Annotated in this window: 42 protein-coding genes, 1 tRNA gene and 1 pseudogene (1 of these 44 cut by a window edge); 32 read left to right on the top strand and 12 right to left on the bottom strand. The window is 66.0% G+C overall.

Annotation, left to right across the window (positions count from 1 at the left end):
• The 3 genes from alaS to mltG all read left to right on the top strand — a co-directional run.
• A protein-coding gene (gene alaS, locus F6S87_RS01220) for an alanine--tRNA ligase (RefSeq protein ID WP_163226854.1) crosses the window boundary here: on the top strand, positions 1-442 show its 3' end. It extends 2,255 nt beyond the left edge of the window; the window shows 442 of its 2,697 coding nt (coding positions 2,256-2,697); its start codon lies off the left edge, out of view; it ends in the stop codon at positions 440-442.
• A gap of 196 nt (positions 443-638) precedes the next feature.
• Complete coding sequence (gene ruvX / locus F6S87_RS01215) at positions 639-1,106, top strand: Holliday junction resolvase RuvX (RefSeq protein WP_163226853.1); 468 nt, start codon at positions 639-641, stop codon at positions 1,104-1,106.
• Complete coding sequence (gene mltG, locus F6S87_RS01210; protein ID WP_163226852.1) at positions 1,107-2,309, top strand: endolytic transglycosylase MltG; 1,203 nt, start codon at positions 1,107-1,109, stop codon at positions 2,307-2,309.
• Between the two features lie 39 nt (positions 2,310-2,348).
• Here mltG and F6S87_RS01205 read toward each other — a convergent pair whose 3' ends face one another.
• The gene (locus tag F6S87_RS01205; protein ID WP_163226851.1) at positions 2,349-2,852 is read right to left on the bottom strand and encodes a hypothetical protein; all 504 of its coding nucleotides are present in this window, start codon (positions 2,850-2,852) and stop codon (positions 2,349-2,351) included.
• A gap of 166 nt (positions 2,853-3,018) precedes the next feature.
• On the opposite strand from F6S87_RS01205, the gene aroC reads away from it, so the two are divergent.
• The 5 genes from aroC (at position 3,019) to F6S87_RS01180 (ending at position 15,612) form a co-directional block, all read left to right on the top strand.
• Entirely contained in the window at positions 3,019-4,230 is a 1,212-nt protein-coding gene (aroC, locus tag F6S87_RS01200) for a chorismate synthase (protein ID WP_163227524.1), read from the top strand.
• 287 nt (positions 4,231-4,517) lie between these two features.
• Positions 4,518-6,143: a bifunctional shikimate kinase/3-dehydroquinate synthase gene (locus F6S87_RS01195; RefSeq protein WP_163227523.1), complete on the top strand. Its 1,626-nt coding sequence runs from the start codon at positions 4,518-4,520 to the stop codon at positions 6,141-6,143.
• 73 nt (positions 6,144-6,216) lie between these two features.
• Complete coding sequence (locus F6S87_RS01190; RefSeq protein ID WP_163226850.1) at positions 6,217-6,681, top strand: type II 3-dehydroquinate dehydratase; 465 nt, start codon at positions 6,217-6,219, stop codon at positions 6,679-6,681.
• 1,157 nt (positions 6,682-7,838) lie between these two features.
• Complete coding sequence (gene pulA, locus F6S87_RS01185) at positions 7,839-13,124, top strand: type I pullulanase (RefSeq protein ID WP_163226849.1); 5,286 nt, start codon at positions 7,839-7,841, stop codon at positions 13,122-13,124.
• Positions 13,125-13,395: 271 nt separating this feature from the next.
• Positions 13,396-15,612, top strand: a complete 2,217-nt coding sequence (locus F6S87_RS01180) for an alpha-amylase family glycosyl hydrolase (RefSeq protein ID WP_331270741.1) — start codon at positions 13,396-13,398, stop codon at positions 15,610-15,612.
• 2 nt (positions 15,613-15,614) lie between these two features.
• On the opposite strand, the gene F6S87_RS01175 is transcribed toward F6S87_RS01180, so the two are convergent.
• Entirely contained in the window at positions 15,615-19,730 is a 4,116-nt protein-coding gene (locus tag F6S87_RS01175; protein ID WP_163226848.1) for a transglutaminaseTgpA domain-containing protein, read from the bottom strand.
• On the bottom strand, positions 19,727-20,791 hold the full coding sequence (locus tag F6S87_RS01170; RefSeq protein WP_163226847.1) for an AAA family ATPase: 1,065 nt from the start codon (positions 20,789-20,791) through the stop codon (positions 19,727-19,729). The genes F6S87_RS01175 and F6S87_RS01170 overlap by 4 nt, the downstream gene beginning before the upstream one ends.
• 254 nt (positions 20,792-21,045) lie before the next feature.
• Here F6S87_RS01170 and F6S87_RS01165 point away from each other — a divergent pair, with 254 nt between their 5' ends.
• The 3 genes from F6S87_RS01165 (at position 21,046) to F6S87_RS01155 (ending at position 28,101) form a co-directional block, all read left to right on the top strand.
• The gene (locus F6S87_RS01165; protein ID WP_163226846.1) at positions 21,046-22,728 is read left to right on the top strand and encodes a CTP synthase; all 1,683 of its coding nucleotides are present in this window, start codon (positions 21,046-21,048) and stop codon (positions 22,726-22,728) included.
• A gap of 216 nt (positions 22,729-22,944) precedes the next feature.
• Positions 22,945-26,277, top strand: a complete 3,333-nt coding sequence (locus F6S87_RS01160; protein ID WP_163226845.1) for a DEAD/DEAH box helicase — start codon at positions 22,945-22,947, stop codon at positions 26,275-26,277.
• Between the two features lie 216 nt (positions 26,278-26,493).
• Positions 26,494-28,101 (top strand): L,D-transpeptidase, encoded by a 1,608-nt coding sequence (locus F6S87_RS01155; RefSeq protein WP_163226844.1) that lies wholly within the window; start codon positions 26,494-26,496, stop codon positions 28,099-28,101.
• A 99-nt stretch (positions 28,102-28,200) separates the two neighbouring features.
• Here F6S87_RS01155 and F6S87_RS01150 read toward each other — a convergent pair whose 3' ends face one another.
• On the bottom strand, positions 28,201-28,605 hold the full coding sequence (locus tag F6S87_RS01150; RefSeq protein WP_196779059.1) for a helix-turn-helix domain-containing protein: 405 nt from the start codon (positions 28,603-28,605) through the stop codon (positions 28,201-28,203).
• Positions 28,606-28,899: 294 nt separating this feature from the next.
• On the opposite strand from F6S87_RS01150, the gene sufB reads away from it, so the two are divergent.
• From sufB to F6S87_RS01120, 6 genes are read left to right on the top strand one after another with little or no spacing between them, the layout of a single operon-like run.
• Complete coding sequence (gene sufB, locus F6S87_RS01145) at positions 28,900-30,354, top strand: Fe-S cluster assembly protein SufB (protein WP_163227520.1); 1,455 nt, start codon at positions 28,900-28,902, stop codon at positions 30,352-30,354.
• Between the two features lie 3 nt (positions 30,355-30,357).
• Entirely contained in the window at positions 30,358-31,563 is a 1,206-nt protein-coding gene (sufD, locus tag F6S87_RS01140; protein WP_163226843.1) for a Fe-S cluster assembly protein SufD, read from the top strand.
• A gap of 40 nt (positions 31,564-31,603) precedes the next feature.
• Entirely contained in the window at positions 31,604-32,380 is a 777-nt protein-coding gene (sufC, locus tag F6S87_RS01135) for a Fe-S cluster assembly ATPase SufC (protein WP_163226842.1), read from the top strand.
• 12 nt (positions 32,381-32,392) lie between these two features.
• Positions 32,393-33,667 carry a SufS family cysteine desulfurase gene (locus F6S87_RS01130; RefSeq protein WP_163226841.1) on the top strand — a complete coding sequence of 425 codons (1,275 nt, stop codon included), beginning with the start codon at positions 32,393-32,395 and terminating at the stop codon, positions 33,665-33,667.
• 23 nt (positions 33,668-33,690) lie between these two features.
• Complete coding sequence (sufU, locus tag F6S87_RS01125; protein WP_163226840.1) at positions 33,691-34,236, top strand: Fe-S cluster assembly sulfur transfer protein SufU; 546 nt, start codon at positions 33,691-33,693, stop codon at positions 34,234-34,236.
• 9 nt (positions 34,237-34,245) lie between these two features.
• On the top strand, positions 34,246-34,890 hold the full coding sequence (locus tag F6S87_RS01120) for a metal-sulfur cluster assembly factor (RefSeq protein ID WP_163226839.1): 645 nt from the start codon (positions 34,246-34,248) through the stop codon (positions 34,888-34,890).
• A gap of 9 nt (positions 34,891-34,899) precedes the next feature.
• Here the strand turns inward: F6S87_RS01120 and F6S87_RS01115 are convergent, their stop codons facing one another.
• Both F6S87_RS01115 and F6S87_RS01110 read right to left on the bottom strand, forming a co-directional pair.
• A complete protein-coding gene (locus F6S87_RS01115) occupies positions 34,900-35,898 on the bottom strand; it encodes a TrmH family RNA methyltransferase (RefSeq protein WP_163226838.1) in 999 nt (332 codons plus the stop codon).
• 132 nt (positions 35,899-36,030) lie between these two features.
• Positions 36,031-36,118, bottom strand: a tRNA-Leu gene (locus F6S87_RS01110).
• 130 nt (positions 36,119-36,248) lie between these two features.
• On the opposite strand from F6S87_RS01110, the gene F6S87_RS01105 reads away from it, so the two are divergent.
• From F6S87_RS01105 to era, 6 genes are all read left to right on the top strand, one after another.
• Entirely contained in the window at positions 36,249-37,046 is a 798-nt protein-coding gene (locus F6S87_RS01105) for a 16S rRNA (uracil(1498)-N(3))-methyltransferase (RefSeq protein WP_163226837.1), read from the top strand.
• A 125-nt stretch (positions 37,047-37,171) separates the two neighbouring features.
• Positions 37,172-37,507, top strand: coding sequence for a histidine triad nucleotide-binding protein (locus tag F6S87_RS01100; protein WP_163226836.1), 336 nt, complete (start codon positions 37,172-37,174; stop codon positions 37,505-37,507).
• A 77-nt stretch (positions 37,508-37,584) separates the two neighbouring features.
• Complete coding sequence (locus F6S87_RS01095) at positions 37,585-38,736, top strand: PhoH family protein (RefSeq protein ID WP_163226835.1); 1,152 nt, start codon at positions 37,585-37,587, stop codon at positions 38,734-38,736.
• 67 nt (positions 38,737-38,803) lie between these two features.
• The gene (gene ybeY, locus F6S87_RS01090) at positions 38,804-39,349 is read left to right on the top strand and encodes an rRNA maturation RNase YbeY (RefSeq protein WP_163226834.1); all 546 of its coding nucleotides are present in this window, start codon (positions 38,804-38,806) and stop codon (positions 39,347-39,349) included.
• A gap of 52 nt (positions 39,350-39,401) precedes the next feature.
• Positions 39,402-40,859, top strand: a complete 1,458-nt coding sequence (locus F6S87_RS01085; RefSeq protein ID WP_163226833.1) for a hemolysin family protein — start codon at positions 39,402-39,404, stop codon at positions 40,857-40,859.
• The gene (gene era, locus F6S87_RS01080; protein ID WP_163226832.1) at positions 40,852-41,817 is read left to right on the top strand and encodes a GTPase Era; all 966 of its coding nucleotides are present in this window, start codon (positions 40,852-40,854) and stop codon (positions 41,815-41,817) included. The genes F6S87_RS01085 and era overlap by 8 nt, the downstream gene beginning before the upstream one ends.
• Before the next feature lie 94 nt (positions 41,818-41,911).
• Here the strand turns inward: era and F6S87_RS01075 are convergent, their stop codons facing one another.
• A complete protein-coding gene (locus F6S87_RS01075) occupies positions 41,912-43,978 on the bottom strand; it encodes an AMP-dependent synthetase/ligase (RefSeq protein ID WP_163226831.1) in 2,067 nt (688 codons plus the stop codon).
• Between the two features lie 336 nt (positions 43,979-44,314).
• Here F6S87_RS01075 and F6S87_RS01070 point away from each other — a divergent pair, with 336 nt between their 5' ends.
• From F6S87_RS01070 to F6S87_RS01060, 3 genes are read left to right on the top strand one after another with little or no spacing between them, the layout of a single operon-like run.
• Entirely contained in the window at positions 44,315-45,466 is a 1,152-nt protein-coding gene (locus F6S87_RS01070; RefSeq protein WP_163226830.1) for an NAD(P) transhydrogenase subunit alpha, read from the top strand.
• Positions 45,467-45,477: 11 nt separating this feature from the next.
• The gene (locus F6S87_RS01065) at positions 45,478-45,798 is read left to right on the top strand and encodes an NAD(P) transhydrogenase subunit alpha (protein WP_163226829.1); all 321 of its coding nucleotides are present in this window, start codon (positions 45,478-45,480) and stop codon (positions 45,796-45,798) included.
• 3 nt (positions 45,799-45,801) lie between these two features.
• Positions 45,802-47,250: an NAD(P)(+) transhydrogenase (Re/Si-specific) subunit beta gene (locus tag F6S87_RS01060; protein ID WP_163226828.1), complete on the top strand. Its 1,449-nt coding sequence runs from the start codon at positions 45,802-45,804 to the stop codon at positions 47,248-47,250.
• A 69-nt stretch (positions 47,251-47,319) separates the two neighbouring features.
• Here the strand turns inward: F6S87_RS01060 and F6S87_RS01055 are convergent, their stop codons facing one another.
• Positions 47,320-48,381: an alpha/beta hydrolase gene (locus tag F6S87_RS01055; protein WP_163226827.1), complete on the bottom strand. Its 1,062-nt coding sequence runs from the start codon at positions 48,379-48,381 to the stop codon at positions 47,320-47,322.
• A gap of 298 nt (positions 48,382-48,679) precedes the next feature.
• Here F6S87_RS01055 and F6S87_RS01050 point away from each other — a divergent pair, with 298 nt between their 5' ends.
• The 3 genes from F6S87_RS01050 (at position 48,680) to F6S87_RS01040 (ending at position 51,828) form a co-directional block, all read left to right on the top strand.
• The gene (locus F6S87_RS01050; RefSeq protein ID WP_163226826.1) at positions 48,680-49,294 is read left to right on the top strand and encodes a 50S ribosomal protein L25/general stress protein Ctc; all 615 of its coding nucleotides are present in this window, start codon (positions 48,680-48,682) and stop codon (positions 49,292-49,294) included.
• A 297-nt stretch (positions 49,295-49,591) separates the two neighbouring features.
• A complete protein-coding gene (locus tag F6S87_RS01045) occupies positions 49,592-50,719 on the top strand; it encodes a branched-chain amino acid aminotransferase (protein ID WP_163226825.1) in 1,128 nt (375 codons plus the stop codon).
• Positions 50,720-50,889: 170 nt separating this feature from the next.
• Positions 50,890-51,828, top strand: a complete 939-nt coding sequence (locus F6S87_RS01040) for a trimeric intracellular cation channel family protein (RefSeq protein ID WP_163226824.1) — start codon at positions 50,890-50,892, stop codon at positions 51,826-51,828.
• A gap of 116 nt (positions 51,829-51,944) precedes the next feature.
• On the opposite strand, the gene F6S87_RS01035 is transcribed toward F6S87_RS01040, so the two are convergent.
• Positions 51,945-53,342, bottom strand: coding sequence for a TM2 domain-containing protein (locus F6S87_RS01035; RefSeq protein WP_163226823.1), 1,398 nt, complete (start codon positions 53,340-53,342; stop codon positions 51,945-51,947).
• A 244-nt stretch (positions 53,343-53,586) separates the two neighbouring features.
• Positions 53,587-54,879 (bottom strand): IS607 family element RNA-guided endonuclease TnpB, encoded by a 1,293-nt coding sequence (gene tnpB / locus F6S87_RS01030; protein WP_331270740.1) that lies wholly within the window; start codon positions 54,877-54,879, stop codon positions 53,587-53,589.
• Positions 54,880-55,268: 389 nt separating this feature from the next.
• Between tnpB and F6S87_RS01025 the strand changes: the two genes are divergently transcribed.
• From F6S87_RS01025 to F6S87_RS08915, 3 genes and pseudogenes are all read left to right on the top strand, one after another.
• Positions 55,269-55,526, top strand: a complete 258-nt coding sequence (locus F6S87_RS01025) for a hypothetical protein (protein ID WP_163226822.1) — start codon at positions 55,269-55,271, stop codon at positions 55,524-55,526.
• Between the two features lie 202 nt (positions 55,527-55,728).
• Positions 55,729-55,971 carry a hypothetical protein gene (locus F6S87_RS01020; RefSeq protein ID WP_163226821.1) on the top strand — a complete coding sequence of 81 codons (243 nt, stop codon included), beginning with the start codon at positions 55,729-55,731 and terminating at the stop codon, positions 55,969-55,971.
• A gap of 337 nt (positions 55,972-56,308) precedes the next feature.
• Positions 56,309-56,428, top strand: a pseudogene (locus tag F6S87_RS08915) (excalibur calcium-binding domain-containing protein); the annotation flags it as partial.
• Between the two features lie 55 nt (positions 56,429-56,483).
• Here the strand turns inward: F6S87_RS08915 and F6S87_RS01010 are convergent.
• Positions 56,484-57,155 (bottom strand): SIMPL domain-containing protein, encoded by a 672-nt coding sequence (locus F6S87_RS01010; protein ID WP_163226819.1) that lies wholly within the window; start codon positions 57,153-57,155, stop codon positions 56,484-56,486.
• A 245-nt stretch (positions 57,156-57,400) separates the two neighbouring features.
• On the bottom strand, positions 57,401-57,586 hold the full coding sequence (locus F6S87_RS01005) for a hypothetical protein (RefSeq protein WP_163226818.1): 186 nt from the start codon (positions 57,584-57,586) through the stop codon (positions 57,401-57,403).
• Positions 57,587-57,671: the final 85 nt, after the last annotated feature.

The following is a 57,671-nucleotide window of genomic DNA, read 5'->3' as shown; positions in this document are numbered from 1 at the left end:
GCTCGCCAAGCTCAAGGAACAGGACCAGCGCCTCAACGCGATGTACGAGAGCCAGCTGGCCGCCTCGGTGCCGGAACTCGTCAAGGCCGCCCAGTCCTCGAACGCCCCGGTCAAGGTCGCCGCGAAGAACGTCGGCCACTTCGGCTCGTTCGACGCGCTGCGCAAGACGGCGATGGACATCCGCGCCAAGCTCGGCGACGACGTCCCGGCCGTCGTGGCCCTCGCCGGCCTCAACGACGCCGACAAGCCGCAGATCGTCGTGGCCACGAACGCCGCGGCCCGCGCCGAGGGCATCAAGGCCGGCGCGCTCGTCTCGCTCGCCTCGAAGATGCTCGGCGGCGGCGGTGGCGGCAAGCCGGACTTCGCCCAGGGCGGTGGCACCGACGGCGCGAAGATCGACGTGGCCCTCAAGGCCGTCGCCGACGCCGCGCACAAGGCCTGACGTCCGTGCACTGACCGTCCGGAGGTCGTAAGCATTCGGTGGCGGCTGCGGCCGCCACCTTTTTTCATGCCGGCAGTCGTCCCTATACTGGGGACGCCTGCCGGTCGCCGGAGGCACCTGCGCCGGCGACCGGCCAGCACCGACATGACCGGTACCATTTCGCGACACCGCAACACAGGAAAGCGAGGACCCGTCCATGACATGGCTCGGCGTCGACCTCGGCAACGCCCGCGTGGGACTGGCGCTGTCGGACCCGGAAGAGACGATGGCCCATCCGGCCGGCAACATCCAGGCGTACGGCGACTACCTGATGACCGTCGACGACGTGCTCGACGTCATCGAGGACGAACACGTGACGAGGGTCGTCGTCGGGCTGCCGCTCGAACTCGACGGACGCGAGGGGCCCAGCGCGCGCAAGGCGCGGCGCTGGACGAGCGAGCTCATCCACGCCCTCGGCGACGAGGTGCGCGATCCGGCATCGGGGATAAACGTCATGCCGGATGTTACCCTGTTGGATGAGAGATTGACCACCGTGGACTCGCACCGGATGCTGTTCGATGCCAACGTGGACAGCCGCAAGCACCGGGCCATGATCGATCAGCAGTCGGCCGTGGTCATCCTGCAGACCGCGCTGGACAGTGCGCGGCAGAACGAGGAGCAGTGAGTGTCTGACCAGGATTTCCGCGACTATTTCGAGGACAACGCCAGCTGGGTCGACGACCGGGGCGACGAGCACGACCATCCGGCGGAATCGGCCGGCACCGAGCCGCCGCGGCCGCCGCAGTCGCGCCGCGACCGCCGCGAGCGGCGCCGTCGCAAGCGCAACCGCAGGATCGTCGCGATCATCGTGGCCATCGTCGTCGTCGCGCTCGTGTTCGCCGGACTGTTCGTCGGCACGAAGAAGATCGCGAACTGGGCGGCGAGCCGGTCGGCCGAATCGTCCAGCGTCGTCGACGACTACCAGGGCGCCGGCACCGGCGACGTCAAGTTCTCGATCCAGAGCGGCGAGAGCGTCCAGGAAATCGCGCAGGGACTCGTCGACGCCGGCATCGTCAAGTCGGTCGACGCGTTCACGAGCGCCGTCTCCGCGAACAACCTGACGCTGTATCCCGGCACCTACGACATGAAATACCAGATGAAGGCGTCGGCCGCCGCGGCCATCCTGTCCGACCAGGGCAACGCGCAGGGCTTCCTCGAGGTCAAGCCCGGCGAACGCGTCTCCACCGTCATCCAGAACGCCGCCGACGTCTCCGGCATCGCGCTCTCGGACTTCCAGTCCGTCGTCGACGGCGGCGGCAGCGGTATCCTGCCGTCCGAAGCCAACGGCAGCTTCGAGGGCTGGCTCGAGCCGGGCAGCTACGACGTCGCCAACGAGACGAGCGCGTCCGCCATCCTCAAGGAACTCGTCGACGCGCGCGTCAAGAAACTCGACGACCTCGGCGTCGCGACGGCCGACCGCGAGAAGATCCTGATCATGGCGTCGATCGCCGAGGCGGAAGTCAACTCGACCGAATACTACGGCAAGGTCGTGCGCGTCATCCTCAACCGCCTCGCCGACGGCATGACGCTCGGCATGGACACGACGGTCGCCTACGGCCTCGGCATCACGGCCGACCAGCTGACCAACGACCAGCTCGCCGACGCGTCCAACCCGTACAACACACGCGTCAACACCGGCCTGCCGCCGACGCCGATCTCGAACCCCGGCGACTCGGCCATCGAGGCCGCCATCAACCCGCCGGAAGGCAACTGGCTCTACTTCGTCACCGTCAACCTCAAGACCGGCGAGACGAAGTTCACCGACAGCGACGCCGAGTTCCAGGAATACGTCCAGGAATACAAGACGAACAACCCCGACGCCAACTGACGGCACAATTCGTCCTCTTTCCCGTCGATGCCGCGGGCCTCAACGGGAAAGGACGACGGACAGGACAGCCGACAGGACAATGACCGGCACGAACGGCATTCCCGGCGACCTGGCGACCCTGTGCCATGTCGCCAGGCAGGCCAGGCCGAGCAGGCCCATCAGCAGCCACCAGCGGGCGAAGACGACGGCGCCGAACACGCCGACGGCCACGCCGCACATCGCGCTCGCCGTCACGTCGCCGAACCCGAGCGCCCCGGGCCGCGCCAGCGCCAGCATCCACTGCAGCAACCCGGCAGCCACGCCCCAGCAGGCGGGGACCAGCACCGTCGCGAGAATCGTTCCCGTCACGCCGGAAGCGTCGCCTTCCGCCACGCCGATCGCCGTCGTTTCCGTCGTTCCTGCTGGCGTATCCGCCAACGCGACGACAAGCAGCACGATCAGCTGGCAGGCCACGCCCGCGGCGATCCAGCGGCGCGGCACGAGCCGGCGCCGGATGTCGCTGGCGGCGACGGCCAGTCCGCACAGCAAGCTCGGCGCAACCAAAAGATAACGCATACGGGTAGGATAGGCGCTAGTGTGTCGGGCCGCCAGCGCTGTGGACCGGAGCCGCCGGAACGGGCATGTCGATGTGTGCGGACGGCGGACCGGATCCGCCGGGACGGCCCGACGGCGACGAAACGAACCGGCACGACCGAAGGAGAACATGGCGATGTTGCGTTGGCAGACGGCGGGGGAGTCCCACGGCGAGGCACTGGTGGCGATGATCGAGGGCTTGCCCGCCGGCGTGGCCGTCACGTCCGACGACCTCAAGGCGGCGCTGGCGCGCCGCCGCCTCGGCTACGGACGCGGCGCCCGCATGAAGTTCGAGCAGGACCGGGTCCGCATGCTGACCGGCGTGCGGTTCGGCACGACGATCGGCTCGCCGATCGCCATCGAGATCGGCAATACCGAATGGCCCAAGTGGACCGAAGTCATGTCCGCCGACCCGCTCGACCACGAACTGGCCCGCGAGGGACGCAACGCCCCGCTGAGCCGCCCCCGTCCCGGCCACGCCGACCTGACCGGCATGCGCAAGTATGGCTTCGACGACGCCCGTCCGGTCCTCGAACGCTCGTCGGCCCGCGAAACCGCGTCCCGCGTGGCGCTCGGCGAGATCGCCGCGAAGTTCCTCGACCAGGTCCACGGCATCCGCACCGTCTCCCACGTCCTGTCGATCGGCGGCGCCGGCATCGTCGGCGATCAGGTGGTCGACGGTGTCCGCATGTTGCCGGGCGCCGACGACGCCACCGTCGCCGCCCTCGACGCCTCGCCGGTGCGCACGCTCGACAAGGCTGCCGAAGCCACGATGGTCGCCCGCATCGACGAGGCGAAGGCCAGTGCCGACACGCTCGGCGGTGTCGTCGAAGTTGTCGCCTACGGCATGCCTGCCGGCGTCGGCACCTACGTCGAATCCGACCGGCGACTCGACGCCGCGCTCGCCGGCGCGATGATGGGTATCCAGGCGATGAAGGGCGTCGAGATCGGCGACGGCTTCGCCGAGGCGATGCGCCCTGGCTCCGCGGCCCATGACGAGATGGTCGCCGGCGACGATGGCCACATCGAACGCCTGACGAACCGCGCGGGTGGCATCGAGGGCGGCATGTCGAACGGCCAGCCGATCGTCGTGCGCGTGGCGATGAAGCCGATCCCGTCCATTCCGAAGGCGCTGCGCACCGTCGACGTGACGACCGGCGAGGCCGCCACGGCGATCAACCAGCGGTCCGACAGCACGGCCGTGCCGGCCGCCGCCGTCGTTGCCGAGGCGATGGTCCGCCTGACGCTCGCCCAGTACCTGCTCGACAAGTTCGGCGGCGACACCGTCGCCGAGACGAGCCGCAACATCGACGGTTACCTGGCCGCCTGGCCCGAACACATGCGCTGACGGCGGGGGAAACAGACGACACGATGAACACTCACGATTCCTCCGATTCCCGCGATCCGCATGATTCCGGCAATTCCCGCAATTCCGGCAATTCCCGCGGCGGCGGCCACGCCCGCAAGCCCGGACGCCGTCGCCGCGGCGGCGCCAACGCATCCGGCTCCCGGCCGCGCCGCCGCAGCGGCAATGCCGCCAACGCCTCCCGTTCCGGCAAGACGTCCGGCAAGAATGCCGGCAGGAATTCCGGCTCGCGCCGGCGCATCCGCGTCAACCGCGTGACCGGCCGGCGCATGGACGAGGGGCCGTACGCCATCGTCATCGGCATGATGGGCGCCGGCAAGACGCGCGTCGGCCGCGAAATGGCATCGATGCTTGGCCTGCCGTTCGCCGACGCCGACATCGAGATCGAGAAGCGGATCGGCTGCACGATTTCCGAATTCTTCGCCAGCGACGGCGAACCGGCGTTCCGCGACGTCGAACGCGACCTGATCGACGACTTCCTCGGCTCGTTCGGCGGCGTCTTCGCCCTCGGCGGCGGCGCCCCGATGACGCCGGCGGTCCAGGACTCGCTGCGCGGCTACGTCGACGGCGGCGGCAAGCTTGTCTACCTGATGGCCGATCCGGCCGAGGCGATGGAGCGCGCCAACCGCGGCGGCGGCCGCCCGATGCTCGACGGCGACGCGAACGCCCGCTGGAAGGCGCTGTACGACGTGCGCCATCCGGTGTACGCCGAACTGGCCAACGTCGTCGTGCGCACGCATGGCATGACGCCGCAGATGGCGGCAAAAAGGATGATTGACATGACCAACGAGAGAACAGTGAACGTGACCGGTGCCGGCATCGAGCCGTACGCCGTCGAGATCGGCGAGGGCATGCTCGGCCAGCTGCCGAACGTCCTGGGCGACAAGCCGGTGCGCGTGGCGCTGATCCACACGCAGTCGGTGCGCCGGCATTCCGACCGCGCCCGCACGATCCTGCGCAAGGCCGGCTACGACGTGTCCGACATCGTCATTCCGGACGCCGAACAGGGCAAGACGATCGACGTCGCCGACGGCATCTGGCAGCGGCTCGGCGACGAGGGCTTCACGCGCTCCGACGCCGTCGTCGGCCTTGGCGGCGGCGCCTGCACCGACCTTGCCGGCTTCGTCGCCGCGACGTGGATGCGCGGCGTGCGCTACGTCAACTGCCCGACGAGCCTGCTCGCGATGGTCGACGCGTCGACCGGCGGCAAGACCGGCATCAACACGCCGCAGGGCAAGAACCTCGTCGGATCGTTCTACACGCCGGCCGGCGTGCTCGCCGACCTGAGGACGCTCGCGACGCTGCCGAACGACATTTTCGTCGAGGGGCTCGGCGAGGTCGCCAAGTCTGGCTTCATCCACGATCCCGAAATCCTGGCGATCCTCGAACGCCATGCCGGCGAGCTGCGCGACTTCGACGGCGCCGACTTCCTCGGCACGCCGCTCGAGGACACCGTCGCCGAGCTCATCGAGCGCACCGTGCGTGTCAAGGCCTACCACGTGAGCAACGACCTGCGCGAGGCCGGCCTGCGCGAGTTCCTCAACTACGGCCACACGCTCGGCCACGCCATCGAGAAGCTCGAGCACTTCCGCTGGCGCCACGGCAACGCCGTCGCCGTCGGCACCGTGTTCGCCGCCGAACTGGCGAACCTGACCGGCCACCTCGATCGCGACGTCGTCGAGTACCATCGCGAACTGCTGTCGAGCCTGGGACTTCCGGTTTCCTGGGACAACGGCTCGTTCGACGACGTCGTCGCGCTGATGCACAAGGACAAGAAGGCCCGCGGCAACACGCTGCGGTTCGTCGTCCTCGACTCGATCGGCCATCCGGTCCATCTCGACAACCCGCCGATGGACGCCGTCGAGGAGGCGTTCGAACGCATCCGGCGCCCGTGAGCGCCGACGTCCGCACGGTCGCGGACAATCCGGACAGGCAATCCAGACAGGCAATCCAGCAAGGAGCAGGCACATGGTGAAGGCAATCGTCGTCAACGGACCCAACCTCGGACGGCTCGGCGTCCGTCAGCCCGACGTGTACGGCAGGCAGGACCTCGCCGAACTGACGCGGCAGTGCGAGCAGTGGGGAAGGGAATTCGGCTTCGAGGCCGTCGAGGTGCGGCAGACCGACGACGAGGCCGAGATGATCGGCTGGATGCACGAGGCAGCCGACAACGGCACGCCGGTCGTCATGAACCCGGCCGCGTTCACCCACTATTCGTACGGCCTGGCGGACGCCGCGCACATGGTCGGCGACGCCGGCCTGCCGCTGATGGAAGTGCACATCTCGAACCCGAGCGCCCGCGACGAGTTCCGCAAGCGCTCGGTCATCTCGCCGGTCGCCACCGGCACGATCACCGGCCTCGGCTTCTTTGGCTACCGGCTCGCTCTCGAGGCGATCGCCCACATCATGGGCCTGACGCCGGCCGACGACTGACGGCGCGGCTCCCCGGCGGAGGACGGGAAGCTTCCCGGACGGGCAGTCCCGCCCCTGCCGCGCCGACACATGCCGGCGGACCGTCCGGACCGCCGTCCGGCATGCGGATTGGTCCGGACGGCGGAGTTTTCGAAAAACGGGAGAAGCCGCGTGGCTTCCGTGACGCCGGCGTCGCCGTCGCGACGGGGGTGACCGCCGTCGGGACTTTTGCCAAGCGACTGTCCAGTTAGCGTCCGATCCCTTGCTTTCGGCTAAATGACGGGGGTATTGGGCTGTCGATTATCGCTCAGGTCGACTACACTGGACTAAGTGGCCATCGTGGGAGACCATGATGGATTAGGCTGTCGGCCCGCAAGACTTCGGCTTCGCCGGAACAACGCTCGCCCGCAGCACGGTAGGCGCAAGCCGAGGGGATTGCGGACCGTGGGTTCTGGTTGGGGAACTCGCGGCTTGGCAATGAAAGCCGCTAACGGGGTATTGGTTTTCAATTGAAACTGCAGACTCGCCATCCGTCATGGACGGCGGGGGTTCTCAGATTCACGGGAACGCTGCAGATGGTTGGGAGGATTCCGGCCGTCTGCGGCGATTTTTCGTATTTGGCGGCATCCTGGTATTCGGCGACGATTCTTCCGCCTGTCCCGGCGATTCGCGCGCCCGTTCTTCGTCCTGTTTCACGGTCCTCGACCTCCGGGCAGGCATCCGGACAACTGAAATCGTTTGCACAGGAAACGTACAGCATAGGTTCATGTCCGTGAAGTGACCGCATGGCAGACATCGGGAAGTGTGCTGTCGCAACGTCGTCGCGAGAGGGAAGAAAAGGCCGGAAAATGCACCGAACGCGGGAGAATTGTTCAAAATTACAAGAAAGTCGTAAAACGTTTACACCTTGGATCTGGCCGAAACTATCAAAATCGATGGTATGTTGTGTAAGCATTTTGCGGGTTTCTTGTGGATATTTTGCGTATAATGTCACACGACTTTCATGAAAACGTATGCATCGTCGATGGAGAAGAGAACCCCGATGGAAGTCGCCGGCGTGAACCCGGCGGGGAGATGCATACACCAACCACCAGGGAGGTCCGAATCTCGCCGCGTCGATGTCGACCGTCTTCACACAGTCGCGAGCGGGCCGCCCGAGAGCAACCAATGGAGGAAGGATGGGTAGATCACTATCCACTCGCACCGGTTGGCGCGCGACCGGACTGGTCGCCGCGACAGCCACGGTGCTTGCCGGCTGCATACTGGCCAACCCCGGTACCGCGCTGGCGACCGACACGCCGTCCGTCGATCCGTCGACGGCCACGACGGCGACCGACGTGCAGGTGATCGCGTTCCAGCAGACCTGGAACACGATCGCGAAGGAATGCACGAGCACCTACGGGCCCGAAGGCGTGGCCTACGTCGAGGTCTCGCCGCCCCAGGAGTCGATCCAGGGCACCCAGTGGTGGACCTCGTACCAGCCGGTCAGCTACAAGCTCGACTCGAAGCTCGGCACCGAGGACGAGTTCAAGAACATGGTGCAGACCTGTTCGGCGGCCGGAGTCGGCATCATCGCCGACGTCGTCCTCAACCAGACGACCGGCTCCGACGTCGCCGACGGCGACCAGACCGGCACCGCCGGCACCGTCTACAACGGCGAGGAGGGCACCTATCCGGGCTTCACCGGCGAGAGCGACCAGTATCCCGACGGCCTGACGTCCGCCGACTTCCACGACTACGAGAACGGCAAGTCGATCTCCGACTACACGAACCAGACCGAGGTCCAGGAGGGCCGCCTGAGCTCGATGTGGGACTTCGACTCCGAGTCCGCGAAGATCCAGGACATCCAGTCCGACTATCTCGCCAAGCTCTACGATCTCGGCGTCACCGGCTTCCGCATCGACGCGGCCAAGCACATCAACACAGACTCGCTCAAGGCCATCAAGGAGCAGATGGCCACGAAGGTTGGCGTCTCCGCCGACAGCATCTACTGGATCCAGGAGACGATCGGCAACACGTCCGAGGCCGCCGGCATCCAGCCGTACAACTACTTCCAGAACGGCACTGTCACGCAGTTCGACTACAAGGCCGACCTCAACCAGAAGTTCAAGGGCTCCATCGCGCAGCTCAAGGACCTGTCGACGAGGCTCGGCGACACGTCGTCGAACCAGTACGCCATCCCGTCCGAGGACGCCAACGTCTTCGTGACGAACTGGGACACGGCCCGCTCCGAGGGCGCCCTCACCTACAAGGACGGCGCCGTCTACCAGCTCGCCAACGCGTTCATGCTCGCCTACGACTACGGCACGCCGCGACTGCTGTCCGACTACAAGTGGGACAACTCCGACGACGGCGCCCCGGGCGCCACCGCCACGTCGGTGCCCGACGTCGACATGGACGAGGCGTGCTCGACGAACACGTCCGACTGGAACTGCGAGCAGCGCTGGACGTCCACCCGCGGCATGATCGGCTTCCATAACACCGTCAACGGCACCGAGGTCACCGACTGGCAGGACGACGGCGACAACAACATCGCGTTCTCGCGCGGCAATGTCGGCTTCGTCGCCATCAACAACACGTCGACGGACTATCAGGCCAACTACACGACGACGCTGCCCGACGGCATCTACTGCGACGTCTACGGTTCGGAGGACTGCTCGAAGACCGTGACCGTCAAGAACGGCACCATCACGACGACGATCGGCGCGATGTCGGCGATCGCCCTCGACGCCGCGGCCACCGAGGCCAGCCACGCCGACTCGTCCGTCGCCACCGACCCGTCCGACCCGACGCTCACCGTCACGAGCGACGCGACGCTGCCGGACGACACGACGATGACGGTCTACTACAAGAACCCGAACGCCTGGGACAAGGTCTACATCTACTACGGCCTCGACAACGACTGGTCCGCCGCGACGAACATCGCGATGACCGACCTCGGCAACGGGTACTGGTCGTACGACATCAAGACCGGCGGCAAGTCCGCGCAGGTCTGCTTCACCGACGGCAGCGGCAACTGGGACAACAACAACAGCGCCAACTACCAGCTCGCCGAGGGCATCACGAAGGCGACGGTCTCGGGCGTCGGGGACATCAGGTACGACGATCCGTCCCCGGCCAGCCAGCAGACGAGAATCGTCGTGCACTACAGGGCGCCATCCGACAACCAGGACCGCAAGCTGTGGATCTGGGGCACCGACGCCAGCGGCAATTCCGCCGGCAATCAGTGGTACGACTGGACCGGCGAGGACTGCTGGGGCAAGGTCGCCGAGCTGACGTTCGACGGATCGTTCAGCACGATGGGACTCATCGTCTCGACGACCGACTGGTCGAGCAAGATCGGCCAGGCCGACCGCACGCTGACGATCGGCGCCGACGGCACGGCGGAAGTCTGGATCGACGCGTCGAACTACGACGGCACCGGCGACGATCCGGCGACGCAGACGACGCAGCCGTCCGACTACTCGTGCAAGGCGTCCACCGTCGACGTGACGATCCACTACTATCGCAACGACGGCCTGTACTACAACGCCGCCGACACTTCCACGAAGATCCCGCAGTGGGACATCTGGACGTGGAACGGCAACACGAACGGCTTCTCCGCGCTGTTCTCGTCGCATGACGACTTCGGCGAGGTCGCCACGGCCACGTTCAAGAACTACAAGACCGTCGCCGGCACGACGTCCGACTTCGGCGTCATCGCCCGCTACGGCAAGGACAGCTGGACTAAGCAGACCGCCAACCTCAACATCCCGTCCGACGCGATCGTCTACGACCAGTCGACGGGCACCGCGAAGGCCGAGATCTGGCTGATGCAGGACGACGACACCGTCTACACCGCCCAGCCGTCGCAGGCGACCGTGCTGTCGACGGCCGAGATCGCGACGATGAACACGATCTCCGGCAAGTTCAGCAACACCGCCGACCTGACGGCCGACGACGTGACCGTCACCGACGCCGACGGCAAGTCCGTCGACGTGTCCGACGTCAAGGTCGACGGCACGACGATGACGATCACGACGAAGGACGACCTCGACGTCGCCGGCGCCTACACCGTCGCGACGAAGGAGAACGGCAGCGCCACGGCCACGGCCGGCGCCGTCGTCCGCACCGACGCGTTCGACAAGCAGTACGCCTATGACGGCGACGACCTCGGCGCGACCTGGTCCGCCAAGTCGACGACGTTCAAGCTGTGGGCGCCGACGGCGACCTCCGTCTCCGTCGTCTTCTACGCCGACGACACGACGGCCGACGCCGCCGAATCGTCGTCGACGCCGATGACGCAGGCCGACAACGTCTGGAGCGTGACGGTGCCCGGCGACCTTGCCGACACCGCCTACACGTACCGCGTCACGTTCGCCGACGGCACCGTCAACGATTCGCCCGACCCGTACGCGACGGCCGCCGTCGTCAACGGCAACCGCTCCGTCGTGCTGTCTGACGACGAGAAGTCGATCGACGATTTCGACCGCATGGATCCGTTCACCGGCGGGGCGGCCGACGCCGTCGTCGCCGAGACCGACATCCGCGACATCACGAAGTCGTCGACCTCCGGCGTCTCCGAGGCGAACCGCGGCAAGTATCTCGGCCTGACCGAAACCGGCACGACGAACTCGACCGGACAGTCGACCGGCCTCGACTACCTCAAGGAACTCGGCATCACGCACGTCCAGCTGCAGCCGTTCTTCGACTACGCCTCCGTCGACGAGACGAAGGCCCTCGACGACTCGAACTACAACTGGGGCTACGATCCCGAGAACTACGACGTGCCGGAAGGCTCGTACTCGTCCGACGCGACGAACCCGTCGACGCGCATCACCGAGGCCAAGGACATGATCAAGACGCTGCATGACAACGGGCTGCGCGTCATCATGGACGTCGTCTACAACCACGTCGCCGACGAGGCGACGAGCGCGTTCAACCTGACCGTGCCGGGCTACTACTTCCGCTACGACTCGAACGGCAACCTGACGTCGAACTCCGGCTGCGGCAACGACACGGCCTCCGAGCGCGCGATGATGCGCAAGTACATCGTCGACTCGGTGACCTACTGGGCGAAGAACTACAATGTCGACGGCTTCCGCTTCGACCTCATGGGACTCACGGACCTCGAGACGATGAAGGAAGTGCGCGCCGCGCTCGACAAGATCGACCCGACGATCCTGATCGTCGGTGAGGGCTGGGACATGGACACCAACAACGACAAGTCGACGATGTCCATCCAGCCGAACGCCTACGAGCTCAATACCGACGACTCGACCGTCTCGTTCTTCAACGACTCGATCCGCGACGGCCTCAAGGGCTCCGTGTTCTCGTCGACCGACACCGGCTTCGTGTCCGGCAAGGGCGACGAGGAGGAACTCATTGCGAACAACATGCTCGGCTGCCAGAACGGCGACCAGTACTCGGCGTCCGCGATGTGCTCGAACGGCAATGCCAACGTCAAGTACGCCAACTCGTCGCAGATTGTCCAGTACGCCGAGATCCACGACAACATGACGCTGTACGACAAGCTGCGCGCCTCGGTGCCGACCGACTCGGAAGAGACGACCGCCAAGCGTGCCATGCTCGCCGACTCGGCCGTCCTGCTCGCCACCGGCGTCTCCGAGATCCAGCTCGGCCAGGAATTCCTGCGCTCGAAGGGCGGCAACGACAACTCGTACAACGCCGGCGACTCCGTCAACGAACTCGACTGGGACCTGCTCGGCCAGCAGTACAACGGCGAGTCCGCCGAGTACGTCAAGGGACTCATCGCGCTGCGCAAGTCGGCGGCGGCCCTGCGGACCTCCGACTACGACGAGATCAATGCCAACTCGCGCATCCTGATGATGTCCGACGGCGTCGTCGCCTACCAGATCTCCGACGATGACGGCACCTACGTCGTCATGCTCAACGCCAACAGCACGCCGACCGACGTCGTCCAGGCGCAGGGTGGCGACTACCAGGTCCTCGTCGACGGCGACACCGTCTACGCCAAGGACACGTCCACCGGCGTCTCCGACAGCGCCACCGACGCGGCCACCTCGTCGGCGTCGACGTCCGCCGCCACCGCCGACGGCACCGTCCGCTCCGCCGCCTACGTCGTCCGCAACGGCGACGCGACGGCGACGACGACGGCGATCGCCGACACCGACTCCGCCCAGAAGACGGCCTCCACCGTCACGATCGACGACGGCGGCTCCTACACGGTGCCGGCGCTGTCCGCGACGGTCCTGTACCTGTCGAAGGCGAACGGCGGCGGCGTCAACGGCGCCAAGGTCAACAACGCCGGCGGCGTCACGACGGGCACCACGTCCGTCGAGCGCGCGGCCGAGGAAGCGGCCAACGCCCAGAAGGCCATCGTCTCGGCGCTCGCCGCGACCGGCAGCAACATTGGCCTGATCGCCGCGCTCACGGCGGCGCTGCTCGCCGGCGGCCTGGCCCTGCTCGAGGCCAGGCGCCACCGCGGCGCCCACCGCGGCTGAAGGCCAGTCGCCCGACCCGTGCGGCTGAACCGGCGAAGGCAAGGATAGGCCGGTACGGGTAGGGAGATGGTCCCCGTTGGGAGGGTGTCATGGACCCGGGCTGACAGCCCGGGTCCATGACACCCTCCCTTTTCTTTTCTTTTTCTTGATTTTTCCCGAGGTTCCGTCTACCGCGTAGCCCGACGGGGGTGGCGGAGTAGGCTTGGCGCAGGAATCGTGCAACTGCAGTCCCATATGCACACCTGCAGTTCCGCAGACAAAGGAGCGAACAGTGGTTGACAAGCAGACTTTCCCGACGATGACGCCGGCGCAGGCGGCGGCGATCGATGCCGAATACCGGTACGACGGCGACGACCTCGGCGCCGTCTGGGGCCCCGGATCGACGACGTTCAAGGTGTGGGCGCCAACGGCCAGCGAAGTCGACCTCGTCGTCTTCGACGACGACCGCGACCCGCACGCCCGCGAATCGTCCCGCATTCCGATGTCCCGGCTGACGCTCGGCGACGAGATCGCCGACGGCGTCGCCGGCGTCAACGCGCAGACCGCCATGAAGAGCGGCGTGTGGACCGTCACCGTCGACGGCAACTGCGCCGACGTCGCCTACGTCTACCGGCTCACGTTCCCCGACGGCACCGTCAACGATTCGCCCGACCCGTACGCGACGGCCACCGTCGCCAACGGACGCCGCTCCGTCGTCCTGTCCGACGAACAGCGCTCGATCGGCGACTTTCCGAGAATGGCGCCGTTCGGCGACCCGACCACCGCCGTCGTCGCCGAAACGCACATTCGCGACTTCACGAAGAGCCCGACATCCGGCGTGCCGGCCGCGCTGCGCGGCACCTACCTCGGCGTCGTCGAGCCCGGCACGACCAGCGCCGCAGGCCAGCCGACCGGGCTTGACTATTTGAAGCGGCTGGGCATCACACACCTGCAGATCCAGCCGATGTTCGACTTCGCGAGCGTCGACGAGACCGCGCCGCTGACCGACGACAACTACAACTGGGGCTACGATCCGGAAAACTACAACGTGCCGGAAGGCTCGTTCTCGACCGACGTCGCCGACCCGGCCGTGCGCATCCGCGAACTCAAGACGATGGTCAAGGGCCTGCACGACGCCGGCCTGCGCGTGATCATGGACGTCGTCTACAACCACGTCTTCGATGCCGTCCGTTCGCCGCTCGGCCTGACCGTCCCCGGCTACTATTTCCGCGCCGACGACGACGGCGTCGCGACGAACGATTCCGAATGCGGCAACGACACGGCCTCCGAACGCGCGATGATGCGCAAGTACATCGTCGACTCGGTGACGTACTGGGCGCGCGAATACCGGCTCGACGGCTTCCGCTTCGACCTGATGGGCCTGCACGATGTCGGGACGATGCAGGCCGTGCGCCGCGCGCTCGACGACATCGACCCGGGCATCCTGATCGTCGGCGAGGGCTGGGACATGTGCTCGGTGCTGCCGAAGTCCGAGATGGCCATCCAGATGAACGCCGCCGAACTGACCGACCCGTCGCACGTCGTCGGCGCCGCCTCGCCGGTCGCCGGCGGCGAGAGCCCGTCGGCCGGCGTCGGCCAGGCGCCGTCGGTCGCGTTCTTCAACGACTCGATCCGCGACGGCCTCAAGGGCCATGTCTTCTATGCCGACGAGCTCGGCTACGTGTCCGGAGAACCTGGCCTCGAGCCGCTGATCCTGCACAACATGCTCGGCTCCGGCACCGCGATGCTGGGTTCGGCCGGCGAATCCGACGCCGACTACGCGCTGCCCGGCCAGGTCGTCAACTACTGCGAGATCCACGACAACTTCACGCTGTACGACAAGCTGGAGGCGTCGGTGCCGTCCGACGACGAGGAAACGCGCGTGCGCCGCGCGATGCTCGCCGACGCCGCCGTCTTCCTCGCCGAGGGCGTCGCCGAAATGCAGGTCGGCCAGGAATTCCTGCGCACGAAGGGCGGCGACGACAACTCGTACCGTTCCGGCGACTCGGTCAACGCGCTCGACTGGGACCGCCAGGACAGGCAGCCGTACATGCAGGCGACCGACTACGTGCGCGGCCTAGTCGCGCTGCGCCGCGCCGTGCCGGCATTCCGGCTTGCGACGTACGCCGAGATCGCGAAGGCCGCGACGGTGCTGCAGGCCGCCGACGGCGTCGTCGCCTACACCGTCGCCGACCCATCCGACGGCGCCGTCTACCTCGTCGCCCTCAACGCCAACGACGGCAAGGATACGGACAAGGATACGGACGCGAAGGTCGCTGCAGACACGAGGGCCACCGGCAAGACCGCCGTCGCCAAGACGGTGGCAGACGACAACGCGCTCGCCGCCGCGAATGCCGACGGCTCGGTCGACCTGACGCTGCCGGCCACGGGGGAGTGGACGGTCCTCGTCGCCGGCGGTCACGTCGCCGACGTCGACGGCCAGCCGCTCGGCGCCGCCACCGGCACCGTCCATGTCGCCCCGCTCGACGCCGTCGTGCTGCGCCACTGAATTCAGCGCCGCTTCGGCAGGATCTCGTCAATCCACGCCGCCGGCAGCGGCTCGCACCGGCCGCCGAACGCGGCGGCCGACGCCTGGCCGGCGACCTTCGTCACGATCGCCGGCGGCACCGGAAATTCCGGCGTCGCCGAAATCAGCCGTGCCATCTGCAGGTCGTCGGCGCTGGCCGGCAACTGCACGCCGGCTTCCCGCGCCCGATCGAGAATCGCCGACCACGCGGCCAGCCAGCCGGCATTGCGGTCGTCGTCGCCCGCGCCGTCGCCGGCGGCCAGCGCCATCGCCGCCGACCAGCCGTCGATCCTGTGACGCCGCCGCATCCGGCGCACGCCGAAGACAATGCCCGTGACAAGCGCGGCCACGACAACGAGCAGTCCGGCGGCACACACGCAGGCGCCCGCCGGATGGTCACGCATCCAGTCGGCGAGCGCCGTCGTCCACGACATGTCACGCGCCGTGCCGCCGTCCGCGTCGGCCGTGTCGTCGACGTCGGCGGCGGCCTGGCTGTCGGCGGCGTCGGTTTCGTCTTCGGTCACCGTCGCGTCCGGGTCGGTCGGTTCGTCGGTGGCCGATGCGGACGCCGACGCCGACGCGGAGGAATCGTTCCCGTCGGCGGTAGTCGCCGGCGTCACGTCGAACGGCACCCAGCCGACGCCGGACACGTAGACTTCGGTCCAGGCGTGCAGCTGGTCGGACGCGACGTCGTACTCCTTGAGGAATCCCGTCGCCGACTGTCGACCTTCGCCCTGCTGCGGGGCCGGCTTGGCGATGTAGCCGAGCACCATCCTCGTCGGCAGTCCCATCGCGCGACCCAGGATGGCGAGCGCGCTCGCGTAGTGCTGGCAGTAGCCGGACTTGCGGTCGAGGAAGCTGGCGATCGTCGCCATGTTGTCGTGGGCGTTGCCGTCCGGCGTCGACAGCGAGTAGACGAAGCCGGAATCCGGGTCGGTGAAGTAGCCGACGAGATACTTGAGCGCGGCGAGCTCGGCGCTTCGAGAGCCGGCGGCAACGGCGTCGGTGTCGACGCCGGCTTTCCTGGCCGCGTCGACGACGTCGGTGACCTGCGACGGCAGCGATTCGCCGGCCGGCAGCGTCGCGTATTCGGCGCGCACGGCGGCCTCGTTGTCGTCGAGCGTGTCCCAGTAGCCGAGCGTCGAGAAGCCCGGCGCCGTCTTCAGGTAGTCGGCGATGTCGGCGAGCTGTTCGAGCTGTCCGAACGAATCGGTCGACGTGATCGGCGTCAGGTAGACGCCGTTGGCGACGTAGCGCTGGCCGCGGAACGTCGTGCTGTCGGTGTTGTAGACGGTGCCGTCGGTGTGCGATTTCCAGCCGTCGAGGTCGTTGCCGTTCGCGGAGGTCCGGTTCTCGACGGTCGACTGGCTCTCGCCGGTGGATTCGACGGTGATGTCGACGTCCGCGTCGTCGGTTTCCCCGGTGGTCGCGTCGAGGTATCCCTGGTCGCCGGTATCGGTGCCGGTCGCGGCGTCGCCGGTCCTGCGTGCGCCGGACTGCAGGGTCAGCGGGAAGCCGGCAACGGGCAGGAATCGCGACTCGAGGTTCGTGATGAACAGTTCGGGCTCGACGACAAGGTCGTCGAGCGTGTCGATGGCGGCTCGCGACGTCGAGTCGTCGACGGTCAGCGGACTGGACTGGTCGGCGGCGTAGGAGGAGGAGACGGTGCGCCAGGCGGAGGCGTCGACGAGCTCGGTGACGTACCAGACGACGGGATTGACGGTGGCGTCGCCGTCCCCGTCGCTCTCGTCGGTCGACTGTCCGCTGGCGAACGCCGCCGACCCGTACAGGTCGGCCGTGCCGGCGAGCGACTCGTCGAACGACCACACGTCGCCGTCGAAGTCGGACAGCGTCGTCATTCGCAGGTACAGCGTCGTGCTCCAGTCGTACGACAGCATCGTCGACGACGATCCCTCCGCCAGCGTGCGGCGCAGGTCGACAAGCGGGTTGACGGTGTTCGACGACAGCAGTCCCGTCGTCGGGTTCGCCGTCAGCGGGAACGATTCGGCCAGCGTGATCGCCGACGGCGTCAGCGACACCGTCAGCCCGGCGGCCGCCAGCGTCGCGACGAGCGGCAGCGGCACTGTCCGCGCGACGGCGACAGCGGCCCGCCGCGCGGCACCGGTCGTTGAAACCGGCAACGATTCGCCCGACCTGCCGGGCGCGGACGAGGACGGCACGCGACGGAACGATTCGCGCCGCACGGCGCCGGCGACCGGCGTGGCCGTCGTCACGAGGGCGACGACGAGCGAAGCCGCCCAGCCGGCCAGTACCGTCCACGACGGCGTGACCGGCACGAACGACGCGGCCACCCCGAACAGCGCGCCGGCCACCGTCACCAGTACCGGCACGGCGCGGCGGCCGAACGCGAGAATCCAGCGCACGAGCACGAGGACAAACAGCACGGCGACGAGGACGACGAGGTCGGCGCCGGCGCCCGAAACGGTCACCGGCGGCAGCTGGCGGCCCAGCGCGGCGACGCCGAGCCTGAAGTCGGCGACGGCGAGCCGGTACCACGGCATGCCGGCCAGCGCCCGTGACGCCGGCGACGAGGCCGACATCGTCGTCGTCGACAGCACGTCCGCGTGCACGGCCACCGCGGCGAAACCGGCGGCGCCGAGCACGAGCACGACGGTCGTGACCAGTGCCCGCACGTTATCCGACAGCGGATGGCGGCGCAACGGCACGGCCGTCATGACGGCGATCCACGCGAGACCGGCAACGGCATACACCGTCCACAGGCCGGGGCGGACGACGTTCGTCAGCGTTGCCGCCGGCAGCACGATGCCGGCGAACAGCGCGACGGACGAGAGGACGTGACGGATAACGGATACCGGGGCGCAACAGGGCAGAGCCAGAGCGGAAGCCGCAGTGGGGGAGGACGATGCGGATGCCGTCTTCCTCGCGGCGCGACGGACCGACGCGATACCCGAAGCACGGAAGCGGACGGTGAGCAGCGGTGGCGTGCCGGCCGCGCGCTGCGCCGCGATGTCGGCACCGGACGGACGCCAGACCGTCACGGTGCCTCCCAGCCGGCGCTTCAGCGCGGCGACGACACCGTCGATTTCCCGGCGGGAGGCCGACGTGGCGGACGGTTCGAGGGCGGCCAGCAGCCGCAACCGTCCGGCCGGCGTCGCCGCGACATGGACGCCATCGGTCACGACGATCCTCGTCGGCTGTCGTCCGGCGGCATGCGGGTCCCGCGGGGAGGCAAGTTCGGGAAACGCCGCGAACACGGCGGCCACGGCATGGTCGAGCGGGGAGGAATCGTGTGCCGTCGTCGGATGCGCGGCACCGGAACCGCCGTCGTCGCCGGCTCCCGTGGCCGGGTCGACGACGACGAGCACGGTGCGCCGCTCGTCGCGTTCGGTCAGCTTCGTCATCAGCTCGCCGGTACGCGCCGAATGCCGCCACGCGATCGCATGTGGCGTATCTCCCGGCATGTACTCGCGAATCTGGCCCGAACGCTCGTCGGACATTCCGGTCTTGCTGCCCGGACGGGCCTCCGTCGGCGCCGGCCGGCCGGTCCCGTCCGGCACGACCCCGAATTCGGTGTCCGAACGCAGCACCGTGCGCACGAACACCAGGCCGAACAGGCCACGCCAGCTCGCCTCGTGCGCGACCAGGCGGAACAGGCCGCGACGACGCGGCAACCTCACGTCGTCGTCCAGCGCCGACGACACCGCACCCTGCAGCCGTTCGACGACGGCGCCGTCCTCGTCGATCCGGTCGACGTCGGCGACAAGCCGCACGGCCGGCGGGGCGAGCATCGTCCAGACCGAAACCCCGGATGCAGTCGAAGAAGCGGCATCGTTCCCGCGACGCCGCCGACGATGCTTCCGGCGACGATTCGCCGGACAGACCATCCGCAGCGCCACGAACTGGACAAGCGAACACATGACGGCAAGCACGCAGACCGTCGACAGCGCCACCGCAACGGCAACCGGACCACGACTGCGCAGCCACAGCGCCGCCGCCCACGCCGCCGCCGTCGCCAGCAGCATCAGCCAGCCGCCGACCGTCGGCCGGAACACGCCATGCCGATGGCGTCGCGGAGGGCGCTGCCGGCGCTCGCGGCGCGGGCCGTCCGCCCGGCTCATGTCGCCCTCGGCGGCCGCACGTCGGCGACGACGGCCGACACGAGATCCTGCTGCATTGTCCTCGTGTCGCCGGCGGAGCCGACGGCGTCCGCCGCGACGGCGAGACGGTGGGCGAGGGCCGGCACGGCCAGCTCGCGCACATCCTCCGGCAGCACGTAGTCGCGCCCGTGGAACAGGGCCCGGGCGCGCGCCAGCGACGCGAGCTGCAGCGACGCGCGCGGCGACGCGCCGAACCTGATCGACGGATCGTGCCGGGTGGCGTCGGCGATGTCGACGATATAGCCGGCGACGGCCTCGCCGAGCGTGACGGCGCGGGCCGCCCGCTGGATGGCGCTCATCTGCGCCGTCGTGCACACCGGTTCGAGCGTGGCCGTCGGATCACCGCGATGCTCGGCGACGGCCGCCGTGCCGGTCTCGACGATCATCCTGATCTCGCGGCTGCGCGTCGGATAGCCGAAGCTCGTCCTGGCCATGAACCGGTCGAGCTGCGCCTCCGGAAGCGGATAGGTGCCTTCCATCTCGACGGGATTCTGCGTGGCGATGACGAAGAACGGATCCGGCAGCGGATAGGTGACGCCGTCGACGCTGACATGGCGTTCGCCCATCGCCTCCAGCAGCGCCGCCTGTGTCTTCGGATTGGCGCGGTTGATCTCGTCGGCGATGACGATGTTCGCGAACACGGGGCCCGGATGGAAATCGAACGCCTGCGTCTTCGGCGAGAAGACGCTCATGCCGGTGATGTCGCCAGGCAGCATGTCGGCCGTGAACTGGATGCGGTGCATGTCGCCGCCGATCGCCCTGGCCAGCGCCTTCGCCAGCGTCGTCTTGCCGACGCCCGGCACGTCCTCGAGCAGCAGGTCGCCGCCGGCCGCCAGCGTGACGACGGCGAGCTCGAGCGATTCCGCCGGACAGCTCAGCACGTCGTGCAGCTTGTCGTACAGGGCGCGTAACCGGTCGCCGGGCGACACCGGGCCGTCGCCGGCTGCGGCGTGCGTGGTGGAAGCGGGAGAGTCGTGGCCGGCGTCGTTGTCGGCGGCATGAAACAGCGAGCTCATCGTCATCGGTCTCTTTCTTGACGGGATCAACAGGCAAGTTGTCCGGATACGTCTATCCTAGCCTTCGATCCGCGTTGCCGGGCCGCGAACGGATTCCAATGAGATGTCGAGACACGCGGGGCGTCACCGTCGACGTGCAATTGGCGCATATTGGCGGAAGATTGCTGGGAGAATGCTGGGAAAACACGGGGGAATCGTTGCCGAAACCCTCACCGTTTCCAGACACACCGCGTCCGAACGCGATGATACGATGAAGTTCCATGGTTAGAAGAACACATGGCAATTCCCAAGAGCACGTTACCAAGCACATTTTCGTGACCGGTGGCGTGGTGTCGTCCCTCGGAAAAGGCCTGACGGCGTCCTCTCTCGGCCGTCTGCTGCGTAGCCGCGGCATCAGGGTGCTCCAGCAGAAGCTCGACCCCTACATCAACGTCGATCCCGGCACGATGAACCCGTTCCAGCACGGCGAAGTCTACGTCACCGAGGACGGCGCGGAGACCGATCTCGACATCGGCCACTACGAGCGCTTCCTCGATGTGTTCCTGAGCCAGAAGGCCAACGTCACCACCGGCCAGATCTACCAGGAAGTCCTGCGCAAGGAACGCGCCGGCGAATACCTCGGCCAGTGCGTCCAGGTCATTCCTCACATCACCAACGAAATCAAGTCGCGCATGCGCGCCCAGGCGGCCGACGACGTCGATGTCATCATCACCGAGATCGGCGGCACCGTCGGCGACATCGAGTCGCAGCCGTTCCTCGAGGCCGCCCGCGAAGTCCGCCGCGAACTCGGCCCGGAGAACTGCATGTTCGTGCACGTCTCCCTCGTGCCGTACATCGCCGCCGCCCACGAGCTCAAGACGAAGCCTACCCAGCACTCCGTCATGATGCTGCGCCAGCTCGGCATCACGCCGGACGCGCTCGTGCTGCGCTCCGACCGTCCGCTCGGCCAGTCCATCAAGGACAAGATCTCGCTGATGTGCGACGTCGACTCCGAAGGCGTCGTCAACTGCGTGGACGCCCCGAGCATCTACGACGTGCCGAAGATCCTGTTCGACGAGGGTCTCGACGCCTACGTCGTGCGCGAGCTCGGCTTCCCGTTCCACGACGTCGACTGGGACGAGTGGGAGGACCTGCTGGAGCGTGTCCACCACCCGAAGCACGAGGTCAACGTCGCGATCGTCGGCAAGTACATCGACCTGCCGGACGCCTACCTGTCCGTCACCGAGGCCATCAAGGCCGGCGGCTTCGGCAACTTCGCGAAGGTCAACGTCAAGTGGGTCGCCGCGGACCTGTGCGAGACCGAGGAAGGCGCGGCCGCCGCGCTCGACCAGGTCGACGGCATCGTCATCCCGGGCGGCTTCGGCATCCGCGGCATCGAGGGCAAGATCGGCGCGCTGCGCTTCGCCCGCGAGCACAAGCTGCCGGCGCTGGGCCTGTGTCTCGGCCTGCAGTCGATGGTCATCGAATACGCCCGCGACGTCCTCGGCATCGAGAACGCCGGCTCCACCGAATTCGAGCCGGACTGCCCGGCCCCGGTCATCGCCACGATGGAGGAGCAGAAGGACATCGTCGCCGGCAAGGGCGACATGGGTCACACGATGCGCCTCGGCTCCTACCCGGCCGAGCTCGAGGAAGGCTCGATCGTCGCCGAGCTGTACGGCACGACGCACGTCACCGAGCGTCACCGTCACCGTTACGAGGTGAATGTCGCGTACAAGGACATGCTGCGCGAAGGCGGCCTCGTCATTTCCGGCCAAAGCCCGGACGGCGAGCTCACCGAGTTCGTCGAGCTGCCGCGCGAGGTGCACCCGTTCTATGTCGCCACGCAGGCCCACCCGGAGTTCAAGTCCCGCCCGACGAAGCCGCACCCGCTGTTCGAGGGCCTCGTCAAGGCTTCCCTCGACCACCAGGCCGCCCGCACGTCCTCCCGCGTCGAGGACTGATCCGGCAAGCAGCGTGAGATCGTGACCGTCCCGAACGGTCGATAATCGCAAGGGCCCGCATCCCGTCAGGAATGCGGGCCCTCTTGTGTGCCATCAGGTCAGCGGGGAGCGGCTGCCATTCGAACAGCTGGGGAAAACCGGACGGGTTACGCACTACCATGTCTGTCGTCGAGCCGGCACGGAGCGTCGGCATGACATGACCGACAGGAGTTGCGCATGGGATGGAGTGTCGACAGTCGCACGATTTTCCGATACTGTTCCGACAGCATCGACAATGACTTGCTGGTGTCGCAAACGTTCAGAGAAAACGATTCGTTCATCACGGTCCCGAAGAACGCGGTATGGGGCGGCGCCATTGATCCCGCACAGGCAAGGCGACTCTTTACTCGCAATGACAGTGCCGAAGGCATCGATGTAGTCCTGGCATGGATCGTTCTGACTTATCCCGACGACAGACTCGATCCCGAGGCCCTGATGCTGGTTCCGGCCCGGCTTAATCGACGCGGCCAGCTGTCCATTGATACGAGAAGCGACGGGCCGTGGATTCCAAGGAAATACCTCGCCGATCTTCATGGGCGGCAAGTAACGAGACCATATTGTGTCGGTACCTTTTCGTCATTCCGCCAGCATCGCCACCCGTACAGGCCGAACAGGAACCGAACCAAGGATGAACAGTGGAGAGATTATCTCAATTCGGCCAATCGGCTCTACGGGAATGTTGCGAACGATTACGCCAATGTCCCGGCCAATGGCATGTCCGCCACTCAGCCCGTTCGGTTCAAGAACACGTGGGAACCGTGCTTCATTGCCCGCAATCCCGTCATCAAGAGTTACGGTCAGATGAAGAATATCTACGACGAGTGCGAGCATGTCGGCAATCTTCCATTGCTTAAAACCATGGTGGAAGACAACAGACGAATTATGTCCCAGGTTCCCGCGGAGGATTTCAATCAGCAGCCATTCGACCACGCCATCGTCGACCGGATGAGGGCATGCCGTGGCTGTGCCGCATCACGGTACGCGCCGAGTCTTTCCCAGCGCGTGGCGATTCATCACTACACCGAATTGCGCACCGGAGACGTGCTTGCCGTGAGCGGCCCTCCCGGAACCGGCAAGACTGCCTCCATCCAGAACATGATCGCCCACGAAATCGTCACGGCAGCGCTCGGCGGCGCCGACCATGCACCCGTCATCGTGGGCACGTCGACGAACAACCAGGCCGTCACCAACCTCATTGACGCCTTCGCCACTATCGCCAAGGACAACACGGGACTCCTCGACCACCGCTGGATTCCACAGGCCACTGCAAATGGCATGGGAGAAGGCGTGTTGTCCGGGATCGGCGTCTACCTGCCGGCCAATGGCAAATGGTCGCAGTCCGTCAGCAAGGAACTACCATGCGAACGGAGGCAGGGCGAAGGATTATATCTTCAATATTCGAATAAGAACTACGTCGACAGCGCGCTTCCTCTTTTTCTCGAAAAAGCCGAACAGCTCCTGACCCTGAGCGGACAAGTTTTTCTTTTCCCCGAGGATAAGGACGAAGGCGCACGCCAGCTTCGCCTGCAACTGACCGACTTGCTCAGGCGTCTCGATTCCCAGCGAATGGCACTCATCGATGCGGTTGAACGTGAGTCGACGCCATTCCCGTCGTCGTTCATTGGCAGGTGCATCCGATGGTGGCGGCAACGGAAGGCATCATGCGAAACGGTAATCCGTAACATTCGCGAGCTCGGCATTCTCGATGCTGAACAGCTCGATGTGCTCGAGCACTGGGAGGATTCGAAGAGCAAAGATGGCTGGCAACATGAAGATAGTCCACTACCGATCGGCGAGCGCATGCGGCGTCTTGACGAGGCATTGGACACCACGGTGCGTTTTTGCGAATTCTGGCTGGCCGTGCATATTTTCGAAGCCCGATGGTTCGAAGATTGCAAGGCCGATGCCATTCTCGGCACCGTCGATCACGACAAGAACCTCCCGACAGTCAATGATCGGTACTGGGGCCAACTCGCGAACCTGACACCCGTCATGGTCATGACCACAGCAAAGCTGGCGGATAATTTCACTGCCTCGTCGGAAACGTCAGGCGGCCGTCGACAGAACGTGCATCCCGATTTTCAGCGAATCGACATGCTCGTTGTCGACGAGGCTGGACAGGTCGACACTACAAAAGCGCTTGGCGCATTCGCGCTCGCAAAGAAGGCCGTCGTGGCTGGCGACGTCAAGCAGCTTGACCCGGTCTGGTCATGCGAGCCCGATCTCGACAACGAGTATTCGTCATCCAGCGGCGTGGATGAAACACTGTGGCAGCATATGGAGGATATCGGGCTCACCGCGTCGCGGCCATCGAGCATCCTGCGTCTGGCAGGCAGCAGGACACGATGGAAAACGATGACGGATGTCAAGAACTCCGAAGGGGATACCGCTCCGGGACTCTTCCTGGCTGAGCATTACCGCTGCATGCCGGAAATAATCGAGTACTGCAACGAGCTGTCATATGACAGCAATCTGGTGTCATGCAGGAAAACAGACAAAGAACAAGACAGCAATGGCGTGCCGGTCGCCAAGCCGCTGTCATACGTGCTTGTTCCCGGCTCGCGGTCGGAGCGAGTGGGGACAAGTCGCAAGAACAAGGCGGAAGCCGAAGCGATCGTCGACTGGATTAACGCTCATGGCGAGGACATTCTTCGTCGATACGAATCAGACGACGTCAAGGCCCTGGCAGACTGTCTGGCCATCGTGACGCCGTTCGAAGCGCAGGAGCGCATGCTTCTTGACACCGTGCGACAACGATGTTTCCTCCGCCGCGGACAACTGGGAAACCTCAGGATTGGCACGGCCCACAAGATGCAAGGTGCAGAATGCCCGATCGTGCTGTATTCGTCGGTCTATGGACAGGAAAGCGATCAGGCCTGGTTCGTAGAGCAGCACCCCAACCTGATGAACGTCGCCGTGTCCCGTGCGAAGGACGCGTTCGTTATGTTTTGTGCGCCGCGGCGACTGCAGGATACTCGCCGCGTGATGTCGATGTTCTTCAGGCATGCCAAAGAGCAGACGAACGTTGACGAACGGGAGTGCGTTAAGGAAATCTCTATTGACGGTCCTCTCGTCGTTTCCCGCAATGGAGCCCAGCGCACAGTGTTTGGAATTCCCGTCCTCTCATGGAAAGAATCCTTGGAGAGCGGAGGCTGCTCGCTGTCAGCTCGGCTGAAGGAACTTGCCCGTGATTCGGATTTCCCGCCTTTCCTTGATGCCGAGGCCGCGAACAAGATTCTCGAGGATAATGGCTATATCCGGAAGGCTTACCGGGACGGTGTCAAGCATTGGCTGTGCACACCGCTTGGCTATCGCAACGGCATTCTCCAGACCATATATGACGGAAACAAGCTGCGCTGTGCCTATCTGGAGGAAGCCAAGGCAATGCTCGGACCGGTGCTTGCCCGGGGAAAACGGCTCTCCTCGTTCCGTGTTTCGCCTGTCGACGACGCCGTCGGCATGCCCCCGACGCGGCCGGGGAGCGAAACGGATTCTCAATTCTTTCTATGAAAATCCTGTTAAGTCCGGGTTGCAGGCATTGGTTTGGGCGAGGGAGCGGTGCATAATTGAAGGGTTTTACGACAGAGAGCAATTGGACACCGCCCCGGTGATTGTCAGCCGGAGGGGCCGACGGCGCGGACAGCGCCGCTTCCGGGCGAGCAGCCTCATGACGGACAGCTTCATGACGAACAGCTTCGCGAATTGCATAGAGACACGAGGATCGATATGACTGATGGATCGTTCGACAACGACGGCCAGTGGAAGGACGATTCGTCCGGTGACGACGGCCGCGTGACCCTCGACGATTTCGACGCCGCCAACGAGCTGGCCGGCGCCGGCGCCAGCGCTCCGGCGGCGAAGAAGCGCCATGTCTGGCCGTGGATCGTCGGCGGCGCCATCGTCGTCCTCGCGGCCGCGGCCGGCTGCACCGCCTGGTTCTTCCAGTCGCACACGCTGCCCGGCGTCTCGCTGTGGGGCACGTCGATGACCGGCAAGAGCACGCAGCAGATCGCCGACGAGATCAACGAAACCGTCGCCGACACGAAGGTGCCGGTCAGCTACGACGGCAAGACCGTCGACGTGACGCTTTCCGACCTCGGCATCACCGTCGACGCGGACTCGATCGCCGACCAGGCCGAGCAGGCCAAGCGCGACCTCGCGTGGTGGGAATGGTACAGCCCGTGGACCACCGTCGACGTCACGCCGACGATCGACCTGTCCGGCATCGACGCGACCAAGCTCAACAATGACTTCGGCGTCTCCGGCGCCACGGCCGCCGTCAACGCGTCGCTGCAGCTCGACGACGACGGCAACATCGAGGTCGTCGACGCCGTCACTGGCACCGGCATCGACCCGACACCGGTCGCCAACGAGGCCGTCGCCGTCGTCGAGTCGTTCGGCACGAAGCAGGCGTCGACCGTCACCGGCACCGAGACGACAATCGAGCCGGCCGTCACCGACGACATCGCCAACGCCGCGAAGACGAAGCTCGACGGCCTCGTCGACAACCCGGTCGAGATCGACGTCGACGGCAACTCGATCGGCACGTTCACGGCCGAGGCGCTGCTCGACGCGACGACGATCGACCCGTCCGCCACGCAGGAGACCGCCTCCGACGGCGACTACGTCGTCGACAACCTCGTCATCGACTCGGCGAAGCTGCAGGACTGGTACGACAAGAACATCAAGGCCAACCTGTCGGCGACGGCCAGCGAGCAGGACGAGATCGTCAACAACGACGGCGACGTGCTGCAGGTCACGACGAAGGGCCACGACGGCGTCACGATCGACGACGGCGCGGACGACAACGTCGGCGTCGACGCCGCCAAGGCGATCGTCGACGGCACGACGAAGGTCAGCGTCGACGGCACGTTCACGGCGATGAAGGTCAACAAGACGGTGCGCCACATGGTCGCCGACCTGTCCGACCACACGCTGACGTTGTACGAGAACGGCAAGGCCATCAAGGTCGTCCACTTCCTGTGCGGCATGGGCAATGACTTCAAGACCGGCGAATGCACCGGCGACTTCTGCACGCCGACCGGCGACTTCAAGATCTGGCTCAAGTACGACAGCCAGAACATGACCGGCACGCTGACGACGTCGACCGGCGAGACCGAAAGCTGGGACGCGCCGAACGTCGGCTACGTCAACTACTTCTCGAAGTCCGGCTGCGCCATCCACCGCATCGCGACGTCGGAGCCGTGGAGTGACGCACAGATCGCCGCCTACACGAAGAACACGTCGCACGGCTGCATGGGCATCGGCTGGGACGTCGCCGAGGAGGTCTACGACTTCGCGATCATGGGCGTGACATTGCACGTCCAGCAGTGACGTCGCGGCGTCGCGCATGACAGTCGAGGGGGCGACCGGAACGGAAATTCCGGTCGCCCCCTCTCGTCGTATTGGCATAGTCAGCGAGATGCCGCGCCGTCAGCCGGCACGGTGGCCGCGGCGACGCGACGTCGCATGGCGGTTCAGCCTCGACTGGAACGACGCGAACGCCTCGGCCAGCAACTGCGACGGCGTGACGCCGAGCACGCGGCAGACGTCGACGAACTTCGGCAACGTCATCGACTGGCGCCCCTGCTCCACCCGTCCCATGAACGAACGGTCGATGGCGGCGCGGTTGGCCAGTTCCTCCTGGCTGATGTGCATCGCGTGGCGCCGGGCGGCGATCGCGTTGCCGATGAGCTGGCGTTCCAGCTCGTCGCGGCTGTCTCGTGTTTCGGGGTCCAGCTGGCACGGTTCGGTCGCCATCATGGCGATCGTCGCCTCCTCGAGGAGACTGCCGACGCGCTGCGCGCCGTCCTCCCCGGCCATCTGGACATCATGCATGGATTCCATCGAAAACGAGCGCCGACGAAAACTCCACGGACTATAGTCCGCAATTTGCCATGATTCGATGACGAAACCACGCCGGGACCGGGCATAGACGCAATCCGATTGATTGACAGAATGGAGCAGGAAGGTTCGGTTTGTGCGAACGGGTGGTGGTAAAAGGGAATCCGATCTGTTAGGTTTGCGTGAGGAAACGTTTCATTATGGGAGGCGCACACAGTGACAGAACTCCACACCAACGGACCCGACGCCGGAGGCGGCGTCGAGGCTCCCGCGGCCGCCGACGTCGAGATGAACCAGTACGTCGCGGCCCGTGGCCAGGTCAACGAGGACAAGCTCCGCCAGGACGACGAGATCATTGGCCAGTTCGGCGACTACACCTACGGCTGGCACGATTCCGACGCGGCCGGCGAGGCGGCGAAGAAGGGCATCGACGAGCAGGTCGTCCGAGACATCTCCGCCGACAAGCACGAGCCCGAATGGATGCTCGAGATGCGCCTGCGCGGTTACCGGGCCTTCCTCGACAAGCCGATGCCGAACTGGGGCGTGGACCTGACCGGCTTCCACGCCGACGACTTCAAGTACTACGTCAAGCCGGTCGGCAAGCAGGCCGCCACCTGGGAGGACCTGCCCGACGACATCCGCACCACGTACGACCGCCTCGGCATCCCCGAGGCCGAGAAGAGCCGTCTCGTCTCCGGCGTGGCCGCCCAGTACGAGTCCGAGGTCATCTACAACTCCATCCAGGAGGACCTGAAGAAGCAGGGCGTCATCTTCGTCGACACCGACACCGCCGTGCGCGAGTACCCCGACCTCGTCAGGAAGTACTTCGGCACGATCGTGCCGCCGGAGGACAACAAGTTCGGCGCGCTCAACACGGCCGCCTGGTCGGGTGGCAGCTTCGTCTACGTGCCGAAGGGCGTCCACGTCGACATTCCGCTGCAGGCCTACTTCCGCATCAACACGCCGAACATGGGCCAGTTCGAACGCACGCTGATCATCGCCGACGAGGGCTCCTACGTCCACTACGTCGAGGGATGCACCGCGCCGATCTACAGCACCGACTCGCTGCACGCCGCCATCGTCGAGATCATCGTCGAGAAGAACGCCCGCGTGCGCTACACGACGGTCCAGAACTGGTCGAACAACGTCTACAACCTCGTCACGCAGCGCGCCTACGTGCGCGAGGGCGGCACGATGGAATGGGTCGATGGCAACATCGGCTCGAAGGCCACGATGAAGTATCCGGCCTGCATCCTCGCCGAACCGTATGCCAAGGCGTCCACGATGTCTCTTGGCTTTGCAGGCAAAGGCCAGTACCAGGACACCGGCGCGAAGATGATCCATCTCGCCCCGCACACCTCGTCGACGATCGTCGCCAAGTCGATCTCGCGAGGTGGTGGCCGCTCCGCCTACCGCGGCCTCGTCAAGATCGTCGACGGCGCCGAGGGCTCCAGCTCGAACGTCGTCTGCGACGCGCTACTCGTCGACGACTTCTCGCGTTCGGACACCTATCCCCACGTCGACGTGCGCGAGGACGACGTCTCGATGGCCCACGAGGCCACCGTCTCGAAGGTCTCCGAAGACCAGCTGTTCTACCTGATGAGCCGCGGCCTCGAGGAAAAGGAGGCGATGGGCATGATCGTGCGCGGCTTCGTCGAGCCGATCAGCCGCGAGCTGCCGATGGAATACGCGCTCGAATTGAACCGCCTCGTCGAACTGCAGATGGAAGGATCGGTTGGCTGAGTCATGGCTGAACTGAAGAACACGGAAATCAACATCCCGGTCGCCGACCCGGACGATCCGTACGCCATTCCGGCGGCGATGCCGTCGTCCGCCGACAACGCACCGCGCTCATTCGAGGTCGGATCGTTCCCGGTACCCACCCGCAAGCAGGAAGACTGGCGCTACACGCCGGTCGACCGCATTGCCGAATTCTTCGACGTCTTCGAGCCGTCCGGCGAGACGGCGCTGACGGCGACCTACGTCGACGGCACGCCGCTCGACGGCGCCGTCGCGACGTGGACCACCGAGGAATTGGGCGCCGAAGACTCCGGCATCGTCTCGAAGCCGAACGACCGCGTCTCCGCCGTCGAATGGAACAGCGCCGCGCAGGCGCATGTCCTGCACGTCGTCGCCGACACCCCGCAGCCGATCCTGATCCGCGTGACCGGAGCCGGCCAGGACCTCGACGCGCTGCACCTGGTCATCCGGACCGACGGCAACCTGCACGCCGACGTCATCGTCGAGCACGCCGGCGACGCTCGTCTCGCCGAGGGCGTCGAGATCGAGACCGGCCCCTATTCGGCCGTCTCGACGACGTTCGTCCAGGAATGGGACGCCACCGCCAAGCACGTCGGCAACCACCGCATCCGCGTGGGCCGCGAGGCGTCGCTGCGCCACTCGGTCGTCACGCTCGGCGGCGACGTCGTGCGCATCCGCATGGACCAGGACTTCGCCGGCGAACACGGCGACCTCAACATGCTCGGCATCTACTTCGCCGACCCGGGCCAGCACATCGAGCACCGCACGATGGTCGTCCACAACGAGCCCGAATGCCGTTCCCGCGTCGTCTACAAGGGCGCGCTCGACGGCAAGGACGCCCACTCGACGTGGGTCGGCAACGCGCTGATCCAGCCGACGGCACCCGGTACCGACTCCTACGAGCTCAACCGCAACCTCGTGCTCACGCCCGGCGCCATCGCCGACTCCGAGCCGAACCTCGAGATCGAGAACGGCAACATCGTCGGCGCCGGCCACGCCAGCTCCTGCGGCCGCTTCGACGACGAGGAACTGTTCTATCTCGAATCCCGCGGCATCAGCGAGAAGGAAGCCCGCAAGCTCGTCGTGCGCGGCTTCTTCGGCGAGCTCGTCGAGGAAATCGGCATCGACTCGATCGCCGCCCACCTGATGGCCGTCATCGACCGGCGACTGGCCGACAGCGACCGCCGCTGAACATCCACGGAAGAATCGTTCGAACCTGAAGGAAAATACTATGTCAACTCTGGAAATCAAGGATCTCTACGCGGCGGTGGAGACCAAGGAAGGCCGCAAGCAGATCCTCAAGGGCGTCAACCTCGTCGTCAACTCCGGCGAGACCCACGCGATCATGGGGCCGAACGGCTCCGGCAAGTCGACGCTGGCCTACACGCTGGCCGGCCATCCGAAGTACGAAGTCGAGTCCGGCGAAGTGCTGCTCGACGGCCAGGACCTGCTCAAGATGACGCCGGACGAGCGCGCCAAGGCCGGCCTGTTTCTCGCCATGCAGTACCCGGTCGAGGTGCCGGGCGTCTCGATGACGAACTTCCTGCGCACCGCGAAGACCGAGATCGACGGCAAGGCGCCGGCGATCCGCACGTGGACGAAGGAACTGACCGACGCGATGAAGCAGCTCAAGATGGATCCGAAGTTCGCCACGCGTTCCGTCAACGAGGGTTTCTCCGGCGGCGAGAAGAAGCGCGCCGAAGTGCTGCAGCTCGAGCTGCTCAAGCCGAAGTTCGCCATCCTCGACGAGACCGACTCCGGCCTCGACGTGGACGCCCTGAGGATTGTCTCCGAAGGCGTCAACCGCGCCAAGGCGGCCAGCGACTTCGGCATCCTGATGGTCACGCACTACACGCGCATCCTCAAGTACATCAAGCCTGACATCGTCCATGTCTTCGCCGACGGCCACTTCGTCAAGACCGGCGGTCCGGAACTCGCCGACGAACTCGAGGAAACCGGCTACGACGCCTTCATGCCCGACGGCTCCTCCGAGAGCGCCCTGGCCTGAACGGGAGGTCCGATGACTGATTTCGAAGCGATTCGTGCCGAGTTCCCGATCCTGGACCAGGAAATCAACGGGCATCCGCTCGTCTACCTCGACTCGGGGGCGACGGCGCAGAAGCCCCAGTGCGTCATCGACGCCGAATCGGAGTTCTACTCGACGATCAACGCCGGCGTGCACCGTGGCGCCCACGAACTCGCCGCCCGCTCGACGATGGCGTTCGAGGACGCCCGCGCCAAGGTCGCCCGGCTCGTCGGCGCGAACTGGGAGGAAGGCGAGGAGGAACTCGTCGTCACGTCCGGCGCGACCGGCGGCCTCAACCTGCTGGCCACGGCGTTCGGCAACGCCTCGATGGGACGCGGGGGAGAGGCGGCCAGGAAGCGCTTCGGCGTCGGCCCGGGCGACGAGATCGTCGTCTCGAAGGCCGAGCACCATTCGGTGCTGCTGCCGTTCCAGGAACTTGCCGCCCGCACCGGCGCCACGCTCAAGTGGTTCGAGCTCGACGGCGAGGGCCGCATCCTCGCGGACACGGCCGGCGACGTCATCACCGACCGCACGAAGATCGTCGCCGTCACCCACGTCGGCAACGTGACCGGCGCCGTCACCGACATCGCGCCGATCATCCGGCGCGCGCACGAGGTCGGCGCGCTGTTCGTGCTCGACGCCTGCCAGTCGGTGCCGCATCTGGCCGTCGACTTCCACGCGCTCGACGTCGACTTCGCCGCGTTCTCCGCGCACAAGATGTACGGACCTACCGGCGTCGGCTTCCTGTATGGGCGCCGCGACCTGCTCGAACTGCTGCCGCCGGCCAGCTTCGGCGGCTCGATGGTCGAGCTCGCCTGGATGGACCGGCCGGCCGACTACATGATGCCGCCGGCCCGCTTCGAAGCCGGCACGCAGCCGGTCGCCCAGGTCGTCGCCGCCGGCGTGGCCGCCGACTGGCTGATGGGCATCGGCATGGAGAACGTCGAGGCCCACGAACACGAGCTCGCCGGCGAACTGCTCGGGATCCAGGACATCGACGGCGTGCGGCTGCTCGGACCGAAGTCCAACGAGCGCAGGATCGGCACGATCGCGTTCGAGATCGACGGCGTCCACCCGCACGACGTCGGCCAGTACATCGACGCGCAGGGCATCGCCATCCGCGTCGGACACCACTGCGCCCAACCGGTCCACCGGCATTTCGGCGTCTACGCCAGCAACCGCGCCAGCGCCGGCGTCTACAACGACAAGGCGGACATCGAGCGGTTCCTCGAGGCCGTCGGCGGCGTGCGCAAGTTCTTCGGGGCGTGAGTCAGGAACAGGAAAGGAAGGCCATGACCGATTCCGGTCTGGAACAGATGTACCAGGAAGTCATACTCGAGGCTTCGAAGCATCCCCACGGGAAGGAGTCGTTCGCCGTCGACATCGCCAGCGAGGCGGCCGACGGCGCCATGTCGGCCGGCGAGGCGACGGTGACGGCGGCGCATGCCAGCTGCTCGGCGGGCGAATCGCACCAGTTCAATCCGACCTGCGGCGACGAGGCGACCGTCCATGTCGAGATTGCCGACGGCGACCCCCACGTCATCGAGCGGCTGGTCTGGGACGGCCACGGCTGCTCGATCTCGCAGGCGAGCCTGTCGATCATGGTCGATCTTGTCGAGGGCAGGACCGTCGACGAGGCGATGGCGCTGTTCGCCGACTTCCACGAGCTCATGCAGTCCCGCGGCGCCGGTCTCGACGACGACGAGAAGGAAGAGGCGCTCGGCGACGCCGTCGTGTTCGAGGGCGTCTCGAAATATCCGATGCGAATAAAGTGCGCGCTGCTCGGTTGGGAAGGACTGAAGGACTCGATGGCCCGCGCGCTGGCCGCCAACGCCTAGGGAGGCACGATGAACGACAGCAACCTGGTTCCCGGACCGAAGCACACGATTTTCGACGCCGTCAACGCCGTCGTTCCCGACGCCGACGAGGCGTCGGCCATCATCGCGAACCCCGAGCTCGCGAAGAACCTCGAGCACGGCACGCTGGCGAAGGGGACGTTCGCCGCCGCGGACGATGCATGCGCATGCGGCGACAGGCACGAACAGGAGGAGCAACCGATGAGCGAACCGAACAACGCAACCAATCCGGCCGAACAGGCCCCGCAGCCCGACCCGACCGTCGACGAGACCGGCGACATCACGCTCGTCTCCTACTCGCAGATCGGCATGGCGACGGCGCAGGACGTGCGCGAGGCGCTCCACCAGGTCATCGACCCGGAACTCGGCATCGACGTCATCGACCTCGGCCTCGTGTACGGCATCGAGATCGACGAGCTCGGCCGCGCCATCATCACGATGACGCTGACGACGCCCGCCTGCCCGCTGACCGACCTCATCGAGGACGAATGCGCGTCCACGCTGGCCGGTCTCGTCGAGGAATTCAGGATCGACTGGACGTGGACGCCGCGCTGGACCGTCGACAAGATCATGCCGGAGGGCCGCGAGCAGCTCGCCGCCCTCGGCTTCAACCTCGACGCGCTGCCGCGCTACTGAACGGCCGTCCTAGTCGCGCACGCGGGTGGCGTAGAAGGCGACGGCGCTGCTGGCGGCGACGTTGAGGCTGTCCACGCCGTGGCTCATCGGAATCTTGACGGTGAGGTCGGCGTGCGCAATGGTCCTGCGGGACAGGCCGTCGCCTTCGGTGCCGAAGATCAGCGCGAGCTTGTCGACGTAATCGGGGTCGTCGGCCGGCAATTCGAGCCGGTCGGTCAGGGCCTGCAGCGAGATCGAGTCGTCGGTCAGCGCCATCGCCGCCGTCGTGAAGCCGAGGCCGTGCAGCTCGGCAAGGCCGGCGTCCGGCCATGCGCGCTTGCCGTCGGCGCCCCCATTCGCCACGACGTCGTCGATCTGCGCCTGCGTGATCGGGGAGCGGTCGCGGCTGGCCTGTTCGCGCAACGCGTGCGAGCGGTCCCGTCGCGTCTCGTCCCGGGCGATGTCGTCGCCGCCGATGCGAGTCCACGGCACCTGGAAGACGGTGCCCATCGAGACGCGGGCCGCGCGCCGGTATAGCGGGTCGGCGCAGCTCGGCGTGACCAGCACGGCGTCGACGTCGAGCGCGGCCGCCGACCGCATGATGGCACCGACATTCGTGTGGTCGACGATGTTTTCCAGTACCGCCACGCGCCGCGCCCGCGTCCGCGTGAGCAGTTCCGTCACCGTCGGCAGCTTCCAGCGCCGCATGGCCGCTATGGCGCCCCTGTGGAGCCGGTAGCCCGTCAGTCGCCGCAGCTGTTCGGGGCTGGCGACGTAGACGGGCACGTCGGGCCCCCAGTGGGCGTCGATGTCGGCGAATTCGCCCGCCATGCCCTCGAGCCACGGCTCCTCGACGAGCAGCGACAGCGGCTCGCGGCCGGCCGCCAGCGCCCGGTCGATGACCTTCGGCGACTCGGCGATGAAGATGCCCTTCTCGGGTTCCAGCCTGTTGCGCAGCTGCAGCTCGGTGAGATTCACGTAGGCCGCCAGCCGCTCGTCGTCGATGGAATCCACGCGGATGATCTGCATAGGTCGCCTTTCGTCGAGGGGAGGGAGGCGGCGGCCCGGCAAGAAGAACGATTTGTCCGCCGTCGACCCGGTCCCTGTCTTGTGCCGGGAAAAACAAGAAGGCCGCGAACCCTTGGTTCGCGGCCTTTCCAGTGTCCGGAGCGGGACTTGAACCCGCACGCCCGTTTAAAATAGGCACTAGCACCTCAAGCTAGCGCGTCTACCATTCCGCCACCCGGACAGGTGTCCGTTGCGCTTGGCAACGAAATGAAACTATAAGCGGTCGTGCCCAATAATGCAAAACTTCGGCGTGTCGCGCCATTTTCCAACGATTTTCGATTCCGGGCATCCGGTGAAGTATGCTGAGGGCCATGACAAATCCTCTCTTTGTGCTCGATAACTCGACCGACGACGTGCCAATGACGGCCGACTCGGTTCAGGTGGGCTGGAACCTCACGCTGCCGCCGGCGATCAAGCGCCACGCCATCGGCTCGATGCGCCTCAGGGAAGGCGATGCGCTGCAGCTGTCCGACGGCCACGGCCTCAAGATCAACGCGACGGTGGCCGACGCCGAGCGCGGCGACGTGAGGGTGGAATCGTTCGACAAGGAATCCAGGCCGGCCGTCCGCCTCGCGCTCGTGCAGGCGCTGGCGAAGAACGGCCACGACGAGCAGGCGATCGACGTCGCCACGCAGATCGGCGTCGACGAGGTCGTGCCGTGGGAGAGCGACCGGTCGATCGCGAAGTGGAAGGACGGCAAGACCGACCGCAAGTGGCGCTCGGTGCTCGTCGCCGCCACCGAGCAGTCCCGGCGCGGCTGGCTGCCCGAGCTCGCCGAAAGGCACACGTCGAGGATGATCGTCGCCCGGTGCCGGCGCGCCTGCGTGCGCGGGGGACTGGTCATCGTGCTGCACCAGGACGCGACCGACAGCTGGTCCGGCATCGAAGACAGGGTGCGCGAGGTCGCCCGCAAGTCGGCCGAAGACGGCAACGTGCGCACCGTCTCCGTCGTCGTCGGCCCCGAGGGCGGCATTTCCGACCGCGAGGTGGAGGAGTTCCGCGACGCCGGAGCCGAAGTCGTGCTCGTCGGCCACAACATCCTGCGCGCCTCGTCGGCCGGCCCGGTCGCCCTCGCGCTGCTCAGCCGCGTCCTCGGCCGCATCGAATAGGCGCCGCCGGGGCGCCCGGCTCGCGTCCGCGACATCCAAAAGGAAGCATGGCGGAACAAGCGGCCTGCGCGGCGCTGTAGAATGGTTGCTGTCGTTTTGTTGAGTTTTCATTGAGGGGAAAGACGATGAAGGATCCGAACTGCCTGTTCTGCAAGATCGTGGAGTGCGAGGTGCCGAGCGAGAAGGTCTACGAGGACGCGACCACCTACGCGTTCAAGGACATCAACCCGAAGGCCAAGGTGCACGTGCTCGTCGTGCCGCGCAAGCACTACGCGAACGTCGCCGAGCTCGCCGCCGCCGACCCGGGCCTGCTGGCACACATGGTCAAGGTCGCCCAACGCATCGCCGACCGCGAATACGACGGCGCCTACCGCCTGATCTTCAATACCGGCGAGGAGGCCGGCCAGTCGGTCTTCCACGTGCACGCGCACGTGCTGACCGGCGAGCCGCTCGAGGAGTAGGGCCGTCGGCGTCGGATAATCGGGGACGATCCGTCCGCGGGGGAGGACCGTCCAGTCACAATCGCAAAGGGGAGCCGTTGGCGACGACGAAGAGGACAGTGAACGTGCCGGCCGAGCTGGATCCGGTGTCGGTGTTCGGACCGTACGACGAGGTGCTGCGCGAGGTCGAGCGCGCCTTTCCGGACACGACGATCCACGTGCGCGGCAACGAGGTGACGATCCGCGCGACGACGAAGGCCGGCGAGGCCGAGGCCGTCCAGGCGCAGGACCTGCTCGACACCGTCATCGAGTCGGCGTTCACCGAGCCGATGGACGCCGACATGGTGCGCCGGCTCGTCGACCAGCGGGTGCTGTCGAACGACGTGCGCGAGGAAGTGCCCGGTCACGGCAGGACCGTCGAGGCGCTGCGCCGCACGAAGCGCGCCGTCGCCGCCAGCGGCCAGTCCTCCTCCCGCGCCGACAGCGCCGCCGTCGCCGATGGCGGTGGCCGTCACAAGCCGTCGCTGCCCGGTGTCATCGCCTACGCCGCCGGCCAGCCGGTGCGCCCGAAGACGGCCGGACAGACGGCCTACGTCAACGCCATCGAGGCGAACACGATTACGTTCGGCATCGGTCCGGCCGGCACAGGCAAGACCTATCTCGCCGTCGCCAAGGCCGTCCGCGCGTTCGACGACGGCAAGGTGCGCCGCATCATCCTGACTCGTCCGGCCGTCGAGGCCGGCGAGCGGCTCGGCTTCCTGCCCGGCACGCTGAACGAGAAGGTCGACCCGTACCTGCGTCCGCTCTACGACGCGCTCGGCGACATGCTCGGTGCCGACCGGCTGCGCCGCTATCTCGACGACGGCACGATCGAGGTCGCGCCGCTCGCCTACATGCGCGGCCGCACGCTCAACGACGCGTTCGTCATCCTCGACGAGGCGCAGAACACGACCGAGCAGCAGATGAAGATGTTCCTGACGCGCCTGGGCTTCAACACGACGATGGTCGTCACCGGCGACGTCACGCAGATCGACCTCGAGGTGCCACATTCGGGACTCAAGTCGATCGAGCGCATCCTCGGCGACATTCCGGGCATCGCGTTCGTCCATCTCGAATCGGCCGACGTCGTGCGCCACGCCCTCGTCGGCAGGATCGTCGCCGCCTACGAGAAGGCCGACGAGCGCCGGGAGGCCCGCAGGCTCGCCGAACGCCGCGACATCCACATCGGCGAGGAGCAGCTCGGACAGTAGCCGGCGACGGGACCGAGTAGGCTGGAAGCGCCGTTCCATAGACCACACGAAACTTGCAGGGAGAACCATGAGCGTCGAAGTCACCAACGAAACCGAGTGGATCATCGATCCGAAGGTGTTTTCCGATCTCGGACTGTGGGTGATGGACCAGATGAGGGTCAGCACGCAGTCCGATCTCGCGATCATGTTCGTCGACCCGGACCCGATCGCCCAGCTGCACGACCGCTGGATGGGACTCGAGGGACCGACCGACGTCATGAGCTTCCCCATGGACGAACTGCGTCCCGGCGACTCGCGCACGCTGTCCGAAGGCATCCTCGGTGACATCGTCATCTGCCCGTGGGTCGCCGAACAGCAGGCGCTGGCCGCCGGCCACTCGACGATGGAGGAGATGCTGCTGCTGACGATCCACGGCATCCTGCACCTGCTCGGCTACGACCACGGTACGAAGGAACAGGAACGCCAGATGTTCGGCCTGCAGCGCCAGCTGCTGCTCACGTTCTTCGCGGCCCGGCAGGGCTCGTCGTGGCTGGTCTCGTTGCCCGAGGGCGTGCCGAACGAACTCGAGCGCTGGGACCGCGAGCACGGCGCCGGCCGCCAGCTCATGCACTGAGCGCTTTTACCGCCGATGAAGGGCACGGAGGCGGCGTGGTAGCGTAAGGCGTATGGAAATCGTTCTGGTCGCCGTGTTCGTCGTCGTCGCCGTCGTGCTCGCCTGGATCTCGCTGATGATGGCGTCCGTCGAGAGCGCCGTCACCCGGGTCACGCGGGCCAACGTCAACAACTACATGATCGGCGTGCAGACCGGTCCGGAAATCAGCCAGTTCGCCCGCGTCAAGATCAACACGAAGCTGCGCAAGGTCCAGCGGCTGCTCGCGAACCGTCACGCCACCGGCAGCGCCTGCGCGTTCGTCAGGGTCACCTGCAACATCCTCGTCGGCGTCCTCGTCGCCACGACGGCCGACCTGCTCGGCGCGCCGATCTGGGGCGTCATCGTCGCCGGCCTCGTCGTCGCGATCGCCGTCGCCGCGATCACGATCGCGCTGCGGCCGCGCACGCTCGGCGTCGCCGGCTCCGCGCCCGACCCGGACGCGCCGCTCAGGACATTGATCCGCCATTCGACGATGGCGACCGTCGCCCTCAACTGCGCGCCGGTGCGCCGCCACGACGACGGCCGGACGAGGGGCGGCGACGGCGCCGAGCTGTCCGACGACGAGGAACTCGAGAAGCTCCAGCTGCGCCAGGGCCGCGCCGCCGTCGACCGGCTCATCGAGACGAACCGGTTCGACCCGGAAGTCTCCGAAATGCTGCGCAACGTCCTCGCCCTCTCGGACACGCTGACGCGCGAGATCATGGTGCCGCGCACCGACATGATCACGATCCAGCGCGACGAGACGCTCGAGGACTTCCTCAAGCTGTGCTCGCGCTCCGGCTACTCGCGCGTGCCGGTCATCGGCGACGACGTCGACGACCTGCTCGGCATCGCCTACCTCAAGGACGCCGTGCGCGCCACCGCGTTCAACCAGGCCGCCGACTCGCGCGCCGTCGAGTCGATCGTGCGCAAGGCCATGCTCGTGCCGGAATCGAAGCCGGCCGACGACCTGTTCCACGAAATGCAGCAGACGCGCCACCATGTCGCCGTCGTCGTCGACGAATACGGCGGCATCGCCGGCCTCGTCACGATCGAGGACGCCATCGAGCAGATCGTCGGCGAGCTCGAGGATGAACACGACCGCACGCAGCACGGCGAGCCGAAGCGGATCGTGCGCGAGGAAACCGACGCCGACGGCGACACCCGCGAAGTCGTCGAATGGAGCATGCCGGCGCGCACGCCGATCGCCGACGTCGAGGAAATCTTCCAGATCGACCTCGACGAGGACGACGTCGACACCGTCTACGGCCTGCTCACCAAGCTCGTCGGCCGCGTGCCGATCGTCGGCGCCACCGGCGTCACGCACGGCCTGAAGTTCACCGCCGTCGACTCTGCCGGCCGCCGCAAGAAAGTCTCGACGATCGTCGTCGAACGACTCGATCAGGGGACGGGGACCCGTACAATGGGAAGAATCGTGCACAATGACAGCACAGTGACTGACGGAAGTGGAGACGAACGCAACAATGAGTGACGAAAACGCGCGGCCCGAGACGTACCGATCCGGATTCGTGGCGGTCGTGGGACGGCCGAACGTCGGCAAGTCGACGCTGATCAACGGACTGATCGGCACGCAGGTCGCGATCATGTCGAGCCGGCCGGAAACGACCCGCAAGGCGATCCGCGGCATCCTGACGACCGACAACGCGCAGATGGTCCTCGTCGACACCCCCGGCATCCACCGTCCGCGCACGCTGCTCGGCCAGCGCCTCAACGACGTCGTCGACGAGTCGCTCGCCGACAGCGACGAGATCGCGTTCCTGCTGCCCGGCGACCAGGAGATCGGCCCCGGCGACAAGCGCATCCTGAGCCGCCTGCGCTCCCAGTTCGCGACGAAGCTCGAGGACGGATCGTTCAGCTGGAAGATTCCGCTCATCGGCGTGCTGACGAAGATCGACAAGCTCAACCGCCAGCAGATGATCGAGAAGCTCATCGAGCTCGACCAGTTCGCCGACTTCACCGAGATCGTGCCGGTCAGCGCGCTCGAGGACGACAACCTCGACGAGGTGCGCAACGTGCTCATCGAGAACCTGCCGGAAGGCCCGCAGATGTATCCGGCCGAGCAGGTCAGCGAGGAGCGGCCGGAAGAGACGATCGCCGAGCTGATCCGCGGCGCGTTCCTCGAGGAACTCGACGACGAGCTGCCGCATTCGCTCGCCGTCGTCGTCGACGGCATCGAATACCCGGTTGATCCGGCCACCGGCGTCAAGTACGACGGCAAGGCGACCGTCATGGTCTCGATCTACGTCGAGCGCGACTCGCAGAAGCCGATCATCATCGGCCGCAAGGCCGAGCATCTCGTCGCCGTCAAGAAGAAGCTGCGCACGGCCGTCAACCGCATTGTCGGCCAGAAGGCCGTCCTCGACATGCACGTCAAGGTCGCCAAGAGCTGGCAGAGCGACCCGAAGCAACTCGAGCGGCTCGGGTTCTAGCCCCGCGCCCACGCACATGAAGCACATGCGCATGTGAAAGGGTCCCCGCCTTTCGGCGGGGACCCTTTCACATGTCCTCACGTGCCCTTCGGGCTCAGTTCTTCGAGCTGTCGGACGGGACGACGGCCTTGCGCTTCGTGTACATCTGCGTGTTGAGCAGGTTCATGTAGCGCTTGATGACCTTCGGACGGATGACCTTCATCGACGCGGTCATCAGTCCGTTCTCCTGCGTGAAGTCTTCGGGCAGGATGATGAACTTGCGGACCGACTCGGCGCGGGAGACGCCCTCGTTGGCCTGGTCGACCCACTTCTGGACCTCGGCGCGGACGGCGGCGTTGTTGGCCGCTTCCTCCATCGTCATGTCGCCGTTGAGGCCCCTCGACATCAGCCACGGACGCAGGTTGTCCTCCTCCAGCGTCACGAGGGCGGAGATGAACGGGCGCTTGTCGCCGACGACGAGGCACTGCGAGACGAGCGGGCAGCGCTCGATGACTTCCTCCATCGGGCCGGGGGAGACGTTCTTGCCGCCGGCGGTGATGATGAGGTCCTTCTTGCGGCCGATGATGTACAGGAAGCCGTCGTCGTCGAGGCGTCCGAGGTCGCCGGTCATGTACCAGCCGTCCTTCGTGAACGCTGCCTCGGTGGCCTCCTCGTTCTTGTGATAGCCGCGGAACACGGCCGTGCCCTTGATCTGGATCTCGTTGCCGTCGCCAATGCGCAGCTCGAAGCCCGGGAACGGAATGCCGACGGAGCCGGCGTGGTAGGGCACGCCAAGCGGGTTGAACGCGGCCGGCGCGGTCGTCTCGGTCAGGCCATAGCCCTCGTAGACCGGAATGCCGGCGCCACGGAAGAAGCTCATCAGCTCCGGGTCGAGCGGGGCGCCACCGGTGACGATCCACTGGGCGTGGCCGCCGAGCACCTCGCGGATGGACGAGTAGACGAGCGGGTCAAACGCGTTGCGGCGCGCCTTGACGAAGCGGGACGCCTTGCCGCGTTCGGAGATTTCCTGCATGTACTTCTGCGCGGCGACGACAGAGGCGGCGAACACCATGCCCTTCGCGCCGGTGCCGGCCTTCTGCGAGGCGGCGTTGTAGATCTTCTCGAGCACGCGGGGGACGACGATGGTGGTGTGCGGACGGGCGACCTGGAGATCCGAAGTCAGCGTCTTGATGCCGGAGGCGATGTAGATGTGGATTTCGGAGGCGACGCAGATGTAGTTGATGGCGCGGGCGAACGTGTGGGCCTGCGGCAGGAACAGCAGCACGCGGTGCTTCTTGTTCATCATCAGCTCCGGCATGAACGCCGGCAGGTTGACGGCCGTGATGCCGTAGTCCTCGTGGATCATCTCGACGCCCTTCGGCGCCGCGGTGGAACCGGACGTGTAGACGATGGAGCACAGGTCTTTCTTGCCGACCGTCGCGATGCGCGCGTCGAGATCCTCGTCGGTGATGACGTCGCCGTACGCCTTGATCTCCTCGAGGCCGCCGGTCTCGAGGCACACGACGCGCTCGAGCGTGGGGCAGTCGTGGACGGCGAGGTCGCTCTTGTCCTTCATCGACTTCGTCTCGACGATGAGGATGCGGGCGTCGGAGTTGTCGACGATGTTGCGGATCTGCTCGTCGGAGTCGGTGTCGTAGACCGTCGCGAGCACGCCGCCGATCGCGAGGACGGCGCCGTCGACGACGTTCCAGTCGTAGCTCGTGTGGCACATGAACGCGACGCCGTCGCCCTTCTTCAGACCGTAGTGCATCAGGCCCTTCGCGACGGCGCGGATGTCGGCGAGCGTCTCGGACGCCGTCTTGGTGACCCAGTCGTCGCCCTGCTTGAACGTATACAGCGGCTGCTCGCCCATGCGGCGGGCGCGATCGGCGTACAGGTCGTAGACGGAGAAGTCGTCCGGCAGCGGCGGATTGCCTTCGGTCGACGCGGTCAGGAAGTCCGAGTCGGCGTCGATGAACGTCGTCGTCGGCCGGTCCGGACCCCAGTAGTCGACATGCGGCAGGTCTTCGTAGTTGTGGTGCTGCGGCGCGGACTCCGAATCGAGGTAGTCGGGTTCGTCCGGGGTGTCGTCGGTCACCGGGTGGGTGAAGTCCGACTTGAGATTCAGGACTTTCTGCGTGGTCTTCGACGCAGTTTCCTTGAGCGATTGTAAAACGGACACGGTGATCTCCTTGTCAAGACTTCCAACATTCTTTCCTGTTGCTATCTGGTCATCCTAGTGAGATTTTGGGACCGCTGCATCCTACGGAACCGTAGCTTTCGGCTATTTCCCGCCGTTTTCCGGGCATCGGCCGGAGAAAATACCCGGTGGGTGAACAATACTCCGGCACGATTCGTCCGCACGGCGCCGAATGCCCCCTCCGTCGTCCACGACAGGAAAACGGCTGAAACATGGACCCGATGTGAAAGCGCCCCCGTTGTCGGTTACACTGGTGCGCTGTATGCCCGGTGCGCTGAAAGGCCAACGGAACCGGGCGGGAGTATAGAAAGGGTTCAAATGGCTGAACTACCAGAAGGCAGCGTGGTCTTCGGCGTGTTCAACGAGACGTCGGACACCGAATCCCGCGTCGCGCTGACGCCGGACATCGTCACGCGCCTGAAGAAGTCCGGCGTGACGTGTCTGATCGAGACGCGCGCCGGCGAGATGGCCGGCTACACCGACGCCGACTACGCCGGGGCCGGCGCCGAAATCGCCGAGCCGGCACGCATCGTCGCCGAGGCGGACGCCCTCGGCTTCGTCGACCGCCCGTCGCCGGCGCTCGTCGAACAGCTGAAGCCGGGCACGTGGATCATCGGCATGCTCGGATCGTTCACCGACGCCGACTACGTCGCCTCGCTCGAACGCCGGGGCCTCGTCGCCGTCGCCATCGAGCGGCTGCCCCGCCAGCTGTCGAGCGCGCAGTCGATGGACGAAATGACGTCGCAGAACTCCGTCATGGGCTACAAGGCCGCCCTCGTGGCCGCCAACGCGTACGGATCGTTCCTGCCGATGATGACGACGGCCGCCGGCACCATCCGCCCCGCCAAGGTCCTCATCCTCGGCGCCGGCATCGCCGGCCTGCAGGCCATCGGCACCGCCCGCCGACTCGGCGGCGTCGTCACCGCCTACGACGTGCGCCCCGCGTCCCGCGGCGAAGTCGAGTCGCTCGGCGCGAAGTTCCTCGACCTCGGCCTCGACTTCTCCGCCGGCCAGGGCGAAGGCGGCTACGCCCGCGCCCTCACGCCGGAAGAACAGGCCGCCCAGCAGGCCGCCGTCGACGAGAAGGCCGCCGGATTCGACATCGTCATCACGACGGCCAAGGTCCCCGGCAGGAAGCCGCCGGTCCTGCTGACCCGCGCCGGCGTCGACGGACTGCACCGCGGAGCCGTCGTCGTCGACTGCGCAGCCAGCGACCTCGGCGGCAACGTCGAGGGCTCCATCGTCGGCGAACAGGTCACCGACGGGGGCGTCAAGCTCATCGGCGCCCCGTACCTCGCCAGCGAAGTTCCGACGACCGCGTCGAACCTGCTGGCCCGCAACGTCGCCGACATCCTCGTCCACTTCGTCCACGACGGCAGGCTCGCCGCCGACATGGACCAGGAACTCGACCGGGCCATGGTCGTCGCCGGCGCGCCGGCCGGACAGCCGTCCGCCGAAACCGGAAAGTGAGGCCAACCCAAATGCCAGATCTCGTGGTATCCATCACGCTGTTCATCCTCGCGCTGCTCATCGGCATCGAAGTCATCGGCAAGGTGCCGGCGACGCTGCATACCCCGCTGATGTCCGGCGCCAACTCCATCCACGGCATCGTCATCGTCGGCGTCGTCATCGTCGCCGCCGAGGCGAACTCGCCACTCAGCTACGTCTTCATCTTCCTCGCCGCCGTCCTCGGCACGATGAACGTCGTCGGCGGCTACGTCGTCACCGACCGCATGCTCGAGATGTTCAAGAGCGACAAGAAGAAGGACGATTCGTCCGCCGTCAAGAAGGGCGCCCGGTAAACCATGCTCATCATCGAGAAAACGATCATCATCGCCAACCAGGCCTCGGCCCTCGACATCGTCGCCTGGTTCGTCTACCTGCTCTCCGCGGTCCTGTTCGTCATGGGCCTGCACTTCATGAACTCGCCGAAGACCGCCCGCAAGGGCAACTTCGTGTCCGCGACCGGCATGGTCATCGCCGTGCTGATGGCGTTCGTCAAGATGGCCCTCGAGGGCGTCATGAACGGCATCGCCGTCGTCGTGCTCATCGTCGGCATCATCATCGGCGCGCTCGCCGGCGTCATCTCGGCCAAGAAGGTCAAGATGACCGACATGCCGCAGCTCGTCTCGGTGTTCAACACCGTCGGCGGCGGCGCCGCCGCGCTCGTCGCCCTGAACGACATCCTCGCCGGCGAGGAACCGAACATCGTCGTGCTCATCACCGCCGGCCTCGGTGTCATGATCGGCTCGGTCACGTTCACCGGCTCGCTCATCGCCGCCGGCAAGCTCCAGGGCATCAAGTGGGTCAGGAAGCTCGCGCTGCCCGGCAAGAGCTTCTGGAACGCGCTGTTCATCGTGCTGACGATCGCCTCGTTCGTGCTGCTGTGCGTCTTCCCGGGCCAGCGCGTGCTGTGGTCCATCCTGACCGCCGTGTTCGCCCTGTGCTACGGCCTCGTCTTCGTCATCCCGATCGGCGGCGCCGACATGCCCGTCGTCATCTCCGTGCTCAACGCCTGCACCGGCACCGCCGTCGCGATGTCCGGCCTGGCGATCGACAACGTCGCGCTGATCGTCGCCGGCGCCCTCGTCGGCGCCGCCGGCGTCACGCTCTCCGTCCTCATGTCCAAGGCGATGAACCGTCCGCTGATGTCCGTCCTCGCCGGCGGCTTCGGCGGCGGCTCCGGCTCGTCCGGCGCCGGCGACGACGGCGTCGAGGGCACGATGAAGGAAACCTCCGCCGACGACCTCGCCGTCCAGCTCGTCTACGCCGACAAGGTCATCTTCGTGCCGGGCTTCGGCCTGGCCCAGGCGCAGGCCCAGCGCGAGCTCGCCGACCTCGGCGAACTGCTCAAGGAACACGGCGTCGAGGTCGAATACGCCATCCACCCGGTCGCCGGCCGCATGCCCGGCCACATGAACGTGCTGCTCGCCGAGGCCAACGTGCCCTACGAGGAGCTCGTCGACCTCGAGGACATCAACCCGCAGTTCCCGTCGGCCAACGTCTCGCTCGTCGTCGGCGCCAACGACGTCACGAACCCGGCCGCGCGCCGACCCGGTACTCCGGTCTCCGGCATGCCGATCCTCGACGTCGACAAGTCCCAGAACGTCGTCGTCATGAAGCGTGGCCGCGGCAAGGGCTACGCCGGCATCGAGAACGAGCTGTACTTCGAGAACAACACGCAGATGCTGTTCGGCGACGCGAAGGCGAGCCTCCAGGCCGTCATCGCCGCCGTCAAGGAGCTGCTGCAGTAGTTGCTCCCCGGACATGAGGAAACGCCCGCCGGCCTGTGCCGACGGGCGTTTCCTCATGTCCGGGCCGTGTCAGCGGCCGAACAGCTTCTTCGCCGTGGCGACGACCGGGTTGGGAACCTTCACGGGAATCCACCGGCGCACGAACGCGTCGACGGTCGACCAGTACAGTGCCGGATTCGTGGCCATCGACGCCGTGTGACCGGCGTCCTCGACGACCAGGCGCTCGCGTCCGGTGCCGGCGTCCGCCGCGAACAGCAGGTCGATCGAGCCGGGGGAGACGATCTCGTCCTTCGTGCCCTGGATGAACAGCACCGGAATGCGGCACTTGCCGAGCGCCGCGAGGCAGTCGGCCTTCGAGAACGGGAAGCCGAGACGCACGCGGTTGACGACGTCGGCGGCCGAGACGATCCAGCCGGCCATGCCGCGCGGCAGGTGCAGCATGCCGGCGACATTGTCGGTGAGCTGCCCGGTTTCGGAGACGTAGCCGGAATCGACGACGGCGGCCCTGACGGCGCGCGGCAGCGTCGGCTCGCCGAGCGCCAGCATGACGGTCGCGGCGCCCATCGAGTTGCCGTGCAGCAGGATGCGGGCATGCGGGTCGATGGCGAGGATCTTGTTGATCCAGCCCATCAGGTCGCGCCGTTCCTCCCACCCGAACGTCACGTAGCGTCCCTGCGAGCGTTCGTGACCGCGGGCCGCCGGCACGAGCACCGTGAAGCCCATCTGCGCGTAGTGGTGCGCCCACGGCGCCATCTCCGCCGGACCGCCGGTGTAGCCGTGCAGGCAGATCGCGTAGGCGTGGGGCAATGGCCGGCCGGAGTCGGGGTCGAACTTCCAGGCGTGCAGCTTCAGGCGGTCCTGGCTGAGGATGCGGACCGGCTGGCGCGTGCTCTCGAACCAGTCGAGGCTCGCCCCGTCGACGTTCGCCGGCGTATGGTCGAACGAATCGTACTTGCCGTCGGCCTTCCGGCGAAACAGCGACTGCTCCGACTGCGTGTCCAGCGCCACCTGAAACAGCAGCTCGCCGGCGGCCAGCAGCACCGCGGCGCCGGCGACCGCCGTGCCACAGGCCACGTGGAATGCGGTGCGCACCGGATGGCGCCGTGTCGTCTTCGTGTTGTCTGCGTTCATCTTCGCTCCCGAACCCGGCGTGCCGAAACCGCCGGACGAATCGTCATGTCTGCTGGACAGTATACCCAACATCGCCGGGCTGCCGACCGCGACGGCAAGCCGATGTCCCGACTGTTTTCTATGGTGGAGCAGTTGCTTTGGCGAGGGAAGCGACGGCGGCTGGATTCCGAACGATCCCGCCGGCCGGACGGCTTCCGTAATCGACTCGGCTTGACGCTCCTTACCGCGCTCCGTGCGCCGTTGGACGTAGTTGGCCCGAAGATGCGCCGAAACGCACGACATAGTAAGGAGAAACATCATGGCAAACAACACTGTCGTCCTCGAAGGCTCCCTGCGCACCGAATTCGGCAAGGGCCCGGCCCGCCGCATGCGCGCCGCCCAGGAAATCCCGGCGACGATCTACGCCGGCGGCGAGCAGCCGATCTACATCAAGCTGCCGCAGAAGGAAACGACGCTGGCCCTGCGCCTGACGAACGCCCTGTTCACGCTGAACTTCGACGGCCAGTCCAAGCTTGCCGTCGCCAAGGAAGTCCAGAAGAACCCGGTCAAGCGCACCGTCGAGCACGTCGACTTCTACGAGGTCCGCGCCGGCGAGAAGATCGAGGTCGAGGTCCCGGTCTTCGTCGAGGGCACGCCGAAGGGCGCCGCCGTCGCGTTCGTCGACATCCAGGAGCTCAAGGTCCGCGCCGATGTCGCCAACCTGCCGGAGAAGATCGTCATCAACGTCGACGGCCTGGTCGACGGCTCCAAGGTCTACGCCAAGGACCTGCAGATGCCGGAAGGCGTCGAGCTCGACGTCAACGACATCGAGGAGTCGATCGTCACCGTCGAGGTCCCGGAAGAAGCCGCCGGCCCGAACCTGGAAGCCGCCGCTCCGGAAGCCACCGCCGAAGGCGCCGCCGAGGCCGAGTGAGCCCGACCTTTTTATATCTAAGTGGGTCCGTCCCGCGATGCCATGCCGACCACCGGTCGGCGGCATCGCCGGGGCGGACCCGCTTCGCTTACGGAACAACCTTGCCGTTCCACGATGCGGTCAAAATGGCGGAACGATGCCGATCGTCCCTTTCAGAATGTGAACTTCGTCACCCCGCGAACACGATGCTGTGCCAAAGTGGGGAACCAATCGGCCGGCCATCCCCGGGGCCACAAGCCCGTCACCATGACCGCCGGCAGCCAACCATCGCAGCAAGTTTGCAAAGAAGAGTGATCAATGACTTACGAATCGCATCATGATCCGGCCGAACTCGACGCCCTCGCGGCGAACTTCACCGTCCTGCCCAACCCGAACAAGGCCTCCGACGCCAAGCGCGCCGACATCATCGACAAGCCGGCCTTCGGCCAGGTCTTCTCCGACAGCATGGCGCACATGACGTGGACGAAGGGCGAGGGCTGGGGCGACCGTCGCATCGAGCCGTACGCGCCGCTCAAGCTCGACCCGGGCGCCTCGGTCCTGCACTACGCCCAGGAAATCTTCGAGGGCCTCAAGGCCTACCGCCACGCCGACGGCTCCACCTGGCTGTTCCGTCCGGACGCCAACGCCGAACGCTTCCAGAACTCGGCCGAGCGCCTGTACCTGCCGCAGCTGCCCGTCGACGACTTCCTCGGCTCGGTCGCCGCGCTCATCAAGGAAGACCGCGCCTGGGTGCCGTCGCGCCGCGAATACACGCTGTACATGCGTCCGTTCATGTTCGCGTCCGAACCGTTCCTCGGCGTGCGCGCCCCGGAGGAGGTCGACTACTGCGTCATCGCCTCGCCGTCCGGCCCGTACTTCACCGGCGGCCTCAAGCCGGTCAGCATCTGGGTGGAGGACCAGTTCTTCCGCACCGGCCCCGGAGGCACCGGCTATGCCAAGTGCGGCGGCAACTACGCCGCGTCGCTGCTCGGCGAATACCGCGGCATCGCGCAGGGCTGCGAGCAGGTCTGCTTCGTCGACGCGGCCACCAAGACATATCTCGAGGAACTCGGCGGCATGAACATGATGATCGTCCACAAGGACGGTCACGTCGAGACGCCGAGCCTCAACGGCAACATCCTGCCGGGCGTCACCCGCCGCTCGCTGATCCAGCTCATGGCCGACGAGGGCCGCGACGTCGTCGAGACGATGATCGAGCTCGACCAGCTGCTCGAGGACATCAAGTCCGGCGAGGTCACCGAGGTCTTCGCCTGCGGCACCGCCGCCATCATCACGCCGATCGGCCGCTTCAAGTCGGACAAGTTCGACATCGAGGTCAACGGCGGCAAGCCGGGCGAATTGACGACGAAGCTGCGCGAGCAGCTCCTCGGCATCCAGATGGGCGAGATCGAGGATCCGCACAACTGGATGTGGAAGGTCTGCTGAGACCGTCCAGCCATTCCCCGTACCATGTCACGGTCCCGTGCTTGAAGCACGGGACCGTGACATGTTTTGTTTGCGCGACATGGCCTGTTGGCGCGGACGGGCGGCCGGAGTATCATGGCCGCCATTGAACGAACGTCATTGGGCAATTGGGCACCGAGGGGGAGCGAAGCATGGGCATTGCGCTGCAGACCAGTCCGTTTTTCCAGATGATCGAATACCTGGCCGTGTTCTTCTGCGGCATGTCCGGCGGCATGGCGGCCATCCGCAAGCAGTACGACATCCTGACGATCATCATCACCGCCTGGCTGACGGCCCTCGGCGGCGGCCTGATCCGCGACGTCTTCCTCGGCGCGCTGCCGCCGGTCGGCGTCTCCAACCTCGGCTACGTGCTCACGGCATTCGGCGCCGGCATCGTCGTCGCGATCATCCATCCGGAAGTCGACGAGCTCAAGTGGTCGATGCTGATCATCGACGCGCTGGCCCTCGGCCTGTTCGCCGTCAACGGCGCCAGCAAGGCGCTGATGTACTCGACGACGTCGCTGACGGCCGTCTTCCTCGGCACGTTCACGGCGATGGGTGGCGGCATGATCCGCGACATGCTGCTCAACGAGGTGCCGCAGGTCATCAAGGACCGGCACTGGTACATCATTCCGGCCGTCATCGGCAGCTTCCTGACCGTCGTCGTCTGGCGCTGGGAGGAAGCGAAGAAGATCACGTTCCAGACCGAGTTCGCGCTTGACGTCGTGATCGTCGTCCTCGTCGTCGTGCTGCGCGTCATCTCCGTCAAGTTCAACATCACGGTGCCCGGCGCGATGAAGCGCACGCACGTCCACCTGCCCAGGCGCATCCTCGTGCGCGAAGTCCATCACCGCGGCAAGCCGACCGACGACCCGGCTTTCGAGTCGACGTCCTCCGGCATGGTGCCGGTGGCCGGCGGCGGGGAAGAGTCGAGGAAAACACCGGAGAGGAAAACGGCGGCCGGCAACGGCATCAGGACGTCGGTCACGTCGACCGGATCGTTCCGCTTCGAGGATCCCGACTTGAAGGCTTCCGACGCCGAAGAGGACCGTCGCGTCATGCGCGTGGTGTCCTCCGACGGCAAGAAATGAACGGCATGGACAACCTGCCTCTCATGTCACAGGCCCGAGCTTGCAAGCTCGGGCCTGTGACATGAGAGGCAGGAAGAAAGTCGGAACCAGCCGGCGGCCGCAGGCCGAGACGACGGCTAGTCGTGCATTTCGATGCCGCGGGAATCGATTCGCCAGCCGCTGCCGGGGTCGGCGCACAGGATGCAGACGCCCTCGACGAGTCCCCAGATGGCCATTGCGGCCGGCGCGATGATCGTGGCAGCACCGACCAGCGTCACGCCGAGCTGGATGGCGCCGCGGATGCGGCGGCCGCGGTAGAAGTTGTGCACGCCGAACATGCCGGCGAAGACGCCGGCGAATCCGGCGACGAGCTTGCTTTTCGGCTTGAGATACGGCGCGAGGTCGGCGTCGGAGATCTCGATGCCGGACGTGGCCGCGCCGGAAGAATCGTGCAGGCTGCCGGCGCGATCCTTCTTCAGCGCGGCGACGACGATCGCGCGGTAGCTGCCGTACTTGCGCAGTTTCGCCGTTTCGTTCGCCTTGCTCAGGAACGCGGCGCCGATGACCTGGCCGAGAATGCCGAGCGCGAGCAGGAACATGCCGAACCGCGCCACATAGCTTTGGTAGATCACGAACGACGCGGCCGTCGTCAGGTAGCAGCCGTTGAAGATGGCGGCGAGCACCGTGCACACGAGTCCGATGCGACTGTTCGCCTGCATGATGCCGATGAAGCCGATGACGCCGAGGACGATCGGTATGGCGACCAGCAGCGCGCCGAAGCCGCCGAACATCGTCGCCACCGACAGGTTCGTCGCCGCGACGTAACCGGTGGACGAAATGACCGCCGACATCGCGATGATCGGCACGAACAGGCCGATGACGGCCAGCACGGTGCCGATGCCGCAGGCGATGACGTCGACGCCGACCTGCTGCGTGGCCAGCGAACCGGGCATGCCGGCCATTCCCGCGTAGCCGGCCGGCCGTCCGGCGAACTGGGTGCCGAAGCGGCCGGCGGACGCATACTGGTTCCCGTTGGACGCCGGAGCGGCGTACTGGCTGGCAGGCTGTCCGCCGGCGGCGGCGAACTGGTTCGACGGCGGGAAATACGACGGCTGCGACGGTCGCGGCTCCTGCCGTGCGGCCTCCGCCTGCGAGCCAGTCTGCGGCCTGACCGTCGGCCGGACGACATGCTCGCGCGTCACCGGATACGAACGCGGCTGCTCGCCAGACGCCTGCGACTGCCGTGCAGCCGACGACCGCTGCGGAGCATGCGACTGCTGCTGACGCGACTGCTGCTGCGGCGCACGGGACTGGCCTGACTGGACCGACTGCTTCGACTGCTGGGGCTGACTCGACTGACGACCCTGCTGGGACTGGCGGCCGGACTGCTGCTGAGACTGGCGCCCCTGCTGCTTGCGGGGCTTGCGGATCGCCTGCGTCGGCGCCTCGACAGGGGAGCGGCGCGCCTGTTCGTCGTCGGCGGAGTCGTTCGACGGACGATCCCGCCGGGAATCATCGGAATTGGGTGAAGACATCGGTCACCTTCGTTCGGGAGCCGACCGCGGCATCCCTGTCCGGCCGGTGAAAGGACAAAACAGTACCAACCTATGCCAAGAACGGCGGAATTTCAAACCGGCCGGCGTCTTCGAACGATTCGTCCGGCATTTGCCGCACGAATGTACACGCCCGTTGCAACTGACTTTGTTTTCGTTTGTTTGCCCAACGAAAAACTAAAACCATGTTGTACTCCCTCGCCTTGCGGTGGGGAGGCTCCAAGTCTTATGAACGCTGATGGTTCTGCTTGGTTCGCGTTTCTGTTCCCGGATCGGGGGTTTCGTGCCGTGCGTTGCCGCCCCGAGGGGCGGTCGTCTTGCCGGCGCTCCGCGCGCGTTTAGCGTCTCCACCGGCACTCGGGGCGACGTGATAGTTTTTCAGGTTACAGGCGGCGTTCCAGTCACGGTCAACGCCCTTATGGGCGTACTCGCAGTCGGGGTTGTCGCACACGAACACGCGCTCGGCGAGGGTCAGCTTGGCTTTCACCGTCCCGCACCTGCTGCATGTTTTCGAGGATGGGTACCATCGGTCGGCCACGACCAGAACAGTCCCGTACTGGGCGCATTTCACTTGTATGGCGTGGGAGAGCATGCCCATCGCCGCGTCCGATACGGCCTTGGACAGGTGACGGTTGCGTTTCATGCCCGCCACGTTCAGGTCCTCCAGCACCACCCGGTCATGCGAACGGGCGATCATGCCGGCGGTCTTCCAGATCACGTCGCGACGCCGGCTGGCGGTCGTCGCCTGAATCTTCTGCACCGACCGCTTCGCCCTCGACCACCGTTTCGACGGCCTGCGACCCGGTGTCGGCCCCTGGCGGCGGGACATGCGCTTGCTGGCCCGACGCAACCTGCGCTCGTTACGCCGGTAATGCTTCGGGTTCTCGACGACAGTGCCGTCGGAAAGCGTGGCGAGGGTCTTCACGCCAAGATCGACGCCGACCGTATTGTCGCCCGTCTTCACTGGAATAATCGGGTCGGGGTATTCGACGGTCAACGCCGCATACCATTCACCGGCCGTGCACGATACGGTCATGCGCAAAACCCTGCCGTCGGCGACACGTCTCTCGACATCCTCGAAACAGTGCACCCGGCCGATACGCGGCAGCTTCAACGCCTTCGGATCACCCTCGATCAGGCCGAAACAGCCGGTGGTGTACGCGAACTTCATGTGCCTGTTGCGCTTGCGATACTTCGGGAAATTGACCTTCGGACCCTTGCGCTTGCCGCTTTTCGAGTCCTTCCAGTTCTTCAGGGCGTTCGCGAGACACTCGACGCCATACGAATACGCTTCCTTCGAGTTGTTCGCCGACCACGGAGCCACGTCCGGCTTCCACGCATTCCAGACACGCCGCAATTCCGCCCGGGACCAGCCGAACGGACGGACACGGCCGGCGCACGACGCCTTCACCAGGGCGAGCATGAAATTGAACGCGAACCGCGCAGCCCCCGCATGGGAACGCAACATCGCCTCCTGACGCGGAGACGGATCGAGCTTGACCTTGACGCCCCTGAGCACGGTCCGCCTCCCTCGCCCACTAGTCGAACAAATGTTCTACCGTCATTGTACCTCCCATATGAGGTACGGGCAAACAAACGGAGACGAAGGAAAACAAGCGGAAACAAATGCAAAAGTTAGCAGGTTGCAACCCTGCCGGGACGACGAGACGATGGCCACTGCATCGCCGGCGCCGCGAGACCGGCGACGAACCGGCCAGAACCACTGTTTGTGCACATCGTGTCAAGATGTCCACCGGAGCATTGCCGGCGCGCGATGCCCATGGTTGACTGTCCCGAGGAAAAAGTGCACGGTCGCGGCCGCCGAGACGAATCGGCGATCCCCGCTACGCCGCCCATGCCGATTTCCCCGACCATTCAACGACGATTGACCGAGGAGAAGATCCCCCGATGATGTTGCCCAACCGACTCAAGCGAATTGCCGACTGCATCCTGTGCGTGCGCGAACCCGACGAGGACAGCACGATGTACCGCCTGTCGCTGATGACCGGCTTCTGCGCCTCCGACAGCTGCGCCGACGACCTGTGCGCCCACGGCGTCCACGCCCGCACGATCGAGGAACTCGAAGACCGCACGCTCGGCCGCCTGCGCCGCTGCGTCTGCTCGATGTGCGCCGGCGTCCGCCGCACGCCCTCCTTCGGCGTCTAGGCCAGGCATCCGGTCCGGGATCCGGGACTCCCGATCGGCGCCGGCCGCCGGAACAAACCCGCACGAAACTGACCCGCGCCATACAAAACCGGATGACGTTGTCCCATTCGACCGCCTTCGATCACGGAACCGTGAACGCAGGCGGTCCGTCCCCGCACGGGCGGAGTACAATCGGCCCCAATCGAGACGAAAGGACACCGTCATGCTCGAGAAGATCAAGAACTGCAAGTACCTCGACTGCGCCGTCTCCGTCGCCGGCGCCACCGCGTCGCTGATGGGCGCGCTCGCGAACTTCAAGCAGGGCAAGAAGGCCGCCGGCTGGCTCGACCTAGGCGCCTCCGCTGCGTTCTGCGTGCTCGCCGTCCTCGACAAGATCCGCGCCGACCGCGACGCCGACGAAGACGAGGCCGATGACGAAGGGGACATCTGGGCATCGCAGATGTGACGCCGTGACGCCGTGGCGCTGCAATGCGGGCTTATGGATAGTGACGCCTGTCCACTATCCATAAGCCCGCATGTTTCGCCTGCCATTCACGTGCTTATGGAGGGTGAAGGGCGCCGATTCTCCATAAGCACGTAACATCCTCGCGTCCTGCCCCGCCTAGACCGTGCCGGCTGACGACGGTGCCGTGGACCCGGCGAACGTGACCGGTGCGGCCGGCACGTCGGGTTCGTCGTCCTCGTCTTCGCCGGACTCATTGGGGACTTCGAATTCGTCGGGGTCCTCCGGATCGTCCGGGTCGTCGAGCTCTGGCTCTTCAACGTCGAACGATTCATCCGGCGATGTCTACTACAAGAACTGCACCGTCGCCCGCGAAGCAGGCGTCGCCCCGCTCTACCGCGGCGATCCCGGCTACCGCAGCGCCCTCGACCGCGACAATGACGGCATCGCCTGCGAATGATTCCATCAACATGTCACAATGCCGTGGTCGCACCACGGAATTGCGACATGCCAGATTATTCGATCCTCCACCTGACGACTACGGAATCGGAGACCTTGATGTCGTCCGGCGTGATATCCATGTCCAGCAGGTGCGGCGCATCGAAGCATTCGGCTGCCGCCGGCACGGAATCGTAGGACATGAGCGTGCTCCTGAACTCGATATCAGTCCAGCTGTATTCGATGTCGGCAATCTCGCCCAGCGTCACGTCGGCGGCCTTCGCGAGCGCCTGCGCCTTGCGAGCGGCATCGTGAACAGCTGTTGTGATCAGCAGGTCCTTGGCGGTTCCCTCGTCATGCAGGCCGAAATCGACATCGATTGCCGGATGGGATTCGCACTGTGACAGTGCATGGAGTACCTGTCCCAGTTTCTCGTTGTCGATATTGAATACGAGGACTGCATCATGCCGGTATTGGAATCCTGTCTGCTCCCATTTCCACTCGTGATCGTCGCCGCGAACCTGTTCGCGCTTCGGGCTGATGTCGAACCGCGTCGTCTTGAGATCGTCGTTCCCGAATCCCAGCGCCTCCAATGCTTCCCTGACCTCTTGAAAATCCTCGGCGGATTGTTCGACCGTGCACCGATAGTCGGCGTCGGTGCCTGTCAGTCCGATTCTTACGGCGGTCTCGTCCGGCGGTAGTGTCAGCTTCGCAACGCCCTTGACCGTGATCATGCGATTGTCTGTCATGCTTCGCTCCTTTGCTCAACTCAATAAAAGAAGATGATTCTACCCTTCGCATCTCTTCCGGAAGCCAATCGTCCAGCCCGATTCAATGGAGACGCACCGGCATCGACGCACCGGCATCGCGACAACGCTCTTCAGTATTTTCCGTTGCATTACTGCATGGAAAAGGCGCAGCTATGACTTTTCCCGCCACACGTGAGATTCGCCATACGCGAGCTTGGGAAGGAGCCTGTTTTGTCTCAACGGTCTCAGCGATACAGATACTTGCCTTCGTCGATCTTGCGGGCAATGTCCTGCATGTCCTTCGCCAGCTGTCGATCCTCGTCGTTGCCCTTGGAGAGCTTCGCGGCCTTCCTGTCGAGCGCGTACTCGTGCGCATACCAGCCGCCAACACCAAGCAGAATAACGGCAATGACAACCCATACCCAACCCATGGGTTCCTCCTTCTCTCTTTGTTATTTGCATTCCTTTCTAGGAGCACCAAGGTGGTAAAGAATAAAAAAGCGATGTTGTCGTTAT

Origin of the sequence: Bifidobacterium choloepi, assembly GCF_010667615.1 — a bacterium.
Lineage (GTDB): Bacteria > Actinomycetota > Actinomycetes > Actinomycetales > Bifidobacteriaceae > Bifidobacterium > Bifidobacterium choloepi.
This window is presented reverse-complemented; position numbering and strand designations above follow the sequence as displayed.

Bases quoted from the DNA above. Each gene is read 5' to 3' on its own strand.
- F6S87_RS01155 (WP_163226844.1), top strand. From the start codon at position 26,494: ATGACTGATGGATCGTTCGACAACGACGGCCAGTGGAAGGACGATTCG.
- F6S87_RS01065 (WP_163226829.1), top strand. From the start codon at position 45,478: ATGCCAGATCTCGTGGTATCCATCACGCTGTTCATCCTCGCGCTGCTC.
- sufU (WP_163226840.1), top strand. From the start codon at position 33,691: ATGACCGATTCCGGTCTGGAACAGATGTACCAGGAAGTCATACTCGAG.
- F6S87_RS01170 (WP_163226847.1), bottom strand. From the start codon at position 20,791: ATGACGATGAGCTCGCTGTTTCATGCCGCCGACAACGACGCCGGCCAC.
- F6S87_RS01085 (WP_163226833.1), top strand. From the start codon at position 39,402: ATGGAAATCGTTCTGGTCGCCGTGTTCGTCGTCGTCGCCGTCGTGCTC.
- F6S87_RS01070 (WP_163226830.1), top strand. From the start codon at position 44,315: ATGGCTGAACTACCAGAAGGCAGCGTGGTCTTCGGCGTGTTCAACGAG.
- F6S87_RS01165 (WP_163226846.1), top strand. From the start codon at position 21,046: ATGGTTAGAAGAACACATGGCAATTCCCAAGAGCACGTTACCAAGCAC.
- F6S87_RS01175 (WP_163226848.1), bottom strand. From the start codon at position 19,730: ATGAGCCGGGCGGACGGCCCGCGCCGCGAGCGCCGGCAGCGCCCTCCG.
- F6S87_RS01040 (WP_163226824.1), top strand. From the start codon at position 50,890: ATGGGCATTGCGCTGCAGACCAGTCCGTTTTTCCAGATGATCGAATAC.
- F6S87_RS01005 (WP_163226818.1), bottom strand. From the start codon at position 57,586: ATGGGTTGGGTATGGGTTGTCATTGCCGTTATTCTGCTTGGTGTTGGC.
- sufD (WP_163226843.1), top strand. From the start codon at position 30,358: ATGGCTGAACTGAAGAACACGGAAATCAACATCCCGGTCGCCGACCCG.
- F6S87_RS01060 (WP_163226828.1), top strand. From the start codon at position 45,802: ATGCTCATCATCGAGAAAACGATCATCATCGCCAACCAGGCCTCGGCC.
- F6S87_RS01160 (WP_163226845.1), top strand. From the start codon at position 22,945: ATGGGATGGAGTGTCGACAGTCGCACGATTTTCCGATACTGTTCCGAC.
- pulA (WP_163226849.1), top strand. From the start codon at position 7,839: ATGGGTAGATCACTATCCACTCGCACCGGTTGGCGCGCGACCGGACTG.
- F6S87_RS01120 (WP_163226839.1), top strand. From the start codon at position 34,246: ATGAACGACAGCAACCTGGTTCCCGGACCGAAGCACACGATTTTCGAC.
- F6S87_RS01020 (WP_163226821.1), top strand. From the start codon at position 55,729: ATGCTCGAGAAGATCAAGAACTGCAAGTACCTCGACTGCGCCGTCTCC.
- era (WP_163226832.1), top strand. From the start codon at position 40,852: ATGAGTGACGAAAACGCGCGGCCCGAGACGTACCGATCCGGATTCGTG.
- ybeY (WP_163226834.1), top strand. From the start codon at position 38,804: ATGAGCGTCGAAGTCACCAACGAAACCGAGTGGATCATCGATCCGAAG.
- F6S87_RS01050 (WP_163226826.1), top strand. From the start codon at position 48,680: ATGGCAAACAACACTGTCGTCCTCGAAGGCTCCCTGCGCACCGAATTC.
- F6S87_RS01195 (WP_163227523.1), top strand. From the start codon at position 4,518: ATGGACGAGGGGCCGTACGCCATCGTCATCGGCATGATGGGCGCCGGC.
- F6S87_RS01010 (WP_163226819.1), bottom strand. From the start codon at position 57,155: ATGACAGACAATCGCATGATCACGGTCAAGGGCGTTGCGAAGCTGACA.
- F6S87_RS01150 (WP_196779059.1), bottom strand. From the start codon at position 28,605: ATGCATGATGTCCAGATGGCCGGGGAGGACGGCGCGCAGCGCGTCGGC.
- F6S87_RS01105 (WP_163226837.1), top strand. From the start codon at position 36,249: ATGACAAATCCTCTCTTTGTGCTCGATAACTCGACCGACGACGTGCCA.
- F6S87_RS01025 (WP_163226822.1), top strand. From the start codon at position 55,269: ATGATGTTGCCCAACCGACTCAAGCGAATTGCCGACTGCATCCTGTGC.
- aroC (WP_163227524.1), top strand. From the start codon at position 3,019: ATGTTGCGTTGGCAGACGGCGGGGGAGTCCCACGGCGAGGCACTGGTG.
- ruvX (WP_163226853.1), top strand. From the start codon at position 639: ATGACATGGCTCGGCGTCGACCTCGGCAACGCCCGCGTGGGACTGGCG.
- F6S87_RS01100 (WP_163226836.1), top strand. From the start codon at position 37,172: ATGAAGGATCCGAACTGCCTGTTCTGCAAGATCGTGGAGTGCGAGGTG.
- F6S87_RS01115 (WP_163226838.1), bottom strand. From the start codon at position 35,898: ATGCAGATCATCCGCGTGGATTCCATCGACGACGAGCGGCTGGCGGCC.
- sufB (WP_163227520.1), top strand. From the start codon at position 28,900: ATGAACCAGTACGTCGCGGCCCGTGGCCAGGTCAACGAGGACAAGCTC.
- sufC (WP_163226842.1), top strand. From the start codon at position 31,604: ATGTCAACTCTGGAAATCAAGGATCTCTACGCGGCGGTGGAGACCAAG.
- F6S87_RS01035 (WP_163226823.1), bottom strand. From the start codon at position 53,342: ATGTCTTCACCCAATTCCGATGATTCCCGGCGGGATCGTCCGTCGAAC.
- F6S87_RS01130 (WP_163226841.1), top strand. From the start codon at position 32,393: ATGACTGATTTCGAAGCGATTCGTGCCGAGTTCCCGATCCTGGACCAG.
- F6S87_RS01190 (WP_163226850.1), top strand. From the start codon at position 6,217: ATGGTGAAGGCAATCGTCGTCAACGGACCCAACCTCGGACGGCTCGGC.
- F6S87_RS01055 (WP_163226827.1), bottom strand. From the start codon at position 48,381: ATGAACGCAGACAACACGAAGACGACACGGCGCCATCCGGTGCGCACC.
- F6S87_RS01045 (WP_163226825.1), top strand. From the start codon at position 49,592: ATGACTTACGAATCGCATCATGATCCGGCCGAACTCGACGCCCTCGCG.